Genomic DNA, 56,166 nt, shown 5'->3' with positions numbered 1-56,166 from the left:
TATGCGCGCCGAAGGACGCCGCCTTCAAGGCGTCCGTGCTCGATGCGGTGCACGCGGCGCTGGTCGCTTCCGGCGTGCCGGAAGCAGACCGCTTCCAGCGCGTGCTGGAACTGCCGGCGCAGGACTTCCGCTACGACGCTTCGTATCCGGACGTGACCGGCGCGCGCGACGACGACTTCCTGCTGATCGAGATCCTGTGGTCGGCCGGCCGCAGCGTGAAAATCAGGAAGGCACTGCTGGCCGACCTGATGCAACGCCTGGCGGCGGCGGGTCGGAATCCGGAGAACGTCATGGTCTGCTTCAGGGAAACGACGCGGGAGAACTGGGCGTTCGCGGGCGGACGCCTGCTGCACGCCTGACGGCAATCACCGCGGTGGCGCCGCCAGCTCCCTCTCGTCGAGGAACCCGTCGCGATCGACGTCCTGCCGTGCGAAACGTTCCGCCAGCTGCGCCAGGTGCGCCTGCCGCGTGATCGGCTTGCCGCGTCCGCCGGGCAGTTCGTCGGCGGACAGCACGCCGTCGCGGTTGCGGTCCATGCCGTCGAAGGCGTAACTCATCCACGCCTGGTACTCGGCCAGGCTGACGCGGCCGTCGCCGTCGCGGTCCATGCGCGCCAGGTACTCGCCGGTGGCGGTGACCTGGGCCGTGGCGAGGATCGGCAGGCAGGCGGTGGCGAGCAGGAGCAGACGGATGCGCATGCCCGCATTGTAGGGCGACGACGCGCACGCCGGCCGCGCCGGGGATTCGGTTACCCTGCACGGGCATCTCCCCGCCCCGCCGCACGATGAACCTGCCTGCCCCGCCGGTGGCGACGACGACCGTCGCGCCCCTGTTCGAACTGGACCGCGCCACCGTGGTGCGCGGCGCCACCCGCGTCCTGCGCGACCTGTCGCTGAGCATTCCGCTGGGCCAGCACACCGCCATTCTCGGACCGAACGGGTGCGGGAAGTCCACCTTCATCAAGCTGATCAACCGCGAGCTGTATCCGCTGGCGCGCGAGGGCGACGCGCCGGTGAAGGTGTTCGGCCTGCGCCGCTGGAACGTCAACCAGCTGCGCAACCGCCTGGGCGTGGTGACCAGCGACCTGACCCGCGACCTGCAGCAGATGCCGCAACTGCTGGTCGAGGAGGCCGTGGTCACCGGCTTCTTCTCCAGCTTCGTGGTACCGCCGCACCGGCAGATCGACGCCGACATGCGCGCACGCGCGCGCCGTGCGCTGGCGGACGTGCACGCCGCCACCCTCGCCGACCGCCAGGTCGCCGAACTGTCCACCGGCGAGATGCGCCGCGTGCTGATCGCGCGCGCGCTGGTGCACGAACCCGAAGCGCTGCTGCTGGACGAGCCCACCGCCGGGCTGGACCTGGTGGCGCGACAGCATTTCCTCGGCCTGATGCGGCTGCTCGCACAGCGCGGCATTACCCTGGTGCTGGTGACGCACCACATCGAGGAGATCATTCCCGAGATCGACCGCGTGCTGCTGCTGCGCGACGGCACGCTGCAGGCCGACGGCGATCGCGCGGCCATCCTGACCGACGCGCACCTGAGCCATGCGTTCGGCGGCCAGGTCCGCGTGCGGTTCGAGGGCGATGTCTACAGTGCGACGGTGACCCATGCCTGAGTTGCCCGAAGTCGAGACCACGCGCCGCGGACTGGCGCCGCATGTCGAAGGCCGGCGCATCGCCGCCGTGACGCTGCGTCGCCCCGACCTGCGCTGGCCGATCCCGCAGGAGGTCGCACGCGAACTGCCGGGTCAGCGCATCGACGCCGTGCGCCGGCGCGCCAAGTACCTGCTGATGGAGACGTCGGCGGGCAGCGCGCTGCTGCATCTGGGCATGTCCGGCAGCCTGCGCGTGCTGCCGGCCTCCACGCCGGTGACCGCACACGACCACGTGGACATCGCGCTGGAAGGCGAAGCGCCGCGTGTGCTGCGCTTCAACGACCCGCGCCGCTTCGGCAGCCTGCTGTGGCAGCCGGTGGGCGAGGTCCACCCCCTGCTGCGGGGGCTGGGCCCCGAGCCGCTGTCCGATGCCTTCGACGGCGACTACCTGTTCGCACTGAGCCGCGGCCGCAAGGCGCCGGTGAAGACCTTCCTGATGGACCAGGCGGTGGTGGTGGGCGTGGGCAACATCTATGCGGCCGAAAGCCTGTTCCGGGCCGGCATCTCGCCGTTGCGCGCGGCGGGCAGGGTCTCGCGCGAACGCTACGGCGCCCTGGCGGACGCGGTGAAGGACATCCTGGCCTACGCCATCACCCGCGGCGGCACCACGTTGCGGGATTTCCTGAGCCCGGACGGGGCGCCGGGGTACTTCGAGCAGGAACTCTCGGCCTACGGCCGCGGCGGCGAACCGTGCCCGCGCTGCGGGCGGCCGATGAAGCACGCCAGCATCGGCCAGCGGGCCACGGTCTGGTGCGGGCACTGCCAGCGCTGACCCCGGCGGGCGAACCCGCCCCTCCTCACGTCCTGTGAGGTAAATGACGTTATATTCGCGCCCTTGGCACGTGGGGAAGACGGATGGCCGACGCGACTGACATCACCTTGTGGCTGGACTCGGCCCGCAGCGGCGACCGCGCCGCGCTGGACCGCGTGCTGGCCACCCTGTACCAGGAACTGCACACCATGGCGCGCCGCCAGCTGTCCGGCCAGCACGGCTACACGCTGGACGCCACCGCGCTGGTGCACGAGTCCTACCTGAAGCTGCTCGGCTCCACCGGCACGGCCAAGTTCGAGGACCGCGCGCACTTCTTCGCCTATGCCGCCTCGTCGATGCGCAGCGTGGTGGTGGATTACGCCCGCAGCCGGCTGGCGCGCAAGCGCGGCGGCGACCTCAAGCGCGTGGCCGACATCCCCGAGGAAGTCGAAGGCAACCTGCGCCTGGACGAGGACATGCTGGCGCTGAACGACGCGCTGGAGAAGCTGGCCGCCGCCGACGAACGCCTGGCCCAGGTGGTGGAGATGCGCTACTTCGCCGGCCTGTCCGAGCTGGAGATCGCCGAACTGCTGCAGCGCTCGGAGCGCAGCATCCGCCGCGACTGGCAGAAGGCGCGGCTGTTCCTGCTGTCGGCGATGGCGGACAGCTGAGCCCGTCCCACCCGCGCCGCACCGATGGACGTCGAACGCTGGAAACGCCTGTCCCCGCTGCTGGACGTCCTGCTGGAACTGGAGCCGGACGCGCGCGCCGAACAACTCGAGATCCTGCGCGCCGACGATCCTGACACCGCGCGCGACGTCGAGGCGCTGCTCGCGCTGGAAGAGGAAGGCGACGGCTTCATCGACCAGCCGCTGGTCGACAAGCCCGGCCAGCTCAAGCCGGGCATGCGCATCGGCCCTTACCAGCTGGAGTCGCTGCTCGGCGAGGGCGGCATGGGCCTGGTCTGGCTGGCCACGCGCGCGGACGGCCTGTACAAGCGCCGCGTCGCGCTGAAACTGCTGCGGCCGGGCCTGGCCGACCCCAACCTGCGGCTGCGCTTCACCCGCGAGCGCGAAATCCTCGCGCGCCTGGAGCATCCCAACATCGCGCGGCTGCTGGATGCCGGCATCGGCAGCGAAGGCCAACCCTACCTCGCGCTCGAGTACGTCGAAGGCGTCTCGATCACCGATTACTGCCAGGCCAACAACGTGGGCCTGGACGCGCGGCTGGCGCTGTTCCTGCAGGTCTGCGAAGCGGTCAGCCACGCGCACGCCAACCTGATCGTCCACCGCGACCTCAAACCGTCCAACATCCTGGTCACGCCCTCGGGCGACGTGCGCCTGCTGGATTTCGGCATCGCCAAGCTGCTCGACGACCCGGAGCCGGTGCCGATGCATCCGCGCACCGAGGTGCGCGCCTTCACCCTGCACTATGCCGCGCCGGAACAGGTGCGCGGCGAACTCGTCACCACCATGACCGATGTCTACTCGCTCGGCGTGGTGCTGTACGAACTGATCGCCAACACCAAACCCTACCGCCTGCGCCGCCAGACCGACGCCGAGTGGGAACAGGCGATCCTGGCGGTGGAACCGCTCAAGCCCTCGGTCGCCACCCTGCGCACCACCGACGGCAGCCGCAGCCGCTGTCCGGAGGCACGCCGTACCGCCCGCAAGCTCAGCGGCGATCTGGACAACATCGCGCTCAAGGCCCTGCAGAAGCTGCCGGAACAGCGCTACGCCTCGGTCGAGGCGCTGGCGCTGGACCTGCAGCGGCATATCGAAGGGCGTCCGGTCCACGCGCGGCCACAGAGCGTGGGGTATCGGCTGCACAAGTACCTGGTCCGGCATCGCTGGGCGCTGGCCGGCGGCGGTCTGGCCACGGCCGTACTGGTCGCCGCGCTGGCCGTCAGCGTCTGGCAGGGGCGGCAGGCCATGCGCGAGACCGCGCGCGCGCAGGCGATGCAGGATTTCGTGATCGGGCTGTTCGACAACGCCAGCGCCTCGCAGCAGGGCAACACCTTCGATGCGCGCGAGCTGCTCGCGGCCGGCGAGCGCCGCGGCGAGCGCGAACTCGCCAACCAGCCGCGTGCGCATGCCGAGCTGCTGGGCGTGATCGCGCGCCTGCGCCTGGGCCTGGGCGACTACCACGAATCGCTCGCCCTGCTGGAAAAGCAGGCACGCGTGCTGGCGACGACCGACGACGTGCCCGACAGCCTGCGCCTGCAGGCGGCCACGCAGCACGGACACGTGCTGCGCCTGCTGGGACGCTCGCGTCCGTGCGTGCAGGCGATGGCGCCGATGGAGGCGCGCCTGCGTCTGCTCGAATCGCGCCTGCCGCTGCGGGTGGCCGAGTTCCAGTCGCAGAACGGCCGATGCCGCGCCGACGCCGGCGAGAAGCAGCTCGCGCGGCAGATGTTCGACCGCTCGCTGGAGATCCGCCGCACCCTGAAGGACGAGGCCGGCGTCGCCGAGAACATGCGCGACCTGGCGCAGCTCGACGTCGAACTCGGCAACGCCGACGCCGGGGCGCGCGGCTATCGCGCCGCGCTGGCGCACCTGCAGGCGCACGGGCATGCGCGGCATCCGCTGGCGATCGAGATCCAGCGCAGCCTGGCGCTGCTGTACCGCAACCGCGGCGAGACCGACGCCGCGCTGGCCACGTTCCGGCGCGCACGCGCGCTGTCGGAAGACCTCTACGGCCAGCGCCATCCGATGACGCAGGCACTGCGCCGGCACATCGCTGCCGTGCAGGTCGACATGGGCCAGCTGCGCGAGGCGGACGAGGAACTGCGCCTGCTGCACGCGATGACGATGGAATCGCTCGGGCCGCAGCACCGCGACACCGCGTCGAGCTGGAACTCGATGGGCATCATCGCGTGGGAGCGCGGCGACAGCGCCGCCGCCGTGCGCGACATCGCGCAGGCCGTGGCGATCTGGCGGGACACCGAAAGCATGCAGATCCTGCCCGGCGGTCTGTTCAACTACGGCATGGTGCTGCACAGCGCCGGCCGCTACGACCAGGCGCTGGCAGCGCTGGAGGAGTCGCGGCGCATGCGCGTGGGCGCCATCGGCGCCAGCCACCCGCTGATCGGCGAAACCGACCGCATGATCGGCGAGGTGCTCGCCGCCCGGGGAGACCTGGAAGGCGCGACGGAACGCTTCGATCGCGCCGTGCGGCTGACCCGGGTTGGCTTCGGTCCCGACCATCCGCGCACCTGGTTCGCCGAACTGTCGATGGCCCGCCACCTGACCCGGCTGGGTCGGCCGCAGGACGCCATCGCCCCGCTGCAGGCGCTGGCCGCGCACGAAGGCGGCGGCAGCGAGGCACCGAAGCTGCGGTGGCAGGCACGCGCCTACCTGGCGGAAGCCCGCTGCCGGCTGGGCGAGCAGGAGCGCGCCCGTCGCGACCTGGATGCCCTGGCCGGCGAGCTGCGCGTCGCCTTGCCCGATGGCGGCATCATTCCGCGCGAAGTGGCCGGGCTGCGCGCCACCTGCCAGTAGGGCGACTCACGCCAGCGGCAGGCCCGGCTGCACCGGATCGATGCGGCCCTCGCCGCGCGCGATCTTCTTGAACTCGGCACGGCTGACCGACACGTAACGCTCGTTGCCGCCGATCTCCACCTGCGGCCCGTCCTGCACGGCCAGGCCCTGCTCGTTGACGCGCACGGTCATGGTGGCCTTCTTGCCGGTGTGGCAGATGGTCTTGATCTCGCTCATCTCGTCGGCCCAGGCCAGCAGGTACTGGCTGCCCTCGAAGAGTTCACCGCGGAAGTCGGTGCGCAGGCCATAGCAGAGCACCGGGATGCGCAAGGCATCCACCACCTCGCTGAGCTGCCAGACCTGCGCCCGGGTCAGGAACTGCGCCTCGTCCACCAGCACGCAATCCAGCTTGCCGTGCGCGTCGATGTCCTCGCGGATCCAGCGCTCCAGGTCGTCGGCCCGGTCGAACGCCACCGCCTCCGCGCGCAGCCCGATGCGCGAGGCCACCACACCGGTGCCGGCACGGTCATCCAGCCGCGGCGTCAGGATCGCCACCCGCATCCCGCGCTCGCGGTAGTTGTGCGCCGACTGCAGCAGCGTGGTGGTCTTCCCGGCATTCATCGCCGAGTAGTAGAAGTAGAGCTTGGCCATGTCCCATTGTAGACCGGGGTGTAGCCATCTCTCCTCAGCATTCCCGCCGCCTCGCGACTCAGCGGATGGGATCCACGGCTCCGGTGTGCACGGTGGTACGCTCGCCGAGCTTGCCCAGGATCTCATCCTGCATCCGCCAATAGGCGTCTGGCTTCCAGTGGTGCGGCGCGTAGTAGTCGCTGGCCGCGACCCAATGCGCGCACCCACCCGATCCCGAAGCCAGATTGCTGGGACATACCTGCATGCGCGGCGCCCCTCCCGTGCGGCTGCCCGTCATCTGCGCCAGGCCACGACGCATCTGTGCCGCCAAACGAGGCTTGGCGACAGCATCGCCATATTGGCGTTTCAGTGCTGCACCTTCGATCGCGACGCGCGCACGCTCGCTTTCGCTCATCTGTTGCCAATAAAGCTCACGCTTGGTCAACAGGTAAGGCGTGCCCCGTTCCGCCGCCAGATCTATCCATGCGTAAGCGATGGCGCGATCCTGCGCGCCGCCCCGGCCTTCCCACCACAGTTCGGCCAGTGCGGCCTGGGAGAGCTTGTCGGCGTAATGGGCCCCACGCTGGAAGTACGTCCGCGCCAGGTCGGGACGCCCCGCAACGAGCATGTCGCTGGCACGGCGGCGGAATTGCTGGTCCGGGTGAAAACTGAGGTAGTCGTCGGACCGCATGATCAGATGGTCGACCGCCTGAAGTTCGAAGACCGCCGACAGCGGCGGTGCGGCAGACATCGTGTCGAATTCCCGGTGCGCGGACGCAGGAACTGCCAGCGACAGGAGGACAAGCGCGAGCGCCTTCTTCATGTGAAAAGCCTCCGCCTTCTGATCGAAAGGCCATCACTACTCGACGCCCCAAGCCGTGTCAACGTACGCCCGCGCCGTCCGTCGGCAGGTACAATCGCACCCCTAGCGGAAGCCTCCATGCACGGTCTCAACCCCCCCCAACGCGCCGCCGTCCTGCACAGCAGGGGTCCCCTGCTGGTGCTCGCAGGCGCCGGCAGCGGCAAGACGCGGGTGATCGTGGAGAAGATCGCGCACCTGATCGCGGGCAACCACTTCCCGGCGCGGCGGATCGCGGCGATCACCTTCACCAACAAGTCCGCCAAGGAAATGCGCGAGCGCGTGTCCAAGCGGATCAAGGGCGATGCGGCGGAAGGCCTGACCATCTGCACCTTCCATGCGCTGGGACTGAAGTTCCTGCAGATCGAACATGCCGCCGTGGGCCTGAAGCGCGGCTTCTCCATCTTCGATGCCGACGATGCCCACGCGCAGGTCAAGGACCTGATGTACGGCGCCAAGCCCGACGAGGTGGAGGCGGCGAAGAACCTGATCTCGCGCGCGAAGAACGCCGGCCTGTCACCCGAGGAGGCGCTGGCGGAGGCACGCACCAACCGCGAGAAGGACGCGGCGCTGCTGTACCAGCGCTACCAGGACCGGCTGACCACGTTCAATGCGGTCGACTTCGACGACCTGATCCGCCTGCCGGTGCAGATCCTGGAGAACGACCCGGAGATCACCGCCGCATGGCGCGAGCGCATCGGCTACCTGCTGGTCGACGAATGCCAGGACACCAACGATGCGCAGTACCGCCTGCTGAAGGCCATCGCCGGCGAGCGGGGCGACTTCACCTGCGTGGGCGACGACGACCAGAGCATCTACGCCTGGCGCGGCGCCAATCCCGACAACCTGCTGCAGATGGCGAAGGATTATCCGGCGCTGCAGATCATCAAGCTGGAACAGAACTACCGCTGCAGCAACCGCGTGCTGCGCGCCGCCAATGCGCTGATCGCCAACAATCCGCACGAGCACCCGAAGGCGCTGTGGAGCGACCAGGCCGACGGCGAGCGCATCCGCGTGTGGGAATGCCGCGACAACGAACACGAAGCGGAAAAGGTGGCCGCCGAGATCTCGTTCGTGCACGCGTCCAAGAGCGCGGCCTGGAGCGACTTCTGCATCCTGTTCCGCGGCAACCACCAGTCGCGCGCGCTGGAAAAGGCGCTGCAGCTGCTGCGCATTCCCTACCACCTGACCGGCGGCACCGCCTTCCTGGAACGCCAGGAAGTGAAGGACGCGCTATCGTGGCTGCGCCTGCTGGTGAATCCGGACGACGATGCCGCCTTCCTGCGCGCGGTGCAGTCGCCCAAGCGCGAAGTCGGCGCGACATCGCTCGCGAAACTCGCCGAGATGGCGCAGCACGCGCACCTGCCGCTGTCGCGCGCCGCCGAATCGATGGGCGCTTTGAAGGCCTTGCCGCCGCGCGCGGCCAACGGCCTCAGCGCCTTCGTCGACATCGTGCGCGACCTGCGCCGGCACGCGGAGGAACTGCCGCCGGCCGACCTGGTGCGGCGCCTGAGCGAGCGGTCCGGCCTGCTCGCCGACCTGCGCGCGCAGTGCAAGGACGAGGCCTCCTTCCAGCGCCGCCGCGCCAACCTGGACGAACTGGCCGACTGGTTCGAGGGCGGACCGCGTGGCAGTTCGGCCGGCGACCTCGCCGCGCAGCTCGCGCTGCTGTCGCGTAACGACAAGGACGACGGCGGCAACCAGGTGCGTCTGATGAGCCTGCATGCGGCCAAGGGGCTGGAATTCCGCTACGTCTTCATCGTCGGTTGCGAGGACGGCACGCTGCCGCACGAGACCAGCGTGGAGGAAGGCAACCTGCAGGAAGAGCGGCGCCTGATGTACGTGGGCATCACCCGCGCCAAGGAGCAGCTGTGGCTCAGCCACAGCCGCGAGACGCGCCGCTTCGGCGAGCGCCTGCGCCTGCAGCCCAGCCGGTTCATCGACGAACTGCCCGCCGACGAACTGCAGCGCGACGGCGCCGACCCGGTGGCCGACGCCGAACGCAAGAAGGAACGCGCCAGCGCCGGCCTGGCCGCGATCCAGGCGATGTTCGACTGACCCGCAGCGACGGCGCTTGCGCTACGCTGCGCGGCATCGCACTCCGGTGGACCTGGGCATGACGCGCGACAGCAAGGCTTGGCGGTGGATCGGCTTCCTGATCGCCCTCATCGGCGTCGGTTTTCCGTACTGGCAACTGCCGCCGGAACTCGCCGGCCTGCCACGCGCGCTGTACGGGCCGGGGCTCGTGGCCGTCGGCGTGATCGCGATGCTGCTGCGCGCGTTCGGCACCGGCCGGTTCGTCACGCTGTGGCTGCTGATTGCATTCGCAGTGCCGGCGGCGGTGCTCGTACGGATCGCATGGAATGCGATGCATCACCTGCCACCGGCAGGCGCGCCGGTGGCGGACGTCGTGGTCGCCGGCGTGCTCGGACTTGGCGCATCGTTTGCCGGCATGCTCATCGGCAGCCTGTTCCTGCTGCGCAGCAGCCGGCGGCCGAAGTGAATTCGAAGATGCCGTGACGGACGCTCGCCTCTCGCACATCCACCAGATCGCGATCACCGTCAGCGACGTCGACGCCGCGCTGGCGTTCTACCGCGATGCGCTGGGCCTGCCCTTCCTGTTCCAGCCCGCGCCGACGCTCGCGTTCCTGCAGGCGGGCGACGTGCGCCTGATGCTGACCACGCCGCAGGGCGCCGGGGCGGTCGGTGCCAATTCAGTGCTGTACTTCCGCGTCGACGACATCGTCGCCACGCAGGTCGCACTGGTGGCACGAGGCGCAACGGAAGAGCGTGGGCCGCAGCTCGCGGTGCGCATGCCCGATCATGAACTCTGGATCGGCTTCCTGCGCGACCCGGATGGCAATCTGGTGGGATTGATGGAGGAGAGGCGCTGAGCAGCTGAGGGACGATCAGCGCGCCAGCGCAGGCGGTTCGTCCCGCGTCGCCCCGACGGGCGCGAGCGGCGCCGGATCGCGCGCTGCGAGTTCCTTCCCTACTGTGGCCTGGAACTGTCTGGCCCAGGGTCCACGCAGGTACTCCTCCATGACCGCAGGCATCACGCTGGCCGGATCGGACGCGCCCGCGCGCGACGCCTTCGCCACCAGGTCGTTCAATCCTGGCCAGGGCTGGCCAGCGTCCTGCGGCGTCGCCTGAGCGGGGAGCGGGTTCGGCGCCGTGCGGCGCTCGAACCGGGCATCCAGTGCCTCGTCGATCGGCTCCTTGCGGTTGCAGTCGTCGACCACCGCCTGCCGGCAAAGCCGCTCCGGTGCCAGCGCTTCCACATGGTCGCGAACGCCGTCACGGTCGTAGCCGCGCGTCCCGTACAGGCCGCCCATGTGCTGGTCGGACCGATGGATCACGTACTGGTCGGGATCGGTTGGAAGCGGACGCTTCTCGAGATACGGCGTGTCGCTGAGGCGGTTGAGGAACTCGACGCTCAGGTTGAAGTTTTCTGTGCCCAATCCGTTCCTGGAATAGGTGTCCGCCATGTTGCCGTGAACTCCAGGGCGAATGAGGTTCAGGCTGCGGTCGTCTTCGCTGAATCCTGGTGCCACGTGCAGCGTCACCTTGAAGAGATCACGCCTCTCGTTCTCAGCCGTCAGCTGGAACGTCGTCAGCGTCGAGGGGGGTAAGCGGCGGTCGTGCTCCTCGACCCCCGTTTGAACGGGATCGATCAGCAGCGCCACCTGCGGCGTCAGGCCCGGCTGCACGAGCAGGGGCCGATCCGCATACTCGATGTGGGTGATAAGGTTCTCTCCATTCAAACGATAGTCCGCGCCTTCCGGATCGCGTATGCCTCGCTCATGGATCATGCGCTCGAGCGCAGCCACCTGCTCCCCGCCACGACTGAACCCCACGCCGGCGATGCGGATCTGCGCATCGGGGTCCTCTCTCAGCCATTCCTTGGCCCGCACGCAGAGCTGGAAGTAAGCCGTCTCGACTCGCTCGTCGAAGGTGTGTCCGAAACGCCCGTCGAGCAGCTTCTCCGGGATCCTGAGCAATCCATTCTGCGTGAAGGTGCCTTCCACATAACCTGCCGCGACTCTCGGCGGCCTGGTTTCTTCAATCTGCTTGTAGATCTTCGCGACCGTGCTCCATTGCGCAGGATCATCATCGAACAGGCTGTTCCCGGTCCCATCCAGACCTGCGATGTACAAACGTTCGTGCGGATTTCCTTCACGAAGAAAGAGGGGGATCCGAAGTTTCGACAGATCGGCCTCGGCCTGGCGGTAGCGTTCGCCGCGGACCTCTCCGATCCGCTCCACCTCTATCCTGCCGTCCCGATCCTGCGCCTCGTGACTCGATTGCATGGCGAGCGCTCCTTGCTCAATAGTTCCGGCTGAATACCTTGATCAGGTCAGCCCGGAAGTCGCTGTACCGGTTGTCCGGCTTCTGTAGCTCTTTGGTGGATATGTGCGCCCGCATGTAGACATTGATGGTGCGGTCGTTGACTTCGAGGATGATCGCCGGCAGCAACCCCGGTCCCGGCCCAAGCTCGGACATCTCGTTCTGTTTGACGTTGTGGCGGACCAATTCGTCCCTGAAGATTTCCCCGATGTCGATTTCCGCCTCGAGCGGCGTGCCGTCCTTGGACCGCCAGGTGACGCGAGCCGGCGGCGGGAAGTTCGGGATGGGGCCACGACCCGCACTCAGCAGCGTGTCGAGCGGTCGCCCATACGATTCGACCGAAGGCGATGGCCTGTCTTCCGCGCCATGCCTGAAACCGCGATAAAGGATTTCGCACGATTGGGTATTGAAGCAGTGGCCGCCGAAATAATGCGCCCTGAACTTCAGCGGCCACTCGGCGCCGACGTTGGTGTAGTGGCCTTCCGGCAACGCGGAAGAAGGGCCGGGTGAGGTCGATGTGGCCATGGTGGCGTGGCATCCTGTCGTGGCTAAGCAGATCAGCGCGCCGGTGGCGATACTCCGCATGAGGCGTCGTTCCATGAAGACGTTCCGTGCCGGGGGCGGAGCGAACGTAGCGCGACGCATCGCGCGATGCAACGTCGCAGCGCGCGTATCCGCATGTAGTTCGCGGACCCGCAGGCGAACACCGCGCCATGCATGCGGCCTCGAATGTGAACAACGCCTTGAACGCGCCTGGCGAAGATCGCGAAGACGGGCGCTCAGTCTCCGTGCGTGTCCAGCAGACGGGCAACCTGTTCACGCAACGCCGCCACCTCGCCCTCCAGCGCCGCGACGCGCGCTTCGAGTTCCGCATTCGCAGGCTCGCCTGCCGGTGCGGACGGCAGACGCGCGGCGATCGCGGCCACATCCACCGGCGCGCTCAACAGGTGCACGTAGCGGTCCTCGCGCTGGCCGGGGCCACGCGGGATCTGCACGACGAGCCCGGGTTGGCGCTGGATCAGCCGGTCGAGGTGATGACGCACGTCGTCGGCGTCGTTGAACTTGAACAGCCGCTCGCTGCGCGCGAGCAGTTCGTGCACCGTCTGCGCACCGCGCAGCAGCAGCAGGCCGAGCAGTACGGCCTGCTGTTGCGGAATGCCGAAGAACGCCGCGGTGCGGTGCTCGTAGCGCTCGGCGCGCGAGGAGAACACCTGCTTGGCCAGGCCCTTCTGCTCCAGCTGGCGCAGCGCGTGGTTCACCGCGCCCGGATCCAGCGCCATCACCGGCTCGCGCGCGGTCTTCTGGTTGGCCGCGGACTGCGCGGCGTTCACCGTCAGCGGATAGGTTTCCGGCGTGGTGGCCTCTTTCTCGATCAGGCAACCCAGCAGGCGGGCCTCGGCGGCGGTCAGGACGGGCGCGGTGTCTTCCATAGAGGAGTCGGAAACAGGAACGGGCCGGCAGGATAACCCGCGTCCCACCGCACCGACCGACGCGTGTAACACCGGTCGGCTAGAATTCCCGCACTTCCGGAATGGGATCTTCCATGCGCGTTTCCCTGCTCGCCGCCGGCCTGGCGGCTTCACTGCTGACCCTGGCCGCCTGCAAGCGCACCGAACCCGCAGCGGCGCCGGCCGATGCCGCCGCGCCTGCCGCCGCCGCGACCACGACGAAGCCCACCGGCACGCACGACAACCTCAATGCCGTGGCGTGGGTGCAGACCTCGGTCGAGTACCGCGCGATCACCACCCAGACCTTCCGCGCCGCCGCCGATCACCTGGATGCCGCGCTGAAGGAAAAGCACTGGGACGCCCTGGTGCCCAGCGAACGCGGCAACGCTGCGGCCGGCCTGAAGCCGGCCGTGGTGATGGACGTGGACGAGACCGTGCTGGACAACTCGCCGTACCAGGCGCGCCTGATCCGCGACGGCAAGGAATACGACGAGATCAGCTGGGACCAGTGGGTGGCCGAGAAGAAGGCCAAGCCGCTGCCGGGCGTGGTGGATTTCGCCAGGGCCGCCGCCGAGAAGGGCGTGACCATCCTCTACATCTCCAACCGCGCCGTGCACCTGAAGGACGCGACGCTGGCCAACCTGCGCGAGGCCGGCCTGCCGGTCGCCGACGACAGCGTGTTCCTCGGCCTGGGCACGGTGCTGGAAGGCTGCGAGCAGAACGGCAGCGAGAAGAACTGCCGCCGCCGCCTGGCCGGCCAGCAGTACCGCGTGCTGATGCAGTTCGGCGACCAGATCGGCGATTTCGTGCAGGTGGAAGCCAACACGCGCGACGGTCGCCAGGCGCTGTTCGACGAATACGACGACTGGTTCGGCGAGCGCTGGTGGATGCTGCCCAACCCGACCTACGGCTCGTGGGAGCCGGCGCTGTTCAACAACGCCTGGGACCAGCCGCCCGCCGCCCGCACGCAGGCCAAGCGCGACGCGCTGGACTACGCACCGTGACTGCACGCGGCCCCGTCGCGCTCGGCACGCGCGAGCGCCTGATCTTCGCGCTGGACGCGCCGTCCGGTGCCGACGCGCTGGCCTGGGTCGACCGGCTGGGCGATGCGGTGCAGTTCTACAAGATCGGCATGGAGCTGCTGGCCAGCGGCGACTATTTCACCGTGCTGGACGAGCTGGCCCGCCGCGACAAGCGGGTGTTCGTCGACCTGAAGTTCTTCGACATCCCCGCCACCGTGGCCGGGGTGATCGGTGGCCTGTCGCGCTGGCCGGTGACCTACGCCACCATCCACGGCTGGCATGCCGGGATGATGGAAGCCGCCGCCGAGGCACGCGGAGGCGAGCTGCGGCTGCTGGCGGTGACCGTGCTGACGTCGATGGACAGCGGCGATCTACGCGCCATGGGCATCGACAGCGGCGAACCGGCCGACATCGTCGTGCAGCGCGCGCTGGCGGCGCAGGCCGCCGGCATCGACGGGGTGATCTGCTCGGGCCAGGAGGCCGGCATGATCCGCGCCGCCACCGGACCCGGCTTCTCCATCGTCTGTCCCGGCATCCGCCCGGGTGGCCCGGTCGGTGACGACCAGAAGCGCACGGTGGGCGTGGCCGAGGCATTCGCACTGGGCGCCGACGCCATCGTGGTGGGCCGGCCGATCAGCCAAGCCGAGGATCCACGGGCCGCCGCCGAAGCGATACAGCGGGAAATCGCTGGTGTCGTCAATTAATTCAATAGCTTATCTGTATCTATTTCAGGTATTGCCTTAGCATTCGGGCGCAGGTAGGCTGTGCGCATCCGGCCTTCGGGCCGGAGATGTGCCACAACACTTCGTCCTCCGGCTTCGGCCGGATTTCAGGAGGTCGCGACGCCGCAAGGCGCCCGGCCTCCTTTTTTGTTTGAAGCGGGGAACGGGGAACGGTCTTTCCCTGCCGACGAGATATCCCCGGCCTCCGGCGTGTTTCATTCCCGGTTCCCGCCCCTGCCCCCTGCGCCACAACTGCGACGGCCGTGCTTGCCCGCCCCCGCGGCTCCCGCGAAGATGCGACGCGACTGGGGAGTCACACCGCATGAAGCCGAAGCCGTCCGCGTCCGTCCTGCGCGTGCTGGCAGCCCTCGGGCTGTCGCTGGCGGTGCTGGCTGCCTGCAAGAAGCGCGAACCCGAGGAACTGGCCGGCGCCGCGAGCCAACCGGCGGCGGCCGTGCGCCAGCTGGCCACCCATCTGCAGCACGACGACCTGGTCGGCTTCGCCCGTGATGCGGTGCCGCCCGCCACGCATGCGCGCCTGGACGCGGCCTGGCGCGCCGGCCACAGCCGCTGGCCGCTCACCGAACTGCCGCTGGACGACAAGCTGGTGCCGATGCTGGCCGCGCTGTCGGCCAAGGATGCGGAAAAGACCCTGCAGCGCAGCTTCGACCGCCAGTTCGCGCGCCAGGACCGCGACCTGAAGGAGGCCGCGCGCACGCTGGGCCTGTTCGGCGTGCAGTACGTGAAGAACGAGGGCGACTACACCCAGGAAGAGCGCGACCACTACGCACAGGTGATCGCGGCGCTGAGCGACTGGGCGCAGCGTGCCCCCCTCGGCGACGCCGCGCTGGCGCGCGCCACCCTCGCGCGCCTGGCCCCGGCCGCGCGCCGCAGCGGCCTGACCACCGAACAGGCAGTGAACGACGCCGGCATGGTGGCCAGCCTGCAGCGACTGACCCCGTTCTTCGTCGAGGCCAAGGCCACGTTCGCCCGCTACGGCCTGCCGCTCGATACCACTTTCACCGACCTGCGCACCGGCCTGGTCGAACAGACGGGCGACACCGCCACCGTGCGCATCCACTACCCGCTGGGCGAACGCGAGATCGATACCGTGGTCAGCCTGACCCGGCGCGACGGCCAGTGGTACCTCACCGACTACCTGCGGCACGCCGACGCGGTGCTGGCGGCCCTGCCCGCACCCGACACCGTGCCGCCCGCACCAACACCCGCGGCCGACCCCGACCCGCCCACCCCGCCCTGACGGCCCGCAGGTACCGGACGCCCTGTTTTCAACGACTTGCGTCCTTTCCTGCGGGGCGGATGTCGCGGCCGTGCCGGATGAACGACACCGGCCTGGCGCTGTAACCGCTTTCCAGCCGGCCATGGCCGTGGGCCATAATGCGGCCGATGCCTGAACAGAATTCCCTGCCGTTTCCGGACGGCCCGACGCCGACGCCGCCCCCCACGAAGTCCGGGGCGACGGACGCGCCTGCGCCCGGGGCGTCGCCGGATGCCCCTGTCCACGCCGACGCACCGGTGACGGCAGGCCTGCCGATGGCGCCTTACACCGCTGCACGCCAGGCCAAGCGCCCGCTGTGGGCACGACTGCTGGGCCGGCTGGCCGATCCGTGGCTGGCGCTGAACATCGAACCGGACGTGCCGGCCGACCTGCTGGATGGCCGCCCGGTCTGCTACGTGCTGGAAGACTACGGCCTGTCGAACGCGCTGATCCTCGACCGCGCCTGCCGCGACGCCGGCCTGCCTTCGCCGCTGGTACCGGTACCGGTCGGCGGCAATCCGCTCGGCCGCAAGCGTGCCTACGTGGCGCTGTCGCGCCGCAATGCCAGCACGCTGATTCCCGACCAGGTCAGCGCCAAGACGCATTCCGGTTCGCTGGCCAAGCTGCTGCAGGCGCACCGCGCCAGCCCGGCGCTGGACGTGCAGCTGGTGCCGGTGTCGATCTTCGTCGGCCGCGCGCCGGACAAGCAGAGCGGCTGGTTCTCGGTGCTGTTCTCCGAAAACTGGGCCATCGTCGGCCGTTTCCGCCGCCTGCTCGCCATCCTGCTCAACGGCCGCGGCACCATCGTGCGCTTCGCGCCGCCGGTGTCGCTGCGCAACACGGTAGACGAAGGCCTCGAACCCGAACGCACCGTCCGCAAGCTCTCGCGCGTGCTGCGCACCCACTTCCACCGCATCCGCGAAGCGGTCATCGGCCCCGACCTGTCGACGCGCCGCCTGCTGGTCGACCAGGTGCTGGCGGCCGAGCCGGTGAAGGACGCGATCGCCGAACAGGCCCGGCGCGACAAGTCCAAGCCCGAGGACGCATGGAAGAAGGCGCACGCCTACGCCTGGGAAATCGCCGCCGACTATTCCAACCCGGTGGTGCGCTCGGCCAGCTTCCTGCTGAGCCATGTGTGGAACCAGATCTACGACGGCGTGCTGGTCCACCACCTGGACAAGTTCAAGGAAGCCGCGCCCGGCCACGAAGTGGTCTACGTGCCCTGCCACCGCAGCCACATGGACTACCTGCTGCTGTCGTACCTGCTGTACGAACGCGGCATCGTGCCGCCGCACATCGCGGCGGGCATCAACCTCAACCTGCCGGTGGTGGGCACGCTGTTGCGCAAGGGCGGCGCGTTCTTCATGCGCCGCAGTTTCCGCGGCAATCCGCTGTACTCGGCGGTGTTCACCGAGTACGTGGCGCAGCTGGTCTCCGGCGGCTATTCGCTGGAGTACTTCATCGAAGGCGGACGCTCGCGCACCGGCCGGCTGCTGCCGCCGAAGGGCGGCATGATCTCGATGACGCTGCGTGCGTTCCTGCGCCAGCCGCGCAAACCGGTGCTGTTCCAGCCGGTCTACATCGGCTACGAGAAGCTGCTGGAAGGCACCAGTTACCTGGACGAGCTCAGCGGCCGGCCGAAGGAGAAGGAATCCATCTGGGCCGTGCTGTGGGGCATCCCCAAGGTGCTGCGGCAGAACTACGGCCAGGTGGTGGTGAACTTCGGCGAGCCGATCCCGTTGAACGACGCGCTGTCCAGGTACGCGCCCGAGTGGGACGGCAAGCCGGTCGGCGAAGAGGAAAAGCCGGCCTGGCTGTCCGACATCGTCGATGCGCTGGCCCAGCAGATCCAGGTCAACATCAATCGCGCCGCCGACGTGAACCCGATCAACCTGCTGGCGCTGGCGCTGCTGTCCACGCCCAAGCACGCCATGGGCGAGGCAGACCTGGTCGCGCAGATCGAACTGTCGAAGACGCTGCTGGCCGAACTGCCCTACTCCGACCGCGTCACCGTCACCCCGCATTCGCCGGACCGCATCATCGCCCACGCCGAGGAGATCAACATGCTGCAGCGGATCAAGCATCCGCTGGGCGATGTGCTGAGCGTGGACGACGACACCGCGGTGCTGCTGAGCTACTACCGCAACAACGTGCTGCACCTGTTCACGGCCTCGTCGTGGATCGCCTGCTGCTTCCAGAACAACCGCCGCATGAGCCGCGCCGGCGTGCTCCGGCTGGGCCGCACGCTGTACCCGTTCCTGCAGGCCGAACTGTTCCTGCCGTGGAGCGAGGACGAGTTCGTCGAGCGGATGGAGCGCACCATCGAGGTGTTCGTCCGCGAAGGCCTGCTGCAGCAGGTCAACGACGACGATGGCGGCATCCTGGCGCGCAGCGCCGGCCAGACCGACGAGGTGTTCCGCCTGCGTGCGATCGGCCACTCCCTGCAGCAGGCGTTCGAGCGCTACTACATCGCCATTTCGGTGCTGGTGAAGAACGGCCCCGGAACGCTGGGTGCGGCGGAACTGGAAAGCCTGTGCCAGCAGGCCGCGCAGCGCCTGAGCCTGCTGTACGCACCGGCCGCGCCGGAGTTCTTCGACAAGACCCTGTTCCGCGGCTTCATCCAGAAGCTGCGCGAACTCAAGCTGGTCTGGCCCGACGAGAACAGCAAGCTGCTGTTCGACGACCGCCTGGATGCGTGGGCGCGCGACGCCAAGGCCATCCTCGGCCGCGAACTGCGCCACACCATCGAGAAGGTCAGCCCGGAGGCCGCCAAGCCGGCCGAACCGGCCGCCGCGCCGCAGGACTGACCGCGCCGGCGGGCGCGCGAACTCAGCCGCCCAGGGCGTGGAACTGGCGCGTCAGCCACGCCTTGGCCGGCAGCGCGCGTGCGGGCTCGCGGATCAGCCGGTGCAGCGGTGAGCCGCATTCGGACAGGTAGGGCTCGTCCTCCATCACCAGCACCATGCGCAGCAGGTCGACGCCGCCGGGCAGGATCGCCGGCGGCAGGTATTCGCGGAAGCCGTAGTGCTCGAACACGCCATGCAGGAACGGCTCGCAGGCGATCAGGCAAAACTGGATGCGCGATTCCTGCGCCCAGCGGTAGACCTCTTCCATCAGCCGGTCGACCACCGGCTTGTTGCGCTGGTCGGCCTGCACGGCGAAGCGCGTGCCCACCGCCACCTGCGACAGCGGCCACGTCCGCGCGAAGTCGTCGATCTGGAACAGGTGGCCGTACTCCACCTGCACCGCCAGCGACGAGAAGTCGTGCAGGCGCAGCGTGGCGATCGCCTGCGTGGCCTTCTCCACGGCCAGGGTGGTGCCGCACGCGTCCAGGCCGTCGGCGACGCGACGGCTGCGGTCGCCGAACTGGCCCTGTTCGTGGAAATACACCTCGCGGCGCAGGCGCGGCACGTCGCCCAGCGGTTCGCCCGGCGCGATGCGCCGCATCCGCAGCCCGATGCCGGCCAGCGCCGCCTCGGCCGATGCCGACGCGATCCGCGCCTCGCGGGCGGACACCGGCATCCGGTGGTTGAACGGCTTGTCCTGCTCCATGCCACTCCCTCGCCACGGCGCGGCAGCGCGTGGCCTGTCATTGGGAACCGCGGCGCCGGCAGGACGGCAGACGGTCAGTCGGTCGGGGAAATCCCCACACCGGGCTACGAAGCAAACATCGGGCCAACTGCGCGCAGGGCCGCGCGCGGGCGGGAAACGACCGCCACGCGGCCTTCCGGCAGTGGCGATGCGCTTGAGGGATGGCAGGCACGCCGCCACGGGTGACGCCCAGCGTCAGATTCGGGCTTCGACCGGCCGGTTGGAACGACGCCGCAGCGTCAGGCCGGTTCGTCCGGGATCAGCGCGCTCTCCAGCCGGGCGATGCAGTCCTTCAGCCACAGCTTGCGCTTCTTCAGCCGCTTGATGGCGACCTCGTCGGCCTCCCCGTCCTCCACCAGGCGCACGATGGCGTCGTCCAGGTCGCGATGTTCCGTCCTGAGTGCGGCGATCTTCTCGGCGATGTCGGCGGGGCTGTCGATGTCCACGCGGCGAGCGTACACCGCCGACGGCGGGGGCGTCACCGCGCCCCGGTACAATGGCGCCATGAGCACCGTCCTGCCCTTGCCCGACCCCGTCCTGCGCCGTCCGGCCGCCGATCCGCGCCGCACCGCGCACGAGCAGGGCAAGCTGGCCAAGCGCCTGCGCCGGCAGGTCGGCCAGGCGATCGCCGACTTCGGCATGATCGAGGAGGGCGACAAGGTGATGGTGTGCCTGTCCGGCGGCAAGGACAGTTACACCCTGCTGGACATCCTGCTGCAGTTGCAGAAGAAGGCCCCGGTGCGCTTCGAGCTGGTGGCGGTGAACCTGGACCAGAAGCAGCCCGGCTTTCCCGAGCATGTCCTGCCGGAATACCTGGAACGCGTCGGCGTACCGTTCCACATCATCGAGCAGGACACCTATTCGGTGGTCAGCCGGGTGATCCCGGAAGGCAAGACGATGTGCTCGCTGTGCTCGCGCCTGCGTCGCGGTTCGCTGTACAGCTACGCCGAGGAGAACGGATTCACCAAGATCGCGCTGGGCCACCACCGCGACGACCTGGTGGCGACGTTCTTCCTCAACCTGTTCTTCCACGCCAAGCTCTCGGGCATGCCGCCCAAGCTGCTGTCGGACAACGGCAAGCACGTGGTGATCCGCCCGCTGGCCTACGTCCGCGAGGACGACATCGCCGCGTACGCGGATGCGAAGGCGTTCCCGATCATCCCCTGCAACCTGTGCGGCAGCCAGGAGAACCTGCAGCGCAAGCAGGTCAAGAAGATGATGGACGCCTGGGAGCGCGAGACGCCCGGCCGCATCGAGACCATCGCGCGCGCGCTGGGCGACATCCGTCCGTCGCAGTTGAGCGATCCCAGGCTGTTCGACTTCCTCTCGCTGGGCCATCGCGACGGCGCCACGCTGCCGGATGCGCAGGCATGGCTGGCGGGCGAACCGCACGCTGCCCTGGCGAACAAGGACACCTGACCTCGCCACACCCTCGCCGTCATCCCGGCGAAAGCCGGGATCCATCTTGCTCTTGCGCTTCAGCGCGCTGGCGGATGGCAGAAGCAGAATGGATGCCGGCTTTCGCCGGGATGACGGGCCAGCAACCACACGCATTCCCCTCATTTACCGGACTCTGATTCCCCGATGTTCTTTCGCAATCTGACCCTGTTCCGCTTCCCCACCTCCCTCGATTTCTCCCAGCTCGATGACCTGTTGCCCGAGGCCGCGCTCAAGCCGGTCGGCCCGCTGGAGCTGTCCTCGCGCGGTTTCATCTCGCCGTTCGGCCGTGGCGAAGAGGCGCTGTCCCACCGCATCAGCGACGCCATCTGGCTGAGCGTCGGCGGCGAAGACAAGATCCTGCCCGGTGCGGTGGTCAACGACCTGCTGCAGAAGAAGCTGCTGGAGATCGAGGCGAAGGAAGGCCGCAAGCCCGGCGGCAAGACCCGCAAGCGCCTGAAGGACGATCTGCTGCACGAGCTGCTGCCGCGCGCGTTCGTCAAGCCTTCGCGCACTGATGCGCTGATTGACCTGGAGCACGGTTTCATCGCCGTCGATGCGTCCTCGCGCAAGACCGGCGAGAACGTAGTGTCGGAAGTGCGCCGCGCACTGGGCAGCTTCCCCGCCCTGCCGCTGAATGCCGAAGTCGCACCGCGCAGCGTGCTGACCGGCTGGATCGCCGGCGAGCCGCTGCCGGAAGGCCTGTCGCTGGGCGAGGAGTGCGAGCTGAAGGACGCGATGGAAGGCGGCGCGGTGGTGAAGTGCCAGAACCAGGAGCTGCAGAGCGACGAGATCGCCAAGCACCTGGAAGCCGGCAAGCAGGTCACCAAGCTGGCGCTGGTGCTCGACGACCACGTGTCGTTCGTCCTAGGCGAAGACCTGATCGTGCGCAAGCTGAAGTTCCTCGACGGCGCCGTCGACCAATTGGAGAACACCGAGCACGACGACCTGCGCGCCGAGCTCGATGCCCGCTTCGCGCTGATGGCCGGCGAACTGAAGCGCCTGTTCCTGGTGCTGGAGCACGCGCTGAAGCTCAGCAAGGCGGAGTGACGGCGCCGCCGTGGAGCGGCGCCCGCTCCGCGCTCCGCGATGCCTTCGCCGCATACCGCTTCCGTTACCATCGCGCCATGCCGTCCCTGCTCCAGCGCCTCACCACCCGCACGCCCCGCAGCGTCGAACGCGATACCGTGACGCTGCAGCTGGAGGATGGCCGCGACGTGGAGGTGCAGCGGGTGCGCGATCCACGCGCCAAGCGGCTGAAGCTGAGCATCGACGAGCGCGGCGCGCGACTGACATTGCCCTGGCGTGCCAGCCTGGTGGCCGGCGAGCGCTTCCTGCAGCAGCACCGCGACTGGCTGGCCGAACAGATGGCCCGCCATGCGCCGGGCGACGACGCGGCGTCCTTCGTGGCCGGCGTCACCCCACACCTGCCGCTGCGCGGCGAGGACGTGCCGCTGCACTGGCACGAGGGCCGCTATGCCCGTATCGCGCAGGACGGGGATGGAATCCACGTCCACCTGCCCGCGCGCGCCAGCGACGCCACGCTGCGCCGGACCCTGCGCGCGTTCTACGAAGCCGAAGCACGCGCCGACATCGGCCGCTGGCTGCCGGCCTACCTGACCGGCCTGCCGCGTGCGCCGCGGCAGATCCGGCTGAAGGTGATGTCCTCGCAATGGGGTTCACTGGCGCCGGACGGCACGCTGACGCTGGACCTGGCGCTGGTGCTGGGCCGACCCTCGGCCTTCGAGTACGTGCTGGTCCACGAGCTCTGCCACCTGCTGCAGGCCAACCATTCGCCCGCCTTCTGGCGCGAGGTGGAGGCGCGTTTCCCCGACTGGCGGGACGAACGGGCATGGTTCCACGCCGAGGGCCGGCGGTTGAAGGCGCGCCTGCACCGGCTGCTGGTGGCCGGCTGAGGGCGAAAATCTTGATGTGAAACATCTCATGTCCGGAATGAGATGCACATCACGATTTCAGGGGCAGGCCGGGGCGGGCAGGTCCATGGGGGACCGTGCCACCCGGCCTTCCTTTCCTTCAAGGCCCACCCATGGACCATCGCCCGACGTTCCCGCGGCCTGCCGCGCTGCCTGCCGATTCCCGTTCCGCCTCCGCTCGCCCGCGCGGCGGCACCGGTGAGCCTTCCCTGCGCCGGTTCTCGCTGTACGCCATCCCGCCCACCGAAACGGCCGCCAGCCTCGGGGCCCGGCGTGCGCTGATGAGCCGCAAGAGCCTGTCGGTGGAGGAGGTCGGCACGCGGGCGCGGGAGCGGCGGCGCGCCGCCAGCGAGATCCAGCGCTTCGACCGCCTCGCCCGGCTGCTGCTCCTGCTGCTGGTCGTGGCCGGCCTCGTCGCCTGGCTCGGCAGCGCGCGCGACTCGATTCCGGTCCTGCTGGCCGGCTACGTGCTGCTGGGACTGTCGGCTGCCGCCCTGATCGCCCGGGTCACGCGCACGCCCGAGGCGGCCCGTCTGCCGCTCGAACGCTACTACCTGCCCGACGAACAGCTGGCCAGCGCCGAGGACATCACACTGCTGCGCCGGCTGGCGCAGGAAGACAGCGAGCTGGATGCCGCCACCGCCGCGTGGTGGCGCAGCAGCGCACCGATCCGCAAGGGCGACATCCGCCTGGCGGTGGAGTTCCGCCACGCCAAGCGCGCCGCGTCAGGCCTCGGCCAGGAACGCTGAGATCCGCGCCGCCACGGCGGCGGGATCTTCCATGTGCAGGTGGTGCGTGCCGGCCAGGACATGCAGCCGGCCATCGGGCAGCAGCGCCGCACGCTGCGAGCGCAGCGGCTCCGGGAAATAGGGCTGCGGCGGATCGGCGAACAGGACCGTGGTCGGGCACGCGATGCCGGCCACCAATGCGGCCAGCTGCGCTTCGTCCAGGCGCTGCGGCGTGGGCAGCGTCAGACGCGGATCGCTGCTCCAGACGAAGCCGCCTTCCACCGGCCGCACACCACGCTCCACCAGCAGGCGCGCCGCCGGCTCGCTCAACTGGTTGGCCAGCATGCGGGCCCGGACCGGCGCCGCGAGATCGGCGAACACACGCAGCTGCTTGCCCGGCAACGCACGCGCGGCCGCGATCGCCTCACGCCAGCGGTCGGCGGTGCGCTCGACGGTTTCCGCCAACCCGCCCAGCGCCTCGATCGCCACCAGTCGCCGCACGCGCTGCGGCACCGCCGCCGCCATCAGGCTGGCGATACCGGCGCCCATCGAATGCCCCAGCAGCGAGAACGTCTCCCAGCCCAGCGCATCGGCGATATCGAGCACCGCATTGACCGCCACGCCGCTGGTGTACTCCGCGCCGGGCGCCAGATGCGCGCTGCGGCCGTGTCCCGGCAGGTCGGGCGCCACCAACCGGATGCCCGGCAGATGCGCGGCCAGCGGGACGAAGCTCGCCGCATTGTCCAGCCATCCGTGCAGGGCAAGCACGCGTGGGCCGTCGTCGCCGCCCCGCAGGCCGGCGATGCGCCCCAGCGGAATGTCGACCGCGAACTCGCGCAGCCTCATGCGGCCGCGTCGCCCGCCCGGCAGGCGAGTGCAGCCAGCGCTTCGACATGGCGGGCATCGTCGTTGAGGCAGGGGATGTAGCGCAGCGCGCCGCCGGCGTGTGCGAATTCCTCCGCGAAGCCGATGCCCACCTCCTCCAGCGTCTCCAGGCAGTCCACCGCGAAGCCCGGGCAGACCACGTCGACCCTGCGCACGCCGCGCGCGGCGAGCGCCTGCAGGGTGGTGTCGGTGGCCGGCTCCAGCCAGCGCTCCTTGCCGAAGCGGGACTGGTAGGTCAGCGTCCACGCGTCGTCGCGCAGGCCCAGCGCCTCGACGATGGCGCGCGTGCTCGCCTCGCAACGCTGCGGATACGGATCGCCGTTGCGGGCCAGCCGCTGCGGCAGGCCGTGATAGGAAAACAGCAGGTGCTCGCCGCCGCCGTGGCGTTCGCGCCATTGGCGGATCGACGCCACCACCGCCGCTACCCAGCCGGCATCGACCGAGTAGTCGTCGATGAAGCGCACCTCCAGCCCCCCCGCTTCGCGCACCACCACGTCGCGCACCGACTCGGTGGTGGTGGTGGAGTACTGCGGGTACAGCGGCAGCACCACGACGCGCCGCACGCCGTCGGCACGCAGCGCACGCAGGCGGGTGGTCAGGGACGGCTGGCCGTAGCGCATCGCGTCGTGCACGCGCCAGTCCGGCAATCGCGCCTGCAGGGCCTCGGCCAGCCGGCGCGTGTACACCGCCAGCGGCGAGCCGTCGGGCAGCCAGATGCTGGCGTACTTCGCCGCCGCCTTCGGCCCGCGCAGCGGCAGGATGATGAAGTGCAGCAGCGGGCACCACAGCCAGCGCGTCAGCTGCACCACGCGATGGTCGTGCAGGAACTCGGCCAGGTAGCGGCGGACCGCACGTGGCGTGGGTGCCTCGGGCGTGCCGAGATTGACGACGAGCAGGGCGGTGGCGGGCGTGTCGGGCATGCGCGTATTGTGTCAGAGCGCCCACGCCGCGCCGAATCGATACGTCCGATGGCAGCCAGAGGCACCTTCTGTCAGCACCGATTCATCCGGCCCCACCTACTTTCGGGCGGTTGCAGCGTATCGCTGCGAATCCCCCCTGGAGCCATCATGAGCCGTACTTCCCGCCGCCTGCTGCCGCCCACCGCGCTTGCGCTGGCCGCCGCCCTGTTCGCCGGCCAGGCCATCGCGGGTCCGAAGGAGGACGAGCGCGCCACCAACGCGGTGCGCGTGCTGAGCGAGATCCAGCGCATCCCCGAGAACGGCATCCCCGACAAGCTGCTCGACGAAGGCCGCGCGATCGTGGTCATCCCCGACACGCTGAAGGCGGGCCTGGTGATCGGTGGTCGTCGCGGCCACGGCCTGATGTCGGTGAAGAATCCCGACGGCAGCTGGTCGCAACCGGTCTTCATCAAGCTCACCGGCGGCAGCATCGGCTTCCAGGCCGGCGTGCAGTCGTCCGACGTGGTGCTGGTGTTCCGCAACGACCGCTCGCTCGACTCCATCGTCAACGGCAAGTTCACCCTCGGCGCCGATGCCGGCGTGGCTGCCGGCCCGGTCGGCCGCAACGCCAGCGCCTCCACCGACGGCCAGCTGAAGGCCGAGATCTGGTCGTGGTCGCGCGCGCGCGGCCTGTTCGCGGGCGTGGCGCTCGATGGCGCGGTGCTGCAGATCGACGACGACGCCAACACCGCCGTCTACGGCAGCGCCGCCACCCCGCGCGCCATCTTCGAGAGCCGCGCCGGCCAGCCGTCGGATGCGGTGGTCGGCTTCCGCGACCAGCTGGAAGAAGTCACCGAACTCGCCCGCGGCAATCGCGGCACGGGCGGCGCCACCGCGCCCGCGACGGCCCAGGCGCCCGCGCCCGCCGTCGCGCCGGTGGTCGTCGAAGCGCCTGCCCAGACGCAGGGATTCGAGCCCGTGCAGGACGGCGAAGTGCGCACCGAGCCGCTGGACGGCACCCCATAACGGAAGTAATGGGTCGTGGGTCGCCGCGCCGGCGGCCCGGCTGCGCTATCCTGAGCGCCCCAACTTTCCTGCGAGCACACCATGGGCGGTTTGAGCATCTGGCATTGGATCATCGTGCTGGTGGTCGTGTTGCTCGTCTTCGGCACCAAGCGCCTGCGCAACGCCGGCCAGGACCTGGGCGAAGCGGTCAAGGGCTTCAAGAAGGGTATGAAGGACGACGACAAGCCGACCGGCCAGTTGAACGACCAGTCGCGCACCGACGAGTCCAGCGCCGCCAAAGAGCGCGACCGCGACGCCGGCTGATCGCGCGGCATCGCAGCCGCCATGTTCGATATCGGCTTCAGTGAACTGCTGGTCGTCGCGGTCGTCGCGTTGATCGTGCTGGGTCCCGAGCGGCTGCCGAAGGCGGCGCGCTTCGCCGGGCTGTGGGTACGCCGCGCGCGCGCGCAGTGGTATTCGGTGAGGGACGAACTGGAGCGCGAACTCGCCTCCGAAGAGCTCAAGCGCAACCTCAAGGACGCACAGGACGCGCTGCGCGACACCGAACAGCGCATCCGCGACAGCGCGCGCGAGACCGAGCGCCAGTTCGAGGACGTGCGGCAGGCCGCGCGCGAGGATGCCCGGGCGCTGCGCGAGGACGTGGAATCCGCCATCACCCCGCCCGCGCTGGCGAGACCGCCGGTTGCCCCTGCGGCCGCGGACCCCGCGCCGGTGGTGGAAGACGAAGGCGGTCGCGCGTCGACCACCGATGCGAACGGAGAGGCGCTGCCGGACGAAACCCACGAACCGGCGACCGGTACCACCGCCGACCTGTTCCCGCCGAAGGACGCGCGATGAACCGCGAGTCGCTGCAGCAGGACGCCGAAAGCAGCCTGATGGAGCATCTGCTGGAACTGCGCACGCGGCTGGTGCGCGGACTGGCGGGCACCGGCATCGTCCTGCTGGCGCTGCTGCCGTTCGCGAGGCAGCTGTACGACTATCTGGCGAGGCCGCTGATTTCGCAGCTGCCGGCGGGACAGGCGGCCCAGATGATCGCCAGCGACCCGACCTCCGGATTCTTCGCGCCGATCAAGCTGGCGTTCTTCCTGGCCCTGTTCCTGTCTTCACCCTGGCTGCTGTTCCAGGCATGGAGTTTCGTCGCGCCCGGGCTGTACCGGCACGAGAAGCGGCTGGCCACGCCGCTGCTGGTCTCGTCCATCGTACTGTTCTACGCCGGCTGCGCGTTCGCGTACTTCCTGGTGCTGCCCAGCGTGTTCCATGCGCTGACGGTCTTCACGCCGGACATCGTGACGCTGGCGCCGGACCCGGCGAAGTACCTGGACTTCGTGATGGTGATCTTCCTGGCCTTCGGCGTCAGCTTCGAACTGCCGGTGGCGCTGGTGATCATGGTGCTGCTGGGCTGGGTCACGCCGCAGCAACTGCGCGAAGGCCGCGGCTACGCCATCGTCGGCGTGTTCGTCATCGCCGCGCTGATCACCCCGCCGGACGTCGTGTCGCAGCTGATGCTCGCCATTCCCATGTGCCTGCTCTACGAACTGGGCATCATCGCCGCGGGCTGGCTGAAGCCGAAGGACCAAGCCGCGTCGTAGGGCGGGCCTTGGCCCGCCGCCTCACGATCCCGCAGGCTCAGACCTCGATCCGCGTCAACGTCGGCGAAGACCCGCCCGTCGACGCAGGCGTATCCCCATCCAGCCCCGTAGGGTGGGCCTTGGCCCACCACGCGCGATGCCTGACGCTCAGACCTCGATCTGCGACGGCGCTGTCGGCGTCGCCGGCGTGGCCGCGCCCTCGCCCAGCATCTGCCGCCAGGCCGCATACGCCGCGCCCGCCAGCACCGGCATCACCAGCGCCAGCAGCGCAAACTGCCACAAGCCGAACGCGATGGCCGCACCGACCGCCAGCGCCAGGATGGACGCCACCAGGAACGAGCCCATGCCGACCACGAAGATCGCGATGCCCGCCAGCAGGTAGAACACCAGCATCGCGGTCCAGTTTTGCAGGCAGGCGCGCAGGCTGTTGCGCATGGCATCCATCACGTGCGTGCCGGAGAACAGGATCTGCGGCGAGGCGATGAACGTCATCCACTTCACCGCCACGAACACCACCGCCACCAGCAGCAGCCACAGCAGCAGGCGACCCGCCGGCAGGCCTTCGACCAGCGAGGGATCGGGCTGGCCGCCGGCCGCCGCGATCGCCTGCATCTGCTGGTAGACGTCGGCCAGGTGCTGCAACTGCTCGGTTCCCACCATCACGAACAGCAGCGCGCCCATCGCCAGCGCCGCCAGCAGCTGCGGCAGCAGCGTGGCCAGCAGCGCCGGCGCGTGGCCGTCACGGACGGGTTGCAGCAGGTGCGAGGGTTGCGCCGTGCGCCCCTGGTCCACTTCGCGCACGGCCCACAGCATGCCGGCGAAGAACAGCGGCCCCGCCAGCACCAGCAGGAACTGCATCGCCAGCGTCATCGCCGGCAGCGTCACCGCCACCAGCATCACGACCATCGACAGCAGGCCCCACAGCACCGCCAGCGTGGCCAACGGCACCGGCGCCCGCTTCAGCAGCGCGAAGCCCGCCAGCAGCCATTCCGCGCCGGCACTGGCCGGCACCTTGTTGATCATCGACATCGGGGTTCTCTGGGAGGTGTGCAGCAGGAGGCTCAGCGCGCGTGCAGGCCACGCGCATGGCGGACGAACCGCCGCAACAGTTTGCGGGCTTGCGGCGCCGCCGTCACGCTGCGCGCGATGGTGCCCGGACAGCGGCCCTCACTGCGCAGGTGCTCGGCGCGGGCGTGCACGTAGCCGCGCATGTGGTGGGTGGCGAACTCGGGGTGGAACTGCACGCCCCAGGCGCGGTCGCGCCAGCGGAACGCATGGCAGTCGTCCTGCTCGGAGCGCGCCAGCACGGTGGCGCCCTCCGGTGGACGGGCCACCGTCTGCACATGCGTCGCATGCGCGGTGAATTTGAGCGGCAGCGCCGAAAACAGCGGATCGTCCTGCGCCTGCGGATGCAGGTCGATGTGGACGGTGCCGGATTCGCGCCCGGCCGGGTTATAGGCCACTTCGCCACCCAGCGCATGCGCCAGCAGCTGGTGGCCGTAGCAGATGCCGAACAGCGGCAGGCCTTCGTGGGCGGCATCGCGCAACCAGTCGGCGCTGCGTTCGCTCCAGTCGGCGCGGTCGGTGACCATCGCGGCGGAGCCGCTGACGATCACGCCCGCCAGCGCATCGCGCGACGGCAGCGCATCGCCGCGTTCGACGTTCGCCACCACGGTCTCGTGCGCCTCCAGTCCGGCGGCCACGCGGATCCAGTGCGGGAAGCCGCCATACCGCCGCATCGAGCGCACCGGCTGGCCGGTTTCGACGATGAGGAAGGGGGCTTTCACGGGCATATCCACGACGGCGGCGAACGGGCGAAAAGGGCGGAAGGACAAGGGCTTGCCCGTATACTAGCCCGCTTTTCCGCAGTGCACGATAACGCGATGACCGGACAAACCATTTCACCGGTAACCACCTTCCAGGGCCTCAGCTTCCAGGCCCTGATCCAGACCCTGAACCAGTACTGGGCTGAACAGGGCTGCGTGCTGATCCAGCCGCTGGATCTGGAAGTCGGCGCCGGCACGTTCCACCCGGCCACCTTCCTGCGTGCGCTGGGACCGGAGCCGTGGAATGCCGCCTACGTGCAGCCCAGCCGCCGTCCCACCGACGGACGCTACGGCGAAAACCCCAACCGCCTGCAGCGGTACTACCAGTACCAGGTGGTGATGAAGCCGAATCCCGACAACCTCCAGGAGCTGTACCTGGGTTCGCTGAAGGCGCTGGGCATCGACCCGCGCGTGCACGACCTGCGCTTCGTCGAGGACAACTGGGAGTCGCCGACGCTCGGCGCCTGGGGCCTGGGCTGGGAAGTGTGGTTGAACGGCATGGAAGTCACCCAGTTCACCTACTTCCAGCAGGCCGGTGGTCTGGAATGCCGGCCGGTGCTGGGCGAGATCACCTACGGGCTCGAGCGCCTCTGCATGTACCTGCAGAACGTCGACAACGTCTACGACCTGGTGTGGACGGTCGGCCCGCAGGGCGTGGTGAAGTACGGCGACGTGTACCACCAGAACGAGGTGGAACAGAGCACGTACAACTTCGAGCACGCCGACGTGGAGGAACTGTTCCACCGTTTCGACGCCTGCGAGAAGGAAGCGCTGAAGCTGGTCGAGGTCGGCCTGCCGCTGCCCGCCTACGAGCAGGTCTGCAAGGCCAGCCACAGCTTCAACCTGCTGGACGCACGTCGCGCTATTTCCGTCACCGAACGCCAGCGCTACATCCTGCGCGTGCGCAAGCTGGCGCAGGCGGTGGCCGAGGCGTATTACGCGCAGCGCGAGAAGCTCGGGTTTCCGGGCCTGAAGAAAGAGACCGCTTAGAGCCCTTCTACTGCCGGCAGAGGGGTTGGGGTAGAGGGTCCGGCGCAATCCGGATGGTTCACCGCCACGGATTCCGCCGCACCCTCATCCGCCCTTCGGGCACCTTCTCCCGCAGGGAGAAGGGAACAACTCAAGGTTGCATGCACATGAGCGAACAAAAATCCCTGCTGGTCGAACTCGGCACCGAAGAACTGCCGGTCAAGGCGCTGCCCGGCCTGGCGCAGGCCTTCTTCGATGGCGTGATCGCGGCGCTGGAGAAGCGCGGCATCGGCTTCGAGCGCGGCGATGCCAAGCCGCTGTACACGCCGCGCCGCCTGGCGGTGCTGCTGCCGGCCGTGGACGTGGAACAGCCGGAACAGAAGTCGGAGGTGCTCGGCCCGTACCTCAACATCGCGCTGGACGCGAACGGCGCACCGACCAAGGCGCTGGAGGGCTTCGCCGCCAAGGCCGGCATCGCGTGGACGCAGCTGGAGCGCACCACGGACGGCAAGGGTGAGCGCTTCGTCCACCGTGCGGTGAAGCCGGGCGCGAAGACCGCCGACCTGCTGGCCGACATCGTGCGCGAGGCGCTGGCGGGCATGCCGATTCCCAAGCCGATGCGCTGGGGCGACCACGACTACGCATTCGCACGGCCGGTGCACTGGCTGGTGCTGCTGCTGGGCCAGGACGTGGTGGATGCGGAAGTACTCGGCGTGAAGTCGGACCGCATGAGCCGCGGCCATCGCTTCGAACACGACAAACCGGTGTGGATCGGCCAGCCCGACGACTACGTGGATGCGCTGCGCGGCGCCAAGGTGCTGGTCGATGCCGACGCGCGCCGCGCGCGCATCGTCGAGGAAGTGCAGAAGGCCGCGGCGCAGGCCGGCGGCAGCGCGCGCGTGACCGACGACAACCTCGAACAGGTGGTCTGCCTGACCGAGTGGCCGGCGGCCGTGCTGTGCAGTTTCGAATCCGCGTTCCTGGCCGTGCCGCAGGAAGCGCTGATCGAGACGATGGAGATCAACCAGAAGTTCTTCCCGGTGCTCAGCGACGGCGGCAAGCTGACCGAGCATTTCATCGGCATCGCCAACATCGAATCGCAGAACGTCGACGAAGTGCGCAAGGGCTACGAGCGCGTCATCCGTCCGCGCTTCAGCGATGCGAAGTTCTTCTTCGACGAGGACCTGAAGCAGGGCCTGGCATCGATGGGCGACGGACTGAAGACCGTCACCTACCAGGCAAAGCTGGGCAGCGTCGCCGACAAGGTCGCGCGCGTGGCCGCGCTGGCCGAAACCATCGCCGCGCAGGTCGGCGCCGATCCGGCGCAGGCACGCAAAGCGGCGGAACTGGCGAAGAACGACCTGCAGTCGCGCATGGTCAACGAGTTCCCCGAACTGCAGGGCATCGCGGGCCGCCACTACGCCCTCGCCGCCGGCGAGCCGAAGGAGATCGCGCTGGCCATCGACGAGGCCTACCAGCCCCGCTTCGCCGGCGACGACATCGCACTGTCGCCGCTGGGCAAGGTGCTGGCGATCGCGGAACGGCTGGATACGCTGGCGGGTGGGTTTGCGGCAGGGTTGAAGCCGACCGGCAACAAGGATCCGTTCGCGCTGCGGCGGAATGCGCTTGGGTTGGCGCGGACAGTGATTGAGAGTGGATTCAACCTCAATCTGCACGAACTGCTCAAGCAGGCTAGGCATGAAGTCAATGTCAGTTCTTCTGGCACGCTCGCTATCAAGAGAATCGATGCAGTTGAAAAAGCGAAGGACGCAGGTGCGTATCTCCCAGAGCCAGTTGAAAGCGAGGCCAAACTTTCGCTTGCTCAACCCAGCCAAGATGGTGAGATCTTCGACTTCATCCTCGACCGCCTCCGCGGCTACTACGCCGACAAGGGCGTGCCCGCCGCGCACTTCAACGCCGTTGCCGAACTGAAGCCTGCGTCGCTGTACGACTTCGACACCCGCCTCGACGCCATCGGCACCTTCGCCACGCTGCCGGAAGCCGAAGCCCTCGCCGCCGCCAACAAGCGCATCGGCAACATCCTGAAGAAAGCCGACATCGCCATCCCGCACGCGATCGACCGCACGCTGCTGACCGACCCGGCCGAGAGCGCACTGGCCGAAGCCGTCGAAGCCGTGCTCGGCGAAACCGACGAAGCGTTGCACCACCACGACTACGTGACCGTGCTGAACCACCTCGCCCGCCTGCGCCCGCAGGTGGATGCGTTCTTCGACAGCGTGATGGTCAACGCCGACGACCCGGCCGTGCGCGCCAACCGCCTTGCGCTGCTGAAGCGCCTGGCCGACCGCTTCCGTGCGGTTGCAGCGATCGAGCACCTGTCGAGCTGAGATGTGTTCCCTTCTCCCTGCGTGCGGGGAGAAGGTGCCCGGAGGGCGGATGAGGGGCAGAGCGCGGTGCTTGTACAGGCGCAGCGGGTACCTCACTCCGTTCGCCCCTCACCCGCCTTCGGAACTTTCTCCCCGCTGCGCAGGGAGAGGGGATGTTCCGCGCGCGGCGGCAGTGATCGTGCATTTGTCGGGCTGAGGTGCTCGCCATGCGCTCCCTCCCCTGCTGGCGGGGGAGGACTGGGGTGGAGGCGGGCGCGATGCATGGACCGCTCGCATCACCACCGTCCGCGTGATCTCACCTTTGCCCCCCTCCCCGCCTTCCCCCGCGTGCGGGGGGAAGGCGCAGATCGCGGTATCGACATGGTTGCGTGAACGATGTGCCGCTTGAGGGCGGCAACCCTTCACCCCGCTTAACCCTCCCCGGGTATCCTCTCCGCATGCGTCGATTCCCCCGCCTCGCCACCTTCGTCGTCCTGCTCGCCACCATGGCTCCGGCCTGGGCTGCGGCCATCGTCGACAAGGTGCGGATCGACGGGCTGGACGACGAACTGATGGTGGAAAACATCAACACCGCGCTGTCGCTGAACGACTCGCTGGGCAGGCGACTGGGCGAGTCGCGGCTGGAGTACCTGCTGGGCGAAGCCGTCGCCGAAACACGCGAGGCGCTGGAGCCGTTCGGCTACTACTCGCCCACCATCACCGTGGACGCGCCCCGCACCGACGGCGCCGAGGACGAGCGCCTGACCGTGACGGTGCGCGTGCAGCTGGGCGAACCGGTGCGCGTGCGCCGGCGCGAGCTGTCCATCGAAGGCGAAGGCGGCGAGGACCGTTACCTGAAGGAGGACCTGGCCGCGTTCGCGCCTGCGGTCGGCGACGTCTTCGACCACACCACCTACGAAGCGAGCAAGCTGGCCATCGTGCGACGCCTGGCCGACCGCGGCTACTTCGATGCGGACTTCACCCATCGCCGCGTCGAGGTCACACGCGCCGACAACGCCGCCGACATCGCGCTGGGCTGGGTCAGCGGCATCCGCTACGACATGGGCGCCACCACCTTCCACCAGGACAAGTTCGACCCCGGACTGCTGGAAAAGCTGGTGTACTGGGAAGAAGGCAGCTACTTCCATCAGGGCAAGCTGGACCGCCTGCGCGAATCGCTGGTGGGCCTGGACTATTTCTCCAGCATCGACATCCAGGCCAATCCGGACAAGGCGGTCGAGGGCCGCGTGCCGGTGGACGTGAACCTGGAGCTGGCCAAGCGCGACATCTACACCGCCGGCCTGGCGTACGGCACCGAGAGCGGCCCCGGTATCCGCCTGGGACTGGACCGCCGCTACGTGAATTCGCGCGGGCACAAGCTGTCCACGCACCTGGACTACGCGCAGAAGCGCAAGACGCTGCTCACGCAATACCGCATTCCCGCGTTCAAGTGGCTGGACGGCTGGTACACGGTGGGCCTGCAGGCCAGCGACGAACAGACCGACTACATCGACCTGCGCCATGTCGAGTTCACCGGCAGCCGCAGCGGCCAGGTCAGCGAGGACTGGACCGCGGTGGCCTCCATCCATGCGTTGCGCGAGCGCTGGCGCTACGTCGAGGACGATCCGCTCACCGGCCTGCCCGACACCACGGTGGAGTACGCCACCTTCACCTACCCCTCGCTGCGCGCCGACTACACCAACTCGCCGGTGGGCTCGAACCGTCCCGACCAGCTGGCCGGCTCCATCCTGCTGCGCGGCGGCGTGGAGGGGGCCGGGTCCGACGCCAACTTCTTCCAGTTCCACATGCGCGCGCGCTGGTCGCAGCAGTACAGGACCAACAGCGCGCTGATCGTGCGCGGCGAGTACGGCCACACCTTCACCAGTTCGCTGGTGGCCATGCCGCCGTCGCTGCGCTTCTTCGCCGGCGGCGACCGCAGCATCCGTGGCTACGCCTGGCGCGAAGTGGGTCCGCGCCGCGGCGACTACGCGCTGGGCGCGAAGAACGTGCTGACAGGCAGCGTGGAGTACGAGTTCTATCCGAAGGGTGGCCCGTACGGCGGCGCGGTGTTCGTGGATACGGGCAGCGCCTTCGACGGCACCCGTCCGGATCTCAGCACGGGCATCGGCGTCGGCTTCCGCTGGCGCTCGCCGGTGGGGCCGGTGCGGCTGGACCTGGCGCATGGCCTGAACGATCCGGATTCCAGCGTCCAGATCTACCTCAACATCGGGACGGACCTGTGAGGAAGAAGCACCGACTGCCCGACAACCTGACGCCGGAAGAGCGCGAGGCCCGCATCGCCGAACTGCGCGCACGCCGCAAGGCGCGCATGCGCACGCTGGCCATCCGCAGCGCGATCGGCACCGGCGTGCTCACCGTGCTGCTGTGCATCGGCCTGTACTGGCTGCTGCAGACGGTCGCCGGGCGCGACGTGCTGCTGGCGCAGATCAAGGCGCGGCTGCCGGCGGACGCGTCGCTGGACTACCGGGAAGCCGAGGGACCCATTGCGGGCCCGCTGACGCTGCGCGGCGTGGACTTCCGCTGGGACACGATCCGCTTCACCGCCGACGAGGTGTACCTGGAACCGGACTTGCGTCCCCTGCTCGGCAAGCGTCTGCGTCTGGACGTGCTGAAACTGCGCGGTGCGATGCTCGATGTGCCGGAGAGCGAGGAGCCGTTCGAGCTGCCGCACTGGCCGGACGTGCTGCCGCAGATCGAAATGCCGTTGGCGATCCAGGCCGATGAACTGCACATCGACCGTTTCCTGATCCGCCAGGGCGGCCAGCCGGTCATCGACATCGCGCGCGCCAGCGGCGCCATCGATATCGGCAACGGGTACGTGCAGGCGGAAAAACTGGCCATCGCCAGCGACCGCGGCGCCTTCGGGGTGCACGGGAGCTACGCGCCGCGCGACGGCTACGCGACCGACCTGACCGCGACCGGCGTGTTTCCCGCCCCGCTGGGGCGTACACCGGCACGCATCGGCCTGGTCGCCCGCGGCAACCGCGCGCGCATGAACGTGGGCGTGTCGGGCGCGGCACCGGCACCGCTCCGCGCCACGCTGACGCTGCGCGGCGAGACCAGGCCGACCTGGAACTTCGCGGCAAGGACGGAAGCGCTGGATCTCTCGCTGCTGGGCGTGATGGACGACAGCACGCCGGTTTCGTTCGATCTGGTGGCCAAGGGCGCCGGCGGCGCGGCGGACCTGCAGGGCACGGTGCAGCAGGGCGATATCGCGGTGGTAATCGAGCCCTCGCATGCGCGCATCGACGGCGAGGTGCTGACGGTGGAACCGCTCGCCATCCGCGCCTTCGACGGCTATGCCTCGCTGCGCGGCCGTGCGGACTTCACCGTGCCGGAGAATCCCGAATTCCGCTTCGCGGTGAATGCGCGCGACCTGCGCTGGGGCACCGAAGCCGACAGCATGATCGGCGCCGAAGGCGATTTCGGCCTGGCCGGCAAGCTGGAAGCGTGGGCCGCCATCGGCAAGGCGACGCTGACGCGCGGCGACGACAGCGCGCTGCTGGAGTTCGACGGCCGCGGCAACGCCGAGCGCGTGCAGCTGCAGACGCTGCGCGCCACCATGCCCACCGGCACGCTCGACGCGGCCGGCACGGTCGGCTGGACGCCGGCACTGGACTGGGATGTCACCGCGACGCTGGCGGGCTTCGATCCCGGCTATTTCGCTGCCGGCTGGAACGGCAACGTCTCCGGCAACCTCGCCTCGAAGGGACGCCAGCGCGAGGACGGCCTGTTCCAGGGCACGCTGGACGTGCCGACGCTCAGTGGTCGCCTGCGCGATCGCTCCCTCGACGCGCGGGGCACGTTCGCCCTGGACGGCCACAACGGCGAAGGCGATCTCGCGCTGTCGCTGGGCGGCAGCCGCGTTACCGCCAAGGGCAAGGTGGGCGACACGCTGACCGTCGACGCCGCCTTCCGCCCGCTCAACCTGGCCGACCTGCTGCCCGACGCCAGCGGCACGCTGTCCGGCACCGTCAACCTCACCGGCGCGCGCACTGCGCCGAATATCGACGCCGACCTCGGTGGCGAGAACCTGCGCTGGAACGATTGGAGTGCCGGCGCGCTCAGCCTGCGCGGCCGCCTCCCCTGGCGCAGCGGCAGCGGCGACCTCGCGCTGCAGGGCAGTGCCGTGGATGTCGGCACCGTGCTGGACACCGTCAGCCTCAACGCGCGTGGTGCGGTGGAAGACCTGCGCATCGAGGGCGATGCACGCAACGCGATGGGCGCGGTCGCGCTGTCCGGCAGCGCACAGAAGCGCGGCGCCAACTGGCAGGGCACGCTGGACGCGTTGCGCATCGCGCCGTCCAGGGGCAATCCGTGGACACTGCGGCAGTCCGCGCGCTTCGCGCAGAACGGCGCCAACTGGACGCTGTCGGAGAGCTGCCTGGCGTCGGACATCGGCGGCGCGCTGTGCGCCAGCGCCAACTGGCCGCGTCAGGGCCTGGCCGTGCGCGGCGATGCGTTGTCGCTGGCCCTGGTGCAGCCGTGGCTGCCGCCGGCCGACGGCAGGCCGCTGACGCTGCGCGGCGAATTCACTCTCGATGCGACGCTGCGCCCGGCCGGCAACGCCTGGCAGGGCGAGGTGCACCTGGCCTCGCTCGACGGCGGCCTGAAGATGGGCACGACGGCGCGCGGCGAGATCATCCGCTACGACAACTTCACGCTCGATGTCGACTTCACGCCGCAGCGCATCCAGGGCCGTCTCGGCACCGGCTTCAAGGGCGACGGTTACGTCGATGCGACGTTCAACACCGGCTGGGATGCGTTCGCGCCGCTGAAGGGCGATCTGTATTTCCACAACTCGCGCCTGTTCTGGATGGAACTGTTCTCGCCGGACCTGGTGCGTCCGCGCGGCCAGCTGGCCGGCCACATCGGCGTCGCCGGCACGCGGGGGCGTCCGCTGCTCAGCGGCGAAGCGACGCTGACCGAGTTCACCGGCGAACTGCCTGCGCTGGGCATCTCGCTGACCGACGGTGGCGCGGAACTGGTCGCGCTGTCCGACGGCAGCGCGCGCATCGACGGCAGCATGAAGACGGTGTCGTCGACCGGCGGCACCGGCACCGGGGGCGTGCTCAACGTGGCCGGCACGCTGGGCTGGAACAACGACACCACGCCCCTGCAGTTCCAGGTGCGCGGCGACAACGTGCTGGTCGCCGACACCACCGACCTGCGCGCGGTCGCCTCGCCGAACCTGCAGATCGGCTTCGCCGACAACACCATCCGCGTCCGCGGCGAAGTCGGCATTCCGTCGGCCACGATCGACGTGGAGAAACTGGACGACGGTGTCTCCGCCTCGGAGGACGTGGTGGTCCTGGATCCGGTGGATCCGGAGCGCGCGCCAAGTTCGCGCCTGGACCTGGACCTGGCGCTGAAGGTGGGCGACCAGGTGGAACTGAAAGGCTACGGCCTGGAGGGCACGCTGGCCGGCACGATGCATGTGCGCTCGCAGCCCGGGCGCGAGATGCTGGCGACCGGACGGCTCGACGTGGACGGCCGCTACGAGGCCTACGGCCAGAAACTGCGCATCACCCGCGGCGAACTGACGTGGAGCAACAACGCCGTCTCCGACCCGCGCATCAACATCCGCGCCGAGCGCGAGGTGGTCAGTGCCGGCGTCACCGCCGGCATCGACGTCACCGGCCGCGCCAGCCAGCCGCGCGCACGCGTGTGGTCGAACCCGTCGATGGCCGAATCCGAGGCGCTCGCCTATCTGGTGCTGGGCCGCTCGCTCAACACCGCCAGCAGCGACGAGAGCCAGCGCATCAACGCGGCCTCGTCCGCGCTCGGTGCCGGCGCCGGCCTGCTGGCCTCGCAGCTCGGCGCGAAGATCGGTCTGGACGACGCCGGCGTGCTGGAATCGCGCACGCTGGGCGGTTCGGTGTTCGGCGTGGGCAAGTACCTGTCGCCGAAGCTTTACGTCAGCTACGGCGTCTCGATGGTGGGCTCCGGCTCCGCGGTGACGCTGAAGTATCTGCTTCGCAAGGGCTTCGACGTGGAAATCGAATCGAGCACCATCGAGACGCGCGGCTCCATCAACTGGCGCCGGGAGAAGTAGGCGTGCCGCCGTCGCTGACGGCACGGCGCCTGCAGGCACAGCGCATCGTTGCGCCCATCGCGGCCTCGCCCGAGGATGCGGTACGGCACCTGGCCGCGATGCAGGCGCAGGATTACCACGCCGCGCTGTGGGCGGTCGGACTTCGCACGCAGGACGCCACGCGGGCGCAGGTGGAGGACGCCATCGCACGCGGCGACATCGTGCGCACCTGGCCGATGCGCGGCACCCTGCACCTGCTGGCGCGCGACGACGTGCGCTGGATGGTCGCGCTGCTGGCGCGGCGCGTGCAGGCCGCCAACGCCGCACGCCTCGCACGCGACCTGGGGCTGGACGCCGCCACGCTGGCACGCGGCCGACAACTGATGGAGCACACGCTCCGTGACGGCCTGCCCCTCGCCCGATCCGAGCTGTATGCGCGCATGGATGCCGCCGGCATCGCGAGCAGCCACCAGCGCGGCCTCCACCTGCTGAACTGGCTGGCGCACGAAAGCGTCCTCTGCCAGGGACCCCGCCACGGCAAGCAGCCGACGTTCGTGCTGATGGATGCGTGGGTGCCGCCGTCCGCACCGCTCGAGCGCGACGAAGCGCTGCACCGCCTCGCGCTGCGCTACCTGCAGGGACACGGGCCGGCGACCGCCGCCGATCTCGCATGGTGGTCGGGGCTGGCGCAGACGGATGCCCGGCACGCGCTGGCGCTCGCCTCATCCGCGCTGGAGCAGGAGACACGCGAAGGCGTCACCTGGTGGTGGCGATCCGATGCACCCGTCCCGTCGCGATCCCGGGCGGTGCACCTGTTGCCCGCGTTCGACGAATACCTGATCGGCTACCGTGACCGCACGCCGGTGCTGGACGCCGCGCAGACACGGCGCGTGTTCAGCGTCAACGGACTCGTGGCCGCCACCGCGATCGTCGGCGGGCGCGTCGCGGCGACCTGGAAGCGTGCCGCCAGCGACGGCGATGTCGTGTTCGATGCGCTCCGCCCGCTGGAGGAAGCCGAACACACGGCCCTCCTTCGTGCTGCACACCGCTGGCGGCGCTTTCTCGGCGACGCGCGCTGACCGGCGACCCGACACGGATCGTCATTGCCGCACCGGGATGCGCCCGATATCGTTCCGTCTTCTCCGCCGGATCCTGACCATGCGCCGTCGATTCCCGATTTCCACCCTCGCCCTGGGCGTCGCCCTGTCCCTGCCCGCCCATGCCGACGAAGGCATGTGGATGCCCTCGCAGCTACCGCAGTTGGGCAAGACGCTGCGTGAGGCCGGCTTCGAGGGCGACCCGAAGACGCTGGCCGACGTCACCGCCGCGCCGCTGAGCGCCGTGGTGCGCGCCGGCGGCGGGACCGGTGCGTTCGTTTCGCAGGACGGCCTGATCCTGACCAACCACCATGTCGCCTATGGCGTGATCCAGTACAACAGCAAGCCCGGCCACAACCTGATCGACGACGGCTTCATTGCCGCCGACCGCGCGGGCGAACTGCCCGCCAATCCGGATTTCCGCGTGCTGGTCACGGTCGGCTACGACAAGGTCACCGACGCCGTGTTGAAGGAGGCGACGGGCAAGACCGGACGCGCGTACTTCGACGCGGTCGATCGCGCCAGCAAGGCCATCGTCGCCGAGTGCGAGGCCAAGGGCGGCGTGCGCTGCAGCGTGGCCAACATGTACTACGGCACCGACTTCTACCGCATCACGCAACTGGAGCTGCGCGACATCCGCCTGGCCTACGCGCCGCCGCGCGCGATCGGCAACTACGGCGACGAGATCGACAACTTCATTTGGCCCCGCCACACCGGCGACTTCACCCTGCTGCGCGCGTACGTCGGCAAGGACGGCAAGCCGGCGCCCTACCGTCCCGACAACGTGCCGTACCGCGCGCCGGCGCACCTGGCGCTGGCCAAGGACGGACCGAAGGCCGGCGACTACGCGATGCTGGCCGGCTACCCCGGCATCACCTACCGCCACCGCACCGCGGCCGAGTTCGAGGAACAGATCACCTGGACGCTGCCGACGCGAGTGGCGGTGTTCGATCAGCTGATCGACGTGGTGGAAGCGGCGGGCGCGAGGGATGCCGATGCGAAGACCCGCTACGCCGCGCAGTTGCAGTCGCTGAAGAACAACCGCAAGCGCGCTGCCGGTGAACTCGAAGGCCTGCGCCGCAGCGATGCGGTACGGGTGCGTGCCGGAGACGAGCGCGACATGCTCGCCACCGGAGCCGCGACGAAGGAACGCGCCGACATCGATGCGCTCGCCGCGTCGATCGCCGGTGCTTCCGCGATGCGCGAGCGCGACCTGCTGCTCGCACTGCTCGGTACGCAGTCCCAACTGATGCGCTCCGCCATCACGCTGGAGCGGTTGCGCCTGGAGTCCGGCAAGCCGGATGCCGAGCGCGAGACGGGCTTCCAGGCGCGCGACCACGCGATGATCGAGGGTGTGCTCAAACAAGTGCAACGCCGCTATTCGCCCGAGGTGGAGAAGGCCCTGCTCACGGTCCTGCTGACGCGGTACCAGCAGCTGCCGGATGCGCAGCGCCTGCCCGCCTTCGACGCCGCGTTCGGCCGTACCCCTGCTGCGCTGAAGCAGGCCCTCGACACGCTGTACGCCGGCACGAAACTCGGCGACGAAGCCGAACGCCTGTCGCGCTTCGCGGCGGCGCGCGAAGGCAAGGCGCTGGCACCCGACCCGCTGATCGATCTGGCGGCGGCGCTTGTACCGGTACAACTGACGCTGGAGAACGAACGCAAGACCCGCGAGGGCGAGCAGCTACGCCTGCGCCCGGCCTACATGCGCGCGCTGTTCGCCTGGCGCCAGCAGCAGGGCCGCGCGCTGTACCCCGACGCCAACGGCACGCTGCGCGTGAGCTTCGGCAAGGTCGACGGCTTCTCGCCACGCGACGGCGTGCAGTACACCCCGGTGACGACGGTGGCGGGCATCGTCGAGAAGAACACCGGCCAGGTGCCGTTCGACGCGCCCAGGCCGTTGCTCGATGCCATCGCCAAAGGCGATTTCGCCGGCACCGACGATCCCGCACTGAAGACGCAGACGGTCAACTTCCTGACCAACCTCGATACTACCGGCGGCAACTCCGGCTCGCCCGTGCTCAACGCGCGCGGCGAGCTGATCGGCCTGAACTTCGACAGCAACTGGGAATCGGTCAGCGCCAGCTGGATGTTCGATCCGCGCTACAAGCGCGCGGTGCACGTCGACATGCGCTATATGCGCTGGCTGATGGGCAAGGTGTATCCGGCGCCGCACCTGTTGAAGGAAATGGGCGCCCCGTGACGCCCGACGACGACCCGCGCCCCCGCGAACCCGAGCCGCCGCTGCCCAGCGACTGCTGCAACAGCGGCTGCCCGATCTGCGTGCACGACCTGTACGCGGAACAGCTGCGACACTACCGCGAGCAACTGGCGGCGTGGGAGGCGCGTCACCCGGAAAGTCCCCTGTAGGAGCGACGTCAGTCGCGACCGCACGCTTGCAGACCTACGGAACCTAGTCCACCCGCTGTCGATGGTTCGCTGCCGCGGCGAGTATGCGGTCGCGACTGACGTCGCTCCTACAAAGGCGGCAACGTACGCCTACGCCACCCGCGTACGCCGCGCGCGCTCCAGGTGCACCAGCAGCAGCGAGATGGCGGCAGGCGTCATGCCGGGGATGCGTTGCGCCTGGCCGACGGTTTCCGGCTGCACGCGTTCCAGCTTCTGCTGCACTTCGGCCGACAGGCCGCGCACGCCGGCGAAATCGAAACCGGGTGGGATCGGGGTGGATTCGTTGCGCTGCTGGCGTTCGATCTCATCGCGCTGGCGATCCAGGTAGCCGGCGTACTTCACGGCGATCTCCACCTGCTCGGCCACCTGCGCATCGTCCACGGCGGGACCGATGGACGGCACCGCCATCAGCTTCGCGTAGTCCAGCTCCGGACGCTTGATCAGGTCGAGCACGTTGGTCTCGCGGCTGACCTGCACGCCGAGCGTGCCGGTGACCTCGCGGCCCAGCGCGTTCGCCGGCGTGGCCCACAGCGCGCGCAGGCGGCCGGTCTCGCGCGCGATGGCCTCGCGCTTGGCCTCGAAGCGCTGCCAGCGTGCGTCATCGACCAGACCCAGCGCACGGCCGGTTTCGGTCAGGCGCAGGTCGGCATTGTCCTCGCGCAGCTGCAGCCGGTACTCGGCGCGGCTGGTGAACATGCGGTACGGCTCCTTCGTGCCGTGCGTGATCAGGTCGTCGACCAGCACGCCGAGGTAGGCCTCGTCGCGGCGCGGCGACCAGGCCTCCTTCTGCTGCACGAAACGCGCGGCGTTGAGGCCGGCGAGCAGGCCCTGCGCCGCGGCTTCCTCGTAACCGGTGGTGCCGTTGATCTGGCCGGCGAAGAACAGGCCGGCGACCGCCTTCGTTTCCAGCGAGGCCTTCAGCCCGCGCGGATCGAAGAAGTCGTACTCGATGGCGTAGCCGGGGCGCGTGATGTGCGCGTGTTCCATGCCGCGGATGCTGCGCACCAGCGCCAGTTGCACGTCGAACGGCAGCGAGGTGGAAATGCCGTTGGGATAGATCTCGGCGACATCGAGGCCCTCGGGTTCGACGAAGATCTGGTGGCTGGCCTTCTCGGCGAAACGCACCACCTTGTCCTCGATCGACGGGCAGTATCGCGGCCCGATGCCTTCGATCTGGCCGGAGTACATCGGTGAGCGGTGCAGCGCGCCGCGGATGATCTCGTGCGTCTGCTCGCTGGTGTGCGTGATCCAGCACGACACCTGGCGCGGATGGTCGGCGACATCGCCCATGAACGACATGACCGGCAGCGGATCGTCGCCCGGCTGTTCTTCCATCACCGAATAGTCGAGGGAACGGCCATCGATGCGCGGCGGCGTGCCGGTCTTCAGTCGGTCGACGACGAAGGCGCCTTCGCGCAGGCGCGCCGCCAAGGCGGTGGCCGGCGGATCGCCCGCGCGCCCCGCAGCGTACTGCGTTTCGCCGACATGGATCTTGCCGGCCAGGAAGGTGCCCGCGGTCAGCACGACGGCCGGTGCATGGAAGGTCAGGCCGGTCTGGGTGACCGCGCCGCGGACGGTGCCGTTCTCGATGACCAGATCATCGACGGCAGCCTGGAACAGCGTCAGGTTGGGCTGCGCTTCCACCGCACGGCGGATCGCACTGCGGTACAGCGCACGGTCGGCCTGGCAGCGCGTGGCGCGCACGGCTGGCCCCTTCGACGCATTGAGCGTGCGCCACTGGATGCCGGCGCGATCGGCGGCCCAGGCCATCACGCCGCCCAGCGCATCGATCTCCTTGACCAGATGACCCTTGCCGATGCCGCCGATGGCCGGGTTGCAGCTCATCGCGCCGACCGTTTCCACGTTGTGCGTCAGCAGCAGCGTGCGCGCACCCGCGCGGGCAGAAGCGAGCGCGGCCTCGGTGCCGGCATGGCCGCCGCCGATGATGATGACGTCGTAGTGGTGGAAGCTGGAGCTCATGGTCTGTCGGGGTTCGGTAGCGAAGGCCAGGGAGGCGGGGCGCTTCGGAAAGACGGGATGCGCATGGCGACGCGGCAAAGTTGGCACGCTTCCTGCTGTATCCCCAGGCACCCGTCGTGGCAAGCGACCAGGGGCGCCGGGCTGGTAATGGAACAGGGGCCAGCCATGCGCACGCCGGGGATGCCGAGGGGCCGGTAGTCGGGGGACTGCCGGCCCCTTTTTTGTGCGCGCAGGATACCAGAGCAAGAAAAAAGCCCGGCACAGCCGGGCTTTTCGTTAGGCGCCGACGCCCGATGGGGCCGGAACAGGGGGGATCCAGATTTCCCCACCGGACGTCGACATTGAACCTTTAATTGCCGCTTACGTCAGAAAGCGACGCAACCGGTCAACTCAGGCTCGCAACCGCGTCAGCGGCAGGGTTGGGGCGACGGACGGCCGTCGGCGGGGTCACCGTTCCAGTTGGCGGGTGCCGCCGTCGTCGCGCGCTGCCGGGCGGGAGGGCGCAGCAGGCCGCTCCATCCGCGGCGGCGGGGCGCGACGTTCAGCACGCGGCGGCGGGGCTGCCCGCTCCATGGTGCGGGGCCGTTCGGCCGACCGGGGCATCGAAGGTGAAGGCATAACCCGCGGCGGGCGATAGCCGCCCTCGCTCACGCGGGGCTGACTGGGGGACGGCGAGACCTGGGCCGGGCGACCCGGCACCATCGGCTGCGCGCCGCTCTCGCGCCAGCGGCCGGTCGGGTCCCGCCACGGCGGCGGACGGTTGCCACCTCCGCTGGTCGGCGGCGGACGCGGCGGCGGGTTGTGGTCGTCCGGACGGGGCGGGCGCGGCGGACGGGGATAGTACGGGTAATGCGAGCCGTAATAGCCGTAGTACGGATAGCCGTAATAGCGGTCGTAGCGGTACGGACTGCCGTAACGGTAGCTGCCGTACACACCGACACCGCCGTAGTAGCCGCCATAGGGATCGTAATACTGCGTGCTGGGCCGACCGTGGTAGTAGCCGCCCGGCGCGGTATCGCCGACGTAGTCGTAGGTGGCGCAGCCGCCCAGGGCAAGGCTGGCGAACACGACGGTCAAAACAGATGAGCGCTTCATGGCGGGTACCCCGTTACGTTGCCACCGCAGCATCGACCCGGGGCATTGAATCCGTGCTTAACCCTGCCGGCGCCGGCCACGGCCGCCGGCGGAGGTTCATCGCGGGGTGATGCGCTAACCTTTCGTCATGCCGATGCCCCTGCCCACCTTCGACGACGTCCTCGCCGCCGCCGCCCGTATCGCCCCACATGCCCATGCCACGCCCGTCCTGCGCTCCCGCGCCCTCGACGCGCTGGCCGGCTGCGAGCTCCACTTCAAGGCAGAGCCGTTGCAGCGGAGCGGCGCGTTCAAGTTCCGCGGCGCCTGCAATGCGGTATGGGCGCTGGATGACGCCCGCGCCGCCCGCGGCGTGGTGACGCATTCGTCGGGCAACCATGGCGCGGCCTTGGCGCTGGCCGCGCAGACGCGGGGCATCGCCTGCCACGTGGTGGTGCCGGAGGGCGCGAACGCCGCCAAACGGGCCAATATCGAGCGTTACGGGGCGCAGCTGCATACGTGTGCGCCGACGATAGACGCCCGCGAGGCCGCCGCCGCCCGCGTCCAGGCCGACACCGGCGCCACCCTGATCCATCCCTATACCCATCCCCACGTGATCGCCGGCCAGGGCACGGCGGCACTGGAACTGCTCAACGCACAGGGACCGCTGGATACCCTGGTCGCGCCGGTCGGCGGTGGCGGACTGCTGTCGGGCACGGCGATCGCCGCCGCGGCCACCGCCCCCGCCTGCCGCGTCGTCGGCGCCGAACCGGAAGGCGCCGCCGACACGGCCAACTCCCTCGCCGCGGGCGAACGCCGTATCGATTTCGTGCCCGACACCGTCTGCGACGGCCTGCGCGGCACGCTGGGCGAACCGAACTTCGCGCTGCTGCGTGCACACGGGGTGGAGGTGCTGACCGTATCCGATGCCGACACGCTGGCCGCCATGCGCCTGCTGTGGCAATGCCTGAAGCTGCTGGTGGAGCCGTCCTCGGCGATCGCGCTGGCCGCGATCCTGCAGCAGCGGGATCGCTTCGCCGGGCAACGCGTCGGCGTGCTGCTGTCGGGCGGCAATGTCGACCTGGCCGCCCTGCCGTGGGAGCGAGCCGCATGACGCTGCGCAGGAAGAAGGCCCCACGCGGCCTGTTCGGCTGGGCATGGCGCCTGCTGCTGCTCGCCCTGGTCTGGCTGGTCGGCGTGGCGGCCTACATCATCTGGATGGGACAGCGCGACGACGCGGCGCCGGCCGACGCCATCATCGTGCTCGGTGCCGCCGCCTACGACGCCAAGCCCTCGCCGGTGTTCGAGGAACGCATCCGCCACGGCATCGACCTGTACAAGCGCGGGCTCGCGCCGACGATGATCTTCACCGGCGGCTACGGCGGCGTGGGCGCGCGCTTCTCCGAATCGCAGGTGGCGCGCCGCTATGCGCTGCGCCAGGGGGTGCCGGAGGACGCGATCCTGATCGAATCGCTCTCGCGCAACACCCACGACAACCTGCGGCAGGCGCGCACGCTGATGCAGCAGCACCAGCTGCATACGGTCATCATCGTCAGCGATCCGCTGCACATGGCGCGCGCACTGAGGATCAGCCGCGAGCTCGGCATCCGCTCGGTCGGCTCGCCCACGCCGACCAGCCGCTTCCGCAGCTTCGCCACGCGCTGGCGTTTCCTGCTGCAGGAGGTCTACTTCTTCCACCGCGACCGTCTGCCCCGCTGACGTATCATGCTGCGTCGGACACACGGGGAATCCACATGAAGATCGACGGCACGCGCCGGCAGGACCGCGCCACCGAGCTGGTCCTCACCTACTACGCGGCCTTCAACCGCGGCGACTGGGAAGGCATGCTGAGCCTGCTGACCGACGACGTGGTGCACGATCTCAACCAGGGCGCGCGCGAAACCGGTCGCGAGGCCTTCGCGACGTTCCTCGGCCGCATGAACGCGAGCTACCGCGAACAGCTACGCTACATCGTCGTCATGGTCGCCCAGGACGGCCAGCGCGCGGCCGCCGAATACATCGTGCACGGGGAATACCTGAACACCGACGAGGGCCTGCCGCCGGCGAACGGGCAGACGTACGTGCTGCCGGGTGGTGCGTTCTTCGACATCCGCGACGACCGCATCGCACGCGTCACCAACTACTACAACCTGCAGGACTGGGTGCGGCAGGTGCGCCGCGACACTCCCTGAGCCGACGCCAGGCATCACGGGCCGCAGCCATCGCGCGCGGCGAACCACCGTTCTGCGCTATTCGCCTTTCCGCCTGATCGGAATCTTGGCCAGCGGCATGGTGGCGATGTCTTCGCCCTGCCCGCGGATCGGCGCGCCCGGCGGCGGTGCCCAGGCGTGCGCGTAGATGACGTCCCAGGTGCTGGGCAACTTGCCGTCGGCACGCCGCAACGGTTCGTACGCGGTGGCCGCAGCGGCGAAGCGCGCCCGCCCGGTCAGCGTGTGCCGGCGACCATGCAAGGCATTGGTCGCGCCCATCGCGCGAAGTTCGCGCATCAGGGCCGGCAGGTCGTCATAGGTCAGGGTGAAGCGGTCGCGGTCGAGCACCGGGTCGCGGAAGCCGGCCAGCATCAGCGCATCGCCGAACTGCGCGATCGGCGGGAACGGGCTGACGTGCGGCGCGTCGTCGGCCTGCGCGAACGCGTCGCGCAGTTCCTGCAGCGTTTCCGGACCGAAGGTCGAACACACCAGCAGGCCGCCCGGTTTCAGCACCCGGCGGAAGCCGTTGAACGCGGCGGGCAGATCGTCCACCCACTGCAGGCTGAGATTGCAGAACAGCACGTCGACACTGCCCTCGGCCAACGGCAACGCACGCAGGTCGGCGCAGACGCGCTGGAACGGCTTCCACCAGCCGGCCTGCTTCTTCGCCTCGCGCAGCATCGGCAACGCCAGGTCCAGCGCGATCACCTGCGCCTTCGGCCACCGCTTGCGCATGGCGGCGGCGGCGTGCGCAGGACCGCAGCCGACGTCGAGCACCACCTTCGGATCGGCGGCGTCATCGCCCTGCCGCAGGCGGAAGTAGTCCAGCGATTCCAGCAGGCGCTTCTCCACCTCGTGCTGCAATGCCGCCGCCGCATCGTAACCGGCGGCCGAACGCGAGAAGGCGCGGCGGATATGGCGCTGGTCGAAAGTGTTCATGCCAGGGCGTCCTGCGACAGCGACTGCAGGAAGCGATCCACTTCCATCGCCACGGTATCGGCGTGGCCAAGGAACGGCGCGTGGCCGCCACCGGCGATCTCGATGAAGGTGGCGTGCGGTGTGACGGCCGCTGCGGCCTGCATCGCCTTAGACGGCGCCAGCAGGTCGCGGCGTCCGCCCAGCCAGAGGCTCGGCACCGGCAGCGTGGACAACGTTGCGCGCAGGTCGGTGTGTTCGAGCAGGTGCAGGCCGCGTTGCAAGGCGGCCGGTGCGGGCTCGCCGCGCGCGTACAGGTCGTGCTTCAGCGTGCGCAGTTCGCTGCGGGCGTGTTCGGACCCCATCGTGTCCAGCGCCAGGAAGCGCTCGAGCGTGCCCGCGTAGTCGTTGCGGAGGTCGTCGCCGAACTGGGCGAACACGCGGGCCTCCACGGCATGCGGCCAGTCCTCGCCGCGCACGAAGCGCGGCGTGGCGGCGATCATCGCCAGCCCGCGCACCTGCGGCGACGTCGCGGCCGCATGCAGCGCGAACAGGCCGCCCAGCGACCAGGCCAGCCACGCGGCCGGCGGCGTGCGCGCGAGGATCGCGCCGACCGTCGCCTCCACGGTCAGCGCCACGTCGCTGTCCCGGCTGTGGCCATGCCCCGGCAGGTCGACGAGATGCAGCGTGTATCGGTCGGACAGTCGCTGGACCAGCGGGGCGAAGACGCCGCCATGCAGCGCCCAGCCATGCAGCAGCACCAGGGACGGGCCGCTGCCCAGGGTTTCGATATGCATGCCGCGTATTGTCGCCGATCCCGTGCGGTCCGGAACCTCGGGCGTCGTGCTCAGGCCACGGCGCCGTGCACGCGCTGCACCGCGTCCCATGAGCGCGCCAGCGTCGCCACCAGGCCGTCCACGTCCTGCAGCGAATGCAGCGCGGACAGCGTCACCCGCAGCCGCGCCTTGCCGTCCGGCACGGTCGGCGGACGGATCGCCGGCACCAGGTAGCCGGCGCTGTCCAGCGCGGCGGACAGCGCCAGCGCGGTGGCATCGCTGCCGCACAGCACCGGCTGGATCGGCGAGTCCGACGCCATCAGCTGCAGGCCTGCGCGTTGCGCGCCGCTGCGGAAGCGGTCCACCAGCGATTGCAGCTTGTCGCGGCGCCATTGGTCGCGGCGCGCATGCTTCACCGCGACGCGCGTGGCCGCGGCCAATGCAGGCGGCATGGCCGTGGTATAGATGTAGGGGCGCGCGGTTTCGGCCAGATGCTGGATCAGCGTGTCCTCGCCCACCACCACCGCCCCGTAGCCGCCCAGCGCTTTGCCCAGCGTGACCAGCTGCAGCGGCACGTCGGCCACGCCCATGCGCGCTTCGGCCACGCTGCCGCGGCCTTCGGGACCGCGCACGCCCACGCCGTGCGCGTCGTCGACGAAGAACAGTGCCTGCTGCATGCGCGCGACCAGGCTGAGCGCGCGCAGCGGCGCGGCATCGCCGTCCATGCTGAAGATGCCGTCGGTGGCCAGCATCGCCGCGCCCTCGGGCTGCAGCTTCAACTGGCGCAGCGCGCCTTCGGGGTCGAGGTGCGGGTAGCGGCGCAGCTTGGCGCCCGCCAGCCGCGTGGCGTCGAGCAGGCTGGCGTGGTTGAGCCGGTCCTGCACGCAGACGTCGCCGTCTTCCAGCAAGGCCTGCTGCACGGCGAGGTTGGCGAGGAAGCCGCTGCCGAACAGCAGCGCCCGCGGATAGCCCAGCCAGTCGGCGATGTCGCGCTCCAGGCCCTCATGCGCCGCGTGGTGGCCGCTGACCAGATGCGACGCGCCGGCACCGGCCCCTTCGCGCGCGGCCGCGTCCTGCAGCGCGTTGGTCACTTCGAACTGCTGCGCCAGGCCGAGATAGTCGTTGCTGCTGAACTCGGTCAGCCAGCGGCCATTGACCTCGACGCGCACGCCGTCGCGGCGGGTGATGGTGCGGCGCGTCCGCTGCCGGCCCAGCGCGATGCGCTGCTGGCGCTGGGCAAGGATGCGGTCGTGCAGATCGGTGCGGGTCATGTCGACGGGCCTGGCATGGGAGGGCGCCGGGACGCATCGCGGGCACCGACGACGACGCGCCGGCCCGCGTTTCCGCGCCAGCGTGCTGCGTCCGGTCCTGCCCCCTGTCGCCCCGACTTACGCCGCCCGGCCGCAGGACGGCTCGGGACGGGTGATGTCGGCATGCACCGTACCGCTGCCCGGGGCATCGGTTCTGTGATGGTCGTGCATGTTTTCCACCTGCACCGCCATCGGCCGCAGCCCGAGGCGGGCGAACAGCGCCTGGTCGCGCGCGGTATCCGGGTTGCCGGTGGTCAGCAGCTTCTCGCCGTAGAAGATCGAGTTGGCGCCGGCGAGGAAGCACAGCGCCTGCAGTTCGTCGCTCATCGCCTCACGGCCGGCCGACAGGCGCACCATCGAGGCGGGCATGACGATGCGGGCGACCGCGATCGTGCGGACGAACTCGAACGGGTCCAGCTCGGTGGTGCCGTGCAGCGGCGTGCCGGCCACCTGCACCAGCCGGTTGATCGGCACCGAATCCGGATGCGACGGGAGGTTGGCCAGGGCCTGCAGCAGGCCGGCGCGCTGGTCGCGCGACTCGCCCATGCCGACGATGCCGCCGCAGCAGGTCTTCATGCCGGCGTCGCGGACATGTTCCAGCGTGTCCAGGCGATCCTGGTACTCGCGCGTGCGGATGATGTCGCCGTAGAAGTCGGGGGCGGTGTCGAGGTTGTGGTTGTAGTAGTCCAGCCCGGCGTCCTTCAGCGCCTGCGCCTGCGGCCCGCTCAGCATGCCCAGCGTGGCGCAGGTCTCCAGCCCCAGCGCCTTCACGCCGCGGATCATCTCGGCGACCTTGGGGATGTCGCGGTCCTTCGGCGACCGCCAGGCCGCGCCCATGCAGAAGCGCGACGCGCCCGCCGCCTTGGCCTGCGCGGCCTTCGCGAGCACGTCGTCGGCGTCCATCAGCTTCTGCGCGGCCACGCCGGTGTCGTAGCGCTGCGCCTGCGGGCAGTAGGCGCAGTCTTCCGGGCAGCCGCCGGTCTTGACCGACAGCAGGGTCGAGACCTGGACCTCCGCGGGGTCGAAATGGGCGCGATGCACCGTCGACGCGCGATGCAGCAGTTCGGGAAACGGCAGGTCGAACAGGGCCAGCAGCTCGTCGCGGCGCCAGTCATGGCGCACGACCGGCGCATCGGTGGAAATGTGTGCGGACATCGCGGCCTCGACGGAATACAGTCGGGGGAGTCTGGAAACCGGGCACCGCCCTGTCAACCGCATGGATGCCTCACGAGTTGACGGCGGATGGCGTCGTGCCGTCCGCCTGCTGTTCCCGCCGCGATGCCTGATCTGCCGCGAAACCGGCAGCAACGACACGGATCTGTGCGCCTCCTGTACCGAACGGCTGCCGTGGAACACGTCGGCATGCCCCCGCTGCGGGGTGCCGATGGCGGACGCAGGCGACTGCGGCGATTGCCTGCGCAAGCCGCCGGTGCTGACGCGGACGCAGGCGGTCTTCGTGTACGGGTTCCCGCTGGACCGGCTGGTGCCGCGCTTCAAGTTCCATCGCGACCTGGCCGCCGGGCGGCTGATGGCGGAATTGATGGCGGGCCCCCTGTCATCGGCGCCGCGGCCGGATGCGATTGTCCCGGTACCGCTGCATGCCCGCCGCCTGCGCGAACGCGGCTACGACCAGGCGCTGGAACTGGCGCGGCCACTGGCGGCGCGGCTCGCCCTGCCCCTGCGAGCGGACCTGCTGCGACGCGTGCAGCCGACGGCGCCGCAATCCGAGCTCGACGCACTGCAGCGGCAGCGCAATGTCGCCCGCGCCTTTGCGGTACCGCCTGGCAGCGTGCCGCCGGGGCATGTCGCGCTGCTCGACGATGTGATGACCACCGGCGCCACCCTGCACGCGGCGGCGCGCGCCCTGCTCGCGGCGGGCGCGACGCGCGTGGATGCCTGGGTCTGCGCGCGCGTGCCCTGAGGGCACGCACGGCGTCAGGGCGTCAGGCCGCTCGCGGTGACCCGGCACTGCAAGGTCAGCACCACCTGTCCGCCGGCCGGGAATGTGGGGATGCTCACGCCGGCACTTCCGGTCAGGCTGGCTACCGGCACGGTGGCGCCCGGGCAGCTCGCCCCGCCCGAGGCGGCACACGCGGCGGTGATCGCGGGATCGGCGCAGTCCAGCCCGGCGCCCGGGGTGTCGCGGATGACCGTGCCGTTGGCGGCGCTGGGACCGGGATTGCTCGCGGTGAGCGTGTAGGTCACCACGCTGCCGGATACGGCCGTCGCGGGACTGGCGGCCTTGACGATGGACAGGTCGGTGCGCGGGATGCGCACGTTGCGGAACACGCAGCTCAGCTGGTCGCCCGCCACCGGCGAAAAAGCGAAGGAGGTCCCGCTGCCGCTGGGTGCCGGTCCGCCGCTGCGCGCGTTGGTGCAGGCGTAGGTCGTCGTGTAGTCGGCCAGGTTCGCGCCGCCGGCTCCGGCTTCGGAGAAGGTGTAGCTGGCGCCTGCGGTGGCCGGGGCAACGACGGCCGTCTGGGTGGGGGTGGTGCTGGCGCCCGTGGTCGTCACCGACGCGCCGGTGCCCGCGCCCGTGCCGGCGATGGCCAGCGTGAACTGGTCGGTCCCCAGCAGGCGGCCGTCGGGCAGTTCCTTGCTGAGCCGCAGGATCGGGCGCGCGGTATTGGTGATGGTGCAGACGATCTGGTCGTTGGCCGCCGGCGTGACGTTCCAGGTCGGCGATGCGCCCGCCGGGGTGAACGCCGTGCCGTTGCGCGTGCAGCTGATCGAGGCCGTGTACGCACCGGCCAGCGTCGACGCGCTGCCGGTCGCCATGATGTCGCGCAGATAATAGGTCGCCCCGGTGGTCACTGCCAGCGCGCCGGTGCTGGCCTGCTGCCCGACGCCCGCGCCGGACGTGGTCGCCTCGCGCACCGTGCCGGCGGCTGCCGTGGTGCCGATCTGCACGGTGAACTGGTCGCTGGCCGCGGCGCGTGGCGCGCCGAGCGCCTTGTTCAGCGTGATGGTGGTGCCGTTGCCGGTGATGGAGCCGTTGCACCCGGTGGCGCTGGCGGCAGCCGCGGGGTCGCGGAAGGCCGTGGCCGGAATGATGACCGGCGTGGCGCTGCCGGGCGGCGTCCACCGCAACCGGGCGAAGTTGATGCCTCCGTGGTTCAGCCAGTACATGCGCACCAGCGCGCAGCTGTTGGCGCTGGCGGCGGTGAAGCTGCCGAGGTTCACGTACGTGTCTTCGTTGGCGGTCCAGTTGTCGACCGTACCGACCGGGATGTCGTACGACGCGGTGCGGTACGACGTATTGGCGTAGTCGCTGGAGAAGCCGAGTTCGATGTTGTCGTCATGCGCGACGCTGACGTTGTAGGTGCCGGCCTGCGGGAACCGGATCAGCGCGTACGCCACGCGCCCCATCGCCTGCAGGTTGCAGGAGGCGACGCTGTTGGGCGGCGAATCCATGTTGCAGAGATGGTTGGCCGCCTGCCGGAAGTTGATGTCCGCGGCCGTGCCGGTCCGCACGGCATTGGCGGGATTGCTGGCGATGGCGCGCAAGGCATCGAGTCGTGCCGCGCCGGTGCCGGTGTTGTTGGCGAACGTCGGCGCGCCGGCCGGGCCGGTATACACCGTGCCGACGCGGCTGTTGCCGCGATAGTCCTCCCAGCGCACGGTCTGCGCGGCCGCATTGAGCGTGCACATCGCCAGCACCGCACCGATCCACCAACGCCCGCGTCCCCTCGACGGAAATACGGCGATTCCCGCGCCCCTGTATTGTTCTGTCATGCCGTGCGATACGTGATTTCACATCAAGAAGTGTGAACACTATCACAGTGCTGCGCGACTCCCATGAACGCGGCGGACCGCTCAGCGGGCAAGATCCAACGCCAGTCCGAGGAACACCGCCGCACCTACCCAGTTGTTGTGCAGGAAGGCCCGGAAGCAGGCCTGGCGCTCGCGGTGGCGGGCCATGGCGAACTCCCACACCACCAGCAGCGAGGCCACGACGAGGCCGGCCCAGTAGTACATCCCCAGCCCGGCCTGATCGCCGACCAGGTACAGCGCAACGAACACCAGCGCATACAACACGCCCTGGATCACCAGATCGAGGTCGCCGAACAGGATGGCGGTGGATTTCGACCCGGCACGGATGTCGTCCTCGCGGTCGACCATCGCGTACCACGTGTCGTAGGCCGTCGCCCACAGGATGTTGGCGCCGTACAGCACCCAGGCCACGGCCGGCACCTCACCGCGCACGGCGGCGAACGCCATCGGGATGCCCCAGCCGAACGCCAGCCCCAGATAGACCTGCGGCAGGTAGGTGTAGCGTTTGAGGTAGGGATAACTGGCCGCCAGGAACAGACCCACGACGCTGAGCCACACGGTCAGGCGGTTCATCGTCAGCACCAGCGCGAAGGCCGCCAGCATCAGTACCGCGAACACCCCCAGCGCTTCGCGCCCGGAGACCGCGCCGGTCGCCAACGGACGCCCGCGCGTGCGCTCGACCTGCGGATCCAGCCAGCGGTCCGCATAGTCGTTGATCACGCACCCCGCCGAGCGGGTCAGCCATACGCCGGCGGTGAACACGAACAGCGTCCACCCCGGCGGCACGCCATCGGCGGCCAGCCACAGCGCCCACCACGTCGGCCACAGCAGCAGCAACACGCCGATCGGCCGGTCGCCGCGCACCAGCTTCCAGTACTGGCCCAGCCGCTCGCGCCAGCGCGGCGTATCCACTTCGTCGAAACGCTCGTATCCCATGCGGGAAAGGGTAGCAGGCGAGTCCAGCGGCCCGGATCGTCGTGATCGCCGGCCGGACTCGGCCATCGGCACCCGTTTGCGGCTAGAATGCCGGTCCCGTGCGCCTGTAGCTCAGCCGGATAGAGTAGTGGCTTCCGAAGCCATTGGTCGGGGGTTCGAATCCCTCCAGGCGCGCCACCCCTCCCTGATCTGCGGCGCGAAGCGTGTACGCTCCCGCTTCGCGCCATG

The 56,166-nt window shown here is 69.6% G+C and carries 50 protein-coding genes, 1 tRNA gene and 1 pseudogene (1 of these 52 only partly in view); 32 read left to right on the top strand and 20 right to left on the bottom strand.

Going from position 1 to position 56,166, the window contains the following annotated elements:
• Positions 1 to 359, top strand: the 3' portion of a protein-coding gene (locus tag VGN58_RS18255; RefSeq protein WP_327484590.1) for a tautomerase family protein. It extends 22 nt beyond the left edge of the window; 359 of the gene's 381 nt are visible here — the last part of the coding sequence; its start codon lies off the left edge, out of view; the stop codon is at positions 357 to 359.
• A 6-nt stretch (positions 360 to 365) separates the two neighbouring features.
• Here VGN58_RS18255 and VGN58_RS18250 read toward each other — a convergent pair whose 3' ends face one another.
• Positions 366 to 698: a calcium-dependent protein kinase 21 gene (locus VGN58_RS18250; protein WP_327484589.1), complete on the bottom strand. Its 333-nt coding sequence runs from the start codon at positions 696 to 698 to the stop codon at positions 366 to 368.
• 86 nt (positions 699 to 784) lie between these two features.
• Between VGN58_RS18250 and VGN58_RS18245 the strand changes: the two genes are divergently transcribed.
• From VGN58_RS18245 to VGN58_RS18230, 4 genes are all read left to right on the top strand, one after another.
• Entirely contained in the window at positions 785 to 1,618 is an 834-nt protein-coding gene (locus VGN58_RS18245) for an ABC transporter ATP-binding protein (RefSeq protein ID WP_327484588.1), read from the top strand.
• Entirely contained in the window at positions 1,611 to 2,429 is an 819-nt protein-coding gene (gene mutM / locus VGN58_RS18240) for a bifunctional DNA-formamidopyrimidine glycosylase/DNA-(apurinic or apyrimidinic site) lyase (RefSeq protein ID WP_327484587.1), read from the top strand. The genes VGN58_RS18245 and mutM overlap by 8 nt, the downstream gene beginning before the upstream one ends.
• Before the next feature lie 83 nt (positions 2,430 to 2,512).
• On the top strand, positions 2,513 to 3,079 hold the full coding sequence (locus VGN58_RS18235; RefSeq protein ID WP_327484586.1) for an ECF-type sigma factor: 567 nt from the start codon (positions 2,513 to 2,515) through the stop codon (positions 3,077 to 3,079).
• Positions 3,080 to 3,103: 24 nt separating this feature from the next.
• A complete protein-coding gene (locus VGN58_RS18230) occupies positions 3,104 to 5,908 on the top strand; it encodes a protein kinase domain-containing protein (RefSeq protein WP_327484585.1) in 2,805 nt (934 codons plus the stop codon).
• Positions 5,909 to 5,914: 6 nt separating this feature from the next.
• On the opposite strand, the gene VGN58_RS18225 is transcribed toward VGN58_RS18230, so the two are convergent.
• Together VGN58_RS18225 and VGN58_RS18220 are read right to left on the bottom strand one after the other, a co-directional pair.
• Complete coding sequence (locus VGN58_RS18225; RefSeq protein ID WP_327484584.1) at positions 5,915 to 6,538, bottom strand: thymidine kinase; 624 nt, start codon at positions 6,536 to 6,538, stop codon at positions 5,915 to 5,917.
• A gap of 58 nt (positions 6,539 to 6,596) precedes the next feature.
• Positions 6,597 to 7,340 (bottom strand): hypothetical protein, encoded by a 744-nt coding sequence (locus tag VGN58_RS18220; protein ID WP_327484583.1) that lies wholly within the window; start codon positions 7,338 to 7,340, stop codon positions 6,597 to 6,599.
• A 117-nt stretch (positions 7,341 to 7,457) separates the two neighbouring features.
• Here VGN58_RS18220 and VGN58_RS18215 point away from each other — a divergent pair, with 117 nt between their 5' ends.
• Genes VGN58_RS18215 through VGN58_RS18205 form a run of 3 tightly spaced genes read left to right on the top strand, consistent with a single transcriptional unit; the run spans position 7,458 to position 10,270 of the window.
• Positions 7,458 to 9,434 carry a UvrD-helicase domain-containing protein gene (locus VGN58_RS18215; RefSeq protein ID WP_327484582.1) on the top strand — a complete coding sequence of 659 codons (1,977 nt, stop codon included), beginning with the start codon at positions 7,458 to 7,460 and terminating at the stop codon, positions 9,432 to 9,434.
• Between the two features lie 58 nt (positions 9,435 to 9,492).
• On the top strand, positions 9,493 to 9,879 hold the full coding sequence (locus tag VGN58_RS18210; RefSeq protein ID WP_327484581.1) for a hypothetical protein: 387 nt from the start codon (positions 9,493 to 9,495) through the stop codon (positions 9,877 to 9,879).
• Positions 9,880 to 9,892: 13 nt separating this feature from the next.
• Positions 9,893 to 10,270, top strand: a complete 378-nt coding sequence (locus tag VGN58_RS18205; protein WP_327484580.1) for a VOC family protein — start codon at positions 9,893 to 9,895, stop codon at positions 10,268 to 10,270.
• A 15-nt stretch (positions 10,271 to 10,285) separates the two neighbouring features.
• Here the strand turns inward: VGN58_RS18205 and VGN58_RS18200 are convergent, their stop codons facing one another.
• From VGN58_RS18200 to VGN58_RS18190, 3 genes are all read right to left on the bottom strand, one after another.
• On the bottom strand, positions 10,286 to 11,686 hold the full coding sequence (locus VGN58_RS18200; protein ID WP_327484579.1) for a phospholipase effector Tle1 domain-containing protein: 1,401 nt from the start codon (positions 11,684 to 11,686) through the stop codon (positions 10,286 to 10,288).
• A gap of 16 nt (positions 11,687 to 11,702) precedes the next feature.
• Complete coding sequence (locus tag VGN58_RS18195) at positions 11,703 to 12,323, bottom strand: hypothetical protein (RefSeq protein ID WP_327484578.1); 621 nt, start codon at positions 12,321 to 12,323, stop codon at positions 11,703 to 11,705.
• Between the two features lie 179 nt (positions 12,324 to 12,502).
• Positions 12,503 to 13,153: a YceH family protein gene (locus VGN58_RS18190; protein ID WP_327484577.1), complete on the bottom strand. Its 651-nt coding sequence runs from the start codon at positions 13,151 to 13,153 to the stop codon at positions 12,503 to 12,505.
• Positions 13,154 to 13,266: 113 nt separating this feature from the next.
• On the opposite strand from VGN58_RS18190, the gene VGN58_RS18185 reads away from it, so the two are divergent.
• The 4 genes from VGN58_RS18185 to plsB all read left to right on the top strand — a co-directional run bounded on the left by VGN58_RS18185 (position 13,267) and on the right by plsB (position 19,001).
• Entirely contained in the window at positions 13,267 to 14,175 is a 909-nt protein-coding gene (locus VGN58_RS18185; RefSeq protein WP_327484576.1) for a 5'-nucleotidase, lipoprotein e(P4) family, read from the top strand.
• A complete protein-coding gene (pyrF, locus tag VGN58_RS18180; protein WP_327484575.1) occupies positions 14,172 to 14,897 on the top strand; it encodes an orotidine-5'-phosphate decarboxylase in 726 nt (241 codons plus the stop codon). The genes VGN58_RS18185 and pyrF overlap by 4 nt, the downstream gene beginning before the upstream one ends.
• A gap of 340 nt (positions 14,898 to 15,237) precedes the next feature.
• Positions 15,238 to 16,176 (top strand): hypothetical protein, encoded by a 939-nt coding sequence (locus tag VGN58_RS18175; RefSeq protein WP_327484574.1) that lies wholly within the window; start codon positions 15,238 to 15,240, stop codon positions 16,174 to 16,176.
• A gap of 137 nt (positions 16,177 to 16,313) precedes the next feature.
• On the top strand, positions 16,314 to 19,001 hold the full coding sequence (gene plsB, locus VGN58_RS18170) for a glycerol-3-phosphate 1-O-acyltransferase PlsB (RefSeq protein ID WP_327484573.1): 2,688 nt from the start codon (positions 16,314 to 16,316) through the stop codon (positions 18,999 to 19,001).
• Between the two features lie 22 nt (positions 19,002 to 19,023).
• Here the strand turns inward: plsB and VGN58_RS18165 are convergent, their stop codons facing one another.
• Positions 19,024 to 19,746 (bottom strand): N-acyl amino acid synthase FeeM domain-containing protein, encoded by a 723-nt coding sequence (locus VGN58_RS18165; protein ID WP_327484572.1) that lies wholly within the window; start codon positions 19,744 to 19,746, stop codon positions 19,024 to 19,026.
• A 278-nt stretch (positions 19,747 to 20,024) separates the two neighbouring features.
• Positions 20,025 to 20,291, bottom strand: a complete 267-nt coding sequence (locus tag VGN58_RS18160; RefSeq protein ID WP_414710815.1) for a YdcH family protein — start codon at positions 20,289 to 20,291, stop codon at positions 20,025 to 20,027.
• Between VGN58_RS18160 and ttcA the strand changes: the two genes are divergently transcribed.
• The 4 genes from ttcA to VGN58_RS18140 all read left to right on the top strand — a co-directional run bounded on the left by ttcA (position 20,290) and on the right by VGN58_RS18140 (position 23,905).
• Complete coding sequence (gene ttcA, locus VGN58_RS18155; protein ID WP_327484571.1) at positions 20,290 to 21,204, top strand: tRNA 2-thiocytidine(32) synthetase TtcA; 915 nt, start codon at positions 20,290 to 20,292, stop codon at positions 21,202 to 21,204. The two genes, VGN58_RS18160 and ttcA, sit on opposite strands and share 2 nt — an antisense overlap.
• A gap of 165 nt (positions 21,205 to 21,369) precedes the next feature.
• A complete protein-coding gene (locus VGN58_RS18150) occupies positions 21,370 to 22,272 on the top strand; it encodes a recombination-associated protein RdgC (protein WP_327484570.1) in 903 nt (300 codons plus the stop codon).
• A 77-nt stretch (positions 22,273 to 22,349) separates the two neighbouring features.
• Positions 22,350 to 23,138 carry a SprT family zinc-dependent metalloprotease gene (locus tag VGN58_RS18145; protein ID WP_327484569.1) on the top strand — a complete coding sequence of 263 codons (789 nt, stop codon included), beginning with the start codon at positions 22,350 to 22,352 and terminating at the stop codon, positions 23,136 to 23,138.
• A 131-nt stretch (positions 23,139 to 23,269) separates the two neighbouring features.
• Positions 23,270 to 23,905 (top strand): hypothetical protein, encoded by a 636-nt coding sequence (locus tag VGN58_RS18140; RefSeq protein WP_327484568.1) that lies wholly within the window; start codon positions 23,270 to 23,272, stop codon positions 23,903 to 23,905.
• Here VGN58_RS18140 and VGN58_RS18135 read toward each other — a convergent pair.
• The gene (locus VGN58_RS18135) at positions 23,882 to 24,730 is read right to left on the bottom strand and encodes an alpha/beta hydrolase (protein WP_327484567.1); all 849 of its coding nucleotides are present in this window, start codon (positions 24,728 to 24,730) and stop codon (positions 23,882 to 23,884) included. The genes VGN58_RS18140 and VGN58_RS18135 overlap by 24 nt on opposite strands.
• The gene (gene hemH, locus VGN58_RS18130) at positions 24,727 to 25,689 is read right to left on the bottom strand and encodes a ferrochelatase (RefSeq protein WP_327484566.1); all 963 of its coding nucleotides are present in this window, start codon (positions 25,687 to 25,689) and stop codon (positions 24,727 to 24,729) included. Before hemH ends, VGN58_RS18135 begins: the two co-directional genes overlap by 4 nt.
• A 147-nt stretch (positions 25,690 to 25,836) precedes the next feature.
• Here hemH and VGN58_RS18125 point away from each other — a divergent pair, with 147 nt between their 5' ends.
• The 4 genes from VGN58_RS18125 to tatC all read left to right on the top strand — a co-directional run bounded on the left by VGN58_RS18125 (position 25,837) and on the right by tatC (position 28,283).
• Positions 25,837 to 26,694 (top strand): lipid-binding SYLF domain-containing protein, encoded by an 858-nt coding sequence (locus tag VGN58_RS18125; RefSeq protein WP_327484565.1) that lies wholly within the window; start codon positions 25,837 to 25,839, stop codon positions 26,692 to 26,694.
• Positions 26,695 to 26,775: 81 nt separating this feature from the next.
• Positions 26,776 to 26,997, top strand: coding sequence for a Sec-independent protein translocase subunit TatA (tatA, locus tag VGN58_RS18120; protein ID WP_327484564.1), 222 nt, complete (start codon positions 26,776 to 26,778; stop codon positions 26,995 to 26,997).
• 21 nt (positions 26,998 to 27,018) lie between these two features.
• A complete protein-coding gene (tatB, locus tag VGN58_RS18115; protein ID WP_327484563.1) occupies positions 27,019 to 27,531 on the top strand; it encodes a Sec-independent protein translocase protein TatB in 513 nt (170 codons plus the stop codon).
• Positions 27,528 to 28,283 carry a twin-arginine translocase subunit TatC gene (gene tatC, locus VGN58_RS18110; protein ID WP_327484562.1) on the top strand — a complete coding sequence of 252 codons (756 nt, stop codon included), beginning with the start codon at positions 27,528 to 27,530 and terminating at the stop codon, positions 28,281 to 28,283. The genes tatB and tatC overlap by 4 nt, the downstream gene beginning before the upstream one ends.
• 147 nt (positions 28,284 to 28,430) lie before the next feature.
• Here tatC and VGN58_RS18105 read toward each other — a convergent pair whose 3' ends face one another.
• Both VGN58_RS18105 and VGN58_RS18100 read right to left on the bottom strand, forming a co-directional pair.
• Positions 28,431 to 29,312, bottom strand: a complete 882-nt coding sequence (locus VGN58_RS18105; protein ID WP_327484561.1) for a BPSS1780 family membrane protein — start codon at positions 29,310 to 29,312, stop codon at positions 28,431 to 28,433.
• A gap of 13 nt (positions 29,313 to 29,325) precedes the next feature.
• Positions 29,326 to 30,076 (bottom strand): annotated as a pseudogene (locus VGN58_RS18100) (glutamine amidotransferase); the annotation flags it as partial.
• A 90-nt stretch (positions 30,077 to 30,166) separates the two neighbouring features.
• On the opposite strand from VGN58_RS18100, the gene glyQ reads away from it, so the two are divergent.
• The 7 genes from glyQ (at position 30,167) to VGN58_RS18065 (ending at position 42,927) form a co-directional block, all read left to right on the top strand.
• Positions 30,167 to 31,099, top strand: a complete 933-nt coding sequence (glyQ, locus tag VGN58_RS18095) for a glycine--tRNA ligase subunit alpha (protein ID WP_327484559.1) — start codon at positions 30,167 to 30,169, stop codon at positions 31,097 to 31,099.
• Positions 31,100 to 31,245: 146 nt separating this feature from the next.
• A complete protein-coding gene (gene glyS, locus VGN58_RS18090) occupies positions 31,246 to 33,426 on the top strand; it encodes a glycine--tRNA ligase subunit beta (RefSeq protein WP_327484558.1) in 2,181 nt (726 codons plus the stop codon).
• 437 nt (positions 33,427 to 33,863) lie between these two features.
• The gene (locus VGN58_RS18085) at positions 33,864 to 35,648 is read left to right on the top strand and encodes an autotransporter assembly complex family protein (RefSeq protein WP_327484557.1); all 1,785 of its coding nucleotides are present in this window, start codon (positions 33,864 to 33,866) and stop codon (positions 35,646 to 35,648) included.
• A gap of 86 nt (positions 35,649 to 35,734) precedes the next feature.
• Entirely contained in the window at positions 35,735 to 39,481 is a 3,747-nt protein-coding gene (locus VGN58_RS18080; protein ID WP_414710834.1) for a translocation/assembly module TamB domain-containing protein, read from the top strand.
• Between the two features lie 2 nt (positions 39,482 to 39,483).
• Positions 39,484 to 40,539: a winged helix DNA-binding domain-containing protein gene (locus tag VGN58_RS18075; protein WP_327484555.1), complete on the top strand. Its 1,056-nt coding sequence runs from the start codon at positions 39,484 to 39,486 to the stop codon at positions 40,537 to 40,539.
• A 79-nt stretch (positions 40,540 to 40,618) separates the two neighbouring features.
• The gene (locus tag VGN58_RS18070) at positions 40,619 to 42,760 is read left to right on the top strand and encodes a S46 family peptidase (protein ID WP_414710814.1); all 2,142 of its coding nucleotides are present in this window, start codon (positions 40,619 to 40,621) and stop codon (positions 42,758 to 42,760) included.
• Positions 42,757 to 42,927, top strand: coding sequence for an oxidoreductase-like domain-containing protein (locus VGN58_RS18065; protein WP_327484554.1), 171 nt, complete (start codon positions 42,757 to 42,759; stop codon positions 42,925 to 42,927). Before VGN58_RS18070 ends, VGN58_RS18065 begins: the two co-directional genes overlap by 4 nt.
• Positions 42,928 to 43,056: 129 nt before the next feature.
• Here VGN58_RS18065 and mnmG read toward each other — a convergent pair whose 3' ends face one another.
• On the bottom strand, positions 43,057 to 44,946 hold the full coding sequence (gene mnmG, locus VGN58_RS18060) for a tRNA uridine-5-carboxymethylaminomethyl(34) synthesis enzyme MnmG (protein ID WP_327484553.1): 1,890 nt from the start codon (positions 44,944 to 44,946) through the stop codon (positions 43,057 to 43,059).
• Positions 44,947 to 45,393: 447 nt separating this feature from the next.
• The gene (locus VGN58_RS18055; protein ID WP_327484552.1) at positions 45,394 to 46,041 is read right to left on the bottom strand and encodes a hypothetical protein; all 648 of its coding nucleotides are present in this window, start codon (positions 46,039 to 46,041) and stop codon (positions 45,394 to 45,396) included.
• 127 nt (positions 46,042 to 46,168) lie between these two features.
• Here VGN58_RS18055 and VGN58_RS18050 point away from each other — a divergent pair, with 127 nt between their 5' ends.
• The 3 genes from VGN58_RS18050 to VGN58_RS18040 are packed head-to-tail and all read left to right on the top strand — an operon-like array spanning position 46,169 to position 48,209.
• A complete protein-coding gene (locus tag VGN58_RS18050) occupies positions 46,169 to 47,131 on the top strand; it encodes a threonine ammonia-lyase (RefSeq protein WP_327484551.1) in 963 nt (320 codons plus the stop codon).
• Positions 47,128 to 47,736, top strand: coding sequence for a YdcF family protein (locus VGN58_RS18045; RefSeq protein ID WP_327484550.1), 609 nt, complete (start codon positions 47,128 to 47,130; stop codon positions 47,734 to 47,736). Before VGN58_RS18050 ends, VGN58_RS18045 begins: the two co-directional genes overlap by 4 nt.
• Before the next feature lie 35 nt (positions 47,737 to 47,771).
• Positions 47,772 to 48,209 carry a ketosteroid isomerase-related protein gene (locus VGN58_RS18040; RefSeq protein ID WP_327484549.1) on the top strand — a complete coding sequence of 146 codons (438 nt, stop codon included), beginning with the start codon at positions 47,772 to 47,774 and terminating at the stop codon, positions 48,207 to 48,209.
• Between the two features lie 57 nt (positions 48,210 to 48,266).
• On the opposite strand, the gene bioC is transcribed toward VGN58_RS18040, so the two are convergent.
• The 4 genes from bioC to bioB form a co-directional block, all read right to left on the bottom strand.
• Positions 48,267 to 49,166, bottom strand: a complete 900-nt coding sequence (bioC, locus tag VGN58_RS18035; RefSeq protein WP_327484548.1) for a malonyl-ACP O-methyltransferase BioC — start codon at positions 49,164 to 49,166, stop codon at positions 48,267 to 48,269.
• Positions 49,163 to 49,939: a pimeloyl-ACP methyl ester esterase BioH gene (bioH, locus tag VGN58_RS18030; RefSeq protein WP_327484547.1), complete on the bottom strand. Its 777-nt coding sequence runs from the start codon at positions 49,937 to 49,939 to the stop codon at positions 49,163 to 49,165. Before bioH ends, bioC begins: the two co-directional genes overlap by 4 nt.
• Before the next feature lie 50 nt (positions 49,940 to 49,989).
• Positions 49,990 to 51,189: an 8-amino-7-oxononanoate synthase gene (bioF, locus tag VGN58_RS18025; RefSeq protein WP_327484546.1), complete on the bottom strand. Its 1,200-nt coding sequence runs from the start codon at positions 51,187 to 51,189 to the stop codon at positions 49,990 to 49,992.
• 117 nt (positions 51,190 to 51,306) lie between these two features.
• Complete coding sequence (gene bioB, locus VGN58_RS18020; protein ID WP_327484545.1) at positions 51,307 to 52,383, bottom strand: biotin synthase BioB; 1,077 nt, start codon at positions 52,381 to 52,383, stop codon at positions 51,307 to 51,309.
• Positions 52,384 to 52,444: 61 nt separating this feature from the next.
• On the opposite strand from bioB, the gene VGN58_RS18015 reads away from it, so the two are divergent.
• Complete coding sequence (locus tag VGN58_RS18015; RefSeq protein ID WP_327484544.1) at positions 52,445 to 53,149, top strand: ComF family protein; 705 nt, start codon at positions 52,445 to 52,447, stop codon at positions 53,147 to 53,149.
• A gap of 14 nt (positions 53,150 to 53,163) precedes the next feature.
• Here VGN58_RS18015 and VGN58_RS18010 read toward each other — a convergent pair whose 3' ends face one another.
• Complete coding sequence (locus VGN58_RS18010; protein ID WP_327484543.1) at positions 53,164 to 54,963, bottom strand: hypothetical protein; 1,800 nt, start codon at positions 54,961 to 54,963, stop codon at positions 53,164 to 53,166.
• An 81-nt stretch (positions 54,964 to 55,044) separates the two neighbouring features.
• On the bottom strand, positions 55,045 to 55,938 hold the full coding sequence (ubiA, locus tag VGN58_RS18005) for a 4-hydroxybenzoate octaprenyltransferase (RefSeq protein ID WP_327484542.1): 894 nt from the start codon (positions 55,936 to 55,938) through the stop codon (positions 55,045 to 55,047).
• Between the two features lie 100 nt (positions 55,939 to 56,038).
• Here ubiA and VGN58_RS18000 point away from each other — a divergent pair.
• A tRNA-Arg gene (locus VGN58_RS18000) sits at positions 56,039 to 56,115 on the top strand.
• Positions 56,116 to 56,166 lie beyond the last annotated feature (51 nt).

The organism is Pseudoxanthomonas sp. (assembly GCF_035999195.1).
Lineage (GTDB): Bacteria > Pseudomonadota > Gammaproteobacteria > Xanthomonadales > Xanthomonadaceae > Pseudoxanthomonas_A.
Note: the sequence above shows the minus strand (reverse complement) of the source record. Positions and strands in the feature narration are given on the sequence as shown.

Coding starts and splice junctions, on each gene's coding strand:
- VGN58_RS18250 (WP_327484589.1), bottom strand. CDS start 698: ATGCGCATCCGTCTGCTCCTGCTCGCCACCGCCTGCCTGCCGATCCTC.
- VGN58_RS18245 (WP_327484588.1), top strand. CDS start 785: ATGAACCTGCCTGCCCCGCCGGTGGCGACGACGACCGTCGCGCCCCTG.
- mutM (WP_327484587.1), top strand. CDS start 1,611: ATGCCTGAGTTGCCCGAAGTCGAGACCACGCGCCGCGGACTGGCGCCG.
- VGN58_RS18235 (WP_327484586.1), top strand. CDS start 2,513: ATGGCCGACGCGACTGACATCACCTTGTGGCTGGACTCGGCCCGCAGC.
- VGN58_RS18230 (WP_327484585.1), top strand. CDS start 3,104: ATGGACGTCGAACGCTGGAAACGCCTGTCCCCGCTGCTGGACGTCCTG.
- VGN58_RS18225 (WP_327484584.1), bottom strand. CDS start 6,538: ATGGCCAAGCTCTACTTCTACTACTCGGCGATGAATGCCGGGAAGACC.
- VGN58_RS18220 (WP_327484583.1), bottom strand. CDS start 7,340: ATGAAGAAGGCGCTCGCGCTTGTCCTCCTGTCGCTGGCAGTTCCTGCG.
- VGN58_RS18215 (WP_327484582.1), top strand. CDS start 7,458: ATGCACGGTCTCAACCCCCCCCAACGCGCCGCCGTCCTGCACAGCAGG.
- VGN58_RS18210 (WP_327484581.1), top strand. CDS start 9,493: ATGACGCGCGACAGCAAGGCTTGGCGGTGGATCGGCTTCCTGATCGCC.
- VGN58_RS18200 (WP_327484579.1), bottom strand. CDS start 11,686: ATGCAATCGAGTCACGAGGCGCAGGATCGGGACGGCAGGATAGAGGTG.
- VGN58_RS18195 (WP_327484578.1), bottom strand. CDS start 12,323: ATGGAACGACGCCTCATGCGGAGTATCGCCACCGGCGCGCTGATCTGC.
- VGN58_RS18190 (WP_327484577.1), bottom strand. CDS start 13,153: ATGGAAGACACCGCGCCCGTCCTGACCGCCGCCGAGGCCCGCCTGCTG.
- VGN58_RS18185 (WP_327484576.1), top strand. CDS start 13,267: ATGCGCGTTTCCCTGCTCGCCGCCGGCCTGGCGGCTTCACTGCTGACC.
- VGN58_RS18175 (WP_327484574.1), top strand. CDS start 15,238: ATGAAGCCGAAGCCGTCCGCGTCCGTCCTGCGCGTGCTGGCAGCCCTC.
- plsB (WP_327484573.1), top strand. CDS start 16,314: ATGCGGCCGATGCCTGAACAGAATTCCCTGCCGTTTCCGGACGGCCCG.
- VGN58_RS18165 (WP_327484572.1), bottom strand. CDS start 19,746: ATGGAGCAGGACAAGCCGTTCAACCACCGGATGCCGGTGTCCGCCCGC.
- ttcA (WP_327484571.1), top strand. CDS start 20,290: ATGAGCACCGTCCTGCCCTTGCCCGACCCCGTCCTGCGCCGTCCGGCC.
- VGN58_RS18160 (WP_414710815.1), bottom strand. CDS start 20,291: ATGGCGCCATTGTACCGGGGCGCGGTGACGCCCCCGCCGTCGGCGGTG.
- VGN58_RS18150 (WP_327484570.1), top strand. CDS start 21,370: ATGTTCTTTCGCAATCTGACCCTGTTCCGCTTCCCCACCTCCCTCGAT.
- VGN58_RS18145 (WP_327484569.1), top strand. CDS start 22,350: ATGCCGTCCCTGCTCCAGCGCCTCACCACCCGCACGCCCCGCAGCGTC.
- VGN58_RS18140 (WP_327484568.1), top strand. CDS start 23,270: ATGGACCATCGCCCGACGTTCCCGCGGCCTGCCGCGCTGCCTGCCGAT.
- VGN58_RS18135 (WP_327484567.1), bottom strand. CDS start 24,730: ATGAGGCTGCGCGAGTTCGCGGTCGACATTCCGCTGGGGCGCATCGCC.
- hemH (WP_327484566.1), bottom strand. CDS start 25,689: ATGCCCGACACGCCCGCCACCGCCCTGCTCGTCGTCAATCTCGGCACG.
- VGN58_RS18125 (WP_327484565.1), top strand. CDS start 25,837: ATGAGCCGTACTTCCCGCCGCCTGCTGCCGCCCACCGCGCTTGCGCTG.
- tatA (WP_327484564.1), top strand. CDS start 26,776: ATGGGCGGTTTGAGCATCTGGCATTGGATCATCGTGCTGGTGGTCGTG.
- tatB (WP_327484563.1), top strand. CDS start 27,019: ATGTTCGATATCGGCTTCAGTGAACTGCTGGTCGTCGCGGTCGTCGCG.
- tatC (WP_327484562.1), top strand. CDS start 27,528: ATGAACCGCGAGTCGCTGCAGCAGGACGCCGAAAGCAGCCTGATGGAG.
- VGN58_RS18105 (WP_327484561.1), bottom strand. CDS start 29,312: ATGTCGATGATCAACAAGGTGCCGGCCAGTGCCGGCGCGGAATGGCTG.
- glyQ (WP_327484559.1), top strand. CDS start 30,167: ATGACCGGACAAACCATTTCACCGGTAACCACCTTCCAGGGCCTCAGC.
- glyS (WP_327484558.1), top strand. CDS start 31,246: ATGAGCGAACAAAAATCCCTGCTGGTCGAACTCGGCACCGAAGAACTG.
- VGN58_RS18085 (WP_327484557.1), top strand. CDS start 33,864: ATGCGTCGATTCCCCCGCCTCGCCACCTTCGTCGTCCTGCTCGCCACC.
- VGN58_RS18080 (WP_414710834.1), top strand. CDS start 35,735: ATGCGCACGCTGGCCATCCGCAGCGCGATCGGCACCGGCGTGCTCACC.
- VGN58_RS18070 (WP_414710814.1), top strand. CDS start 40,619: ATGCGCCGTCGATTCCCGATTTCCACCCTCGCCCTGGGCGTCGCCCTG.
- mnmG (WP_327484553.1), bottom strand. CDS start 44,946: ATGAGCTCCAGCTTCCACCACTACGACGTCATCATCATCGGCGGCGGC.
- VGN58_RS18055 (WP_327484552.1), bottom strand. CDS start 46,041: ATGAAGCGCTCATCTGTTTTGACCGTCGTGTTCGCCAGCCTTGCCCTG.
- VGN58_RS18050 (WP_327484551.1), top strand. CDS start 46,169: ATGCCGATGCCCCTGCCCACCTTCGACGACGTCCTCGCCGCCGCCGCC.
- VGN58_RS18045 (WP_327484550.1), top strand. CDS start 47,128: ATGACGCTGCGCAGGAAGAAGGCCCCACGCGGCCTGTTCGGCTGGGCA.
- VGN58_RS18040 (WP_327484549.1), top strand. CDS start 47,772: ATGAAGATCGACGGCACGCGCCGGCAGGACCGCGCCACCGAGCTGGTC.
- bioC (WP_327484548.1), bottom strand. CDS start 49,166: ATGAACACTTTCGACCAGCGCCATATCCGCCGCGCCTTCTCGCGTTCG.
- bioH (WP_327484547.1), bottom strand. CDS start 49,939: ATGCATATCGAAACCCTGGGCAGCGGCCCGTCCCTGGTGCTGCTGCAT.
- bioF (WP_327484546.1), bottom strand. CDS start 51,189: ATGACCCGCACCGATCTGCACGACCGCATCCTTGCCCAGCGCCAGCAG.
- bioB (WP_327484545.1), bottom strand. CDS start 52,383: ATGTCCGCACACATTTCCACCGATGCGCCGGTCGTGCGCCATGACTGG.
- VGN58_RS18015 (WP_327484544.1), top strand. CDS start 52,445: ATGGATGCCTCACGAGTTGACGGCGGATGGCGTCGTGCCGTCCGCCTG.
- VGN58_RS18010 (WP_327484543.1), bottom strand. CDS start 54,963: ATGACAGAACAATACAGGGGCGCGGGAATCGCCGTATTTCCGTCGAGG.
- ubiA (WP_327484542.1), bottom strand. CDS start 55,938: ATGGGATACGAGCGTTTCGACGAAGTGGATACGCCGCGCTGGCGCGAG.